The organism is Synechococcus sp. H60.2 (assembly GCF_047462315.1).
GTDB lineage: Bacteria > Cyanobacteriota > Cyanobacteriia > Thermostichales > Thermostichaceae > Thermostichus.
On sequence record NZ_JANSIZ010000004.1, the window covers coordinates 1 to 56,280 of the forward strand.

The following is a 56,280-nucleotide window of genomic DNA, read 5'->3' on the forward strand; positions in this document are numbered from 1 at the left end:
GGGGAGAAGACAGAGAAGAGACGGAACCCCAGCCGGAAAATCTCAGCCTGCCCCAGGAGTTTTTCTTCGATCCCGAACAAGTGGCCCTCGACCCGCGCCTCTTGGCCTTTGCCCAAGCGCTAAACCAACAGGGAAAAACGGGATCCCGCAGCTTGGTGTTTAGCACCGACCGGGGCCGCTACGTCAAGCCCATCCTGCCCCAGGGAGCCAACCCCCGCATCGCCGTTGACGCTACCCTGCGGGCTGCCGCCCCCTATCAGAAAAGTCGCCGCCTGCGGCAGCCGGGGCGGGCCGTCATCGTCGAGCCTGGCGACATCCGCGCCAAGAAGCTGGCCCGCAAAGCTGGAGCCTTGGTGATCTTCGTGGTGGATGCCTCTGGCTCCATGGCTCTTAACCGCATGCAGGCGGCCAAAGGCGCGGCTCTGCGCCTACTGACCGAGGCCTACCAAAACCGCGACAAGGTTGCCCTGATTGCCTTTCGCGGCGAGGCTGCCGAAGTGTTGCTGCCCCCCACCCGCTCCATCGAGCTGGCCCGCCGCCGCCTGGAATCCCTGCCCTGTGGCGGCGGATCCCCCCTGGCCCATGCTCTCACCCAAGCGGTGCGCCTGGGGGTGAACGCTCGCGCCAGTGGCGACGTGGGTCAAGTCATGCTGGTGGCCCTTACCGATGGCCGAGCTAACATCCCCCTCAGCCGCTCTCTGGGACGCAGCGAAGGCGATCCCATTGACCTGAAGCAGGAGCTGCGGGAGATCGCCCTGCGTATCCGCGCCCTGGGGTTGAAGCTGCTCTTAATCGACTCGCAGAGCCGCTTTGTAACCACTGGCTTTGGCGCCGAGCTGGCCGAGCTGGCGGGCGGACGCTACTTTCATCTGCCCCGCGCCACCGACCAGGGGATCGCAGCCGTGGCCCGCTCGGCCATGCAAGAGGGACGCCCATACCCTTGAGAGAGCAGCTCTCCCTCGGTAGGAGCTGTAACTTTTCTTAATGGTTAGTTATGATCCCTGTAGGCGCTCTCCACCTTGCCCTATGACCACAGGACTCCTGCCAGAACTGCTCCTTGAGAATCCTATGGCCGTCGACTGGGTTAGCCGGGGGGTGAGCGCAGCCATTCGCGCTCTCTTTAAGCATGCAGAGCGGTTGGAGGCGCGCGTGCGGGCAGAGCCCATTGCCAAGCTGTTGCAGGGACGCATCGACAGCTTTGAGCTGCGGGGCCAGCACCTGCAGATGTACAACGGCCTGCGGCTTTCGCTTTTGGAGCTGTTTTGCAATGCTGTGACCATCGATTTCAGCCAAATCTGGCAGGGGCGGATCAAGCTGCGGCAGCCGGTGCAGGCCACAATGCGGGTGGTGCTGAGCGAAGCGGATCTGGCGCAATCTTTCAACACCCCTTTTGTGCTGAGCAAGCTGGCCCAGGTGGGGCAGGAAGGCAAGCCTCTGTCGTTTCATCAGGTCGAGGTTCACATCACCCCAGAGCAGCGGCTGCAATTGCAGGCCAAGGTTCAGTCAGGGGGAGCAAAGCCCTTGCAGGTGGGCTTTTCCGCTCGCATTCAGGTGCTAGAACGCCGCCGCATTTGCTTTGCCGATCCCCTGTGTGAAGGCGACACAGAGGAGGGGCGGACCCTGAGCCAAGCCTTGGTGGATCACCTGAATGCGCTCCTGGATTTGGATCGGCTAGCCCTGCAAGGGAGCGAGCTGCGGGTAGATCGGGTGTGCCTACAGCCTCAACAGATGATCCTCTACGGCAGCGCTACTCTGGTGCGGTTTCCCACCCGCCAACCCCACTGGGAAAATGCTTGACAACCTTTCAGGCGGCGTGTACGCTCAAGACTGGTGAGGAGTGAAGAGAAGAAGCCTCTGGGGTCGAAACACGGACAGACGCCCAGAGGTTTTTTCATGACCTGGTTAGCCTCGACGGGGACACCGCACCCATACCTAGCCCCCGAGCTTCAACTCTTCTCAACTCAACCATAGGGGACTTTTCCCAACACGCACCTGGCACAACTTTTGCTCGGAAAGGTTCGAAAGAGTCTCCCCTGAGACTTAGGGGTCTTGGTTCAGTTGCAAGTGCCCTCCCAGGTCATCGCCTGCCAGAAGGCCGCGGAAGGTTGGTGCAATACAATGCGATTGCCATCGGGATCCTGGAAGTCCACCTCCTGGCCGTGAAAGGCCTGCCGCAAGGGCGAAACGGGGATCTGGTGCTCCGCCAACACCGCCGCTAGGGATCCGAGGCATGCCGCCAGATCCTGCACCTGCAGGCAAAGACTTACTGCCCCCGCCTGGGCGGCAAACTCTGGATGGAGACTGCGGTAGAGGCCCAGTCGCAGGCCAGGCAGGCGAAACTCCACATACACTGGCTCTCCCTCCCTGGAGAGCTGAACTTGGGGCGGGATCCCCAAGAGGGTCTGGTAAAAGTGCAACAAACGGGGCAAATTGGGGGTGGCCAAGCTCAGCAAAGCTGCAACAATCTGCATCGCAACCGGAAAAAGGAAGCTACCCATTTTAATCCCAACTTCCGCTGATGGCCAGCCCTAACTGCGCCACTCGGAAAGGGATCCCCGTGGCGGGGGAGATTCTCTCCCAGGATTGGATTATAGTAGGTACCGAGACTTGCTGCTCTTCACGAAGTAAAAACTGGAGCAACCTACCGTGGGGCTATTCAGCCGATTTTCCCGTGACATGGGCATCGATCTGGGCACGGCCAACACCCTAGTCTATGTGGCTGGCCGCGGCATTGTCCTACAGGAGCCCTCTGTTGTCGCCATCGACCAAAACACCAAACAACCGCTGGCCGTGGGGGAAGATGCCAAAAAAATGTTGGGCCGTACCCCTGGCAACATCGTGGCTGTGCGCCCTCTGCGCGATGGGGTGATCGCCGACTTCGACACGGCGGAGATGATGCTGAAGCACTTCATCCAGCGGGTGCATGGAGGTCGTTACTTGATCGCCCCGCGCATCGTTATCGGGATCCCGAGTGGGGTGACTGGCGTGGAGCGACGGGCGGTGATGGAAGCGGCCCTGCAAGCTGGCTCGCGGGAGGTATATTTGGTGGATGAGCCGGTGGCGGCAGCAATCGGAGCGGGGCTGCCGGTGCAAGAGCCCACCGGGAACATGATCATCGACATCGGCGGCGGCACCACCGAGGTGGCCGTCCTCAGCTTGCAAGGGATCGTCCTCAGCGAGTCGGTGCGGGTGGCAGGAGACGAGCTGAGCGAGGCCATTATCCAGTACATGAAAAAAGTTCACAACCTCACCATCGGGGAGCGCACTGCCGAAGAGATTAAAATTCAAATCGGCTCTGCCTACCCAATTCAAGAGGAGCTGACCATGGAAGTGCGTGGCCTCCACCTGCTCTCGGGTTTGCCCCGTACCGTTACGGTGAAGAGCACTGAGATCCGTGAGAGCATGGCCGAGCCGCTCTCGGTCATTGTGGAGGCCATCAAGCGCACCCTGGAGCGCACGCCGCCGGAATTGGCGGCAGACATTATTGACCGCGGCATTATGTTGGCGGGAGGGGGGGCGTTGCTCAAGGGGCTAGACGCCCTGATCAGCCACGAGACCGGGATCCTGGTTCACATTGCCCCGGATCCCCTCAGTTGTGTGGTGCTTGGTACAGGACGGGTTTTGGAGGACTTCAAGACCTTGGGTCGAGTCCTGAGCGGCAGCTTCAAAGGCTAGAAGCGTTTCTCTATGCGCTTCCCTAAGGATCTTAGAATCCCAAGGGCAGGTGTGAGTCGAGTGGTTCAAAGGGGTGCTGATTGAATCGGCTACACCAGTGGTGGAGGCGCCATGGTTTGGGGCTGCTCCTGTCTGCTTCGACGATAGGAGGGGCGTGGGCTTTGCGCCAGACTCAGGGATCCCTGCTGGTGGAACTGTACAGTTGGCTCACCGCACCCATCCGCCCACCTGTGAACCCTGACGCCGTACTTAGCCAGGCCGCCACCCGCGAGCTGCAGGCCCTGGTGGCCGAGCTGCAGCGTCAAAATCGCGAGCTAAAGCAACTGCTGCAGTTTACCGAGCAGATGCCCCAGGCGAGGATCCCGGCGGCAGTGGTGGGCCGCAGCGCCGATCACTGGTGGCAACAGCTCACCCTCAGCCGTGGCAGCCGACATGGGGTCAGGGTAGGAGATGTGGTCATGGCACCAGGAGGATTGGTCGGGCGGGTTGAGGCGGTAACCCCCAACACCAGCCGCGTGCTGCTGATCAGCGATCCCACCAGCCGTGTCGGGGTGATGCTCAGCCGCAGCCGGCACATGGGCATCTTGCGGGGCACCGGCACCCAGAATGCCATCTTGGATTTTTTCGATAAGGATCCCAAAGTGGAAGTGGGGGATGTGGTGGTAACTTCGGGCCTAAGCAGCTTCTACCCGGCGGGAGTTGTGGTGGGAACGATTCGAGCCATCAACCTGGATGCCAGCCCTGCCCCACAAGCCACTGTTGAACTGTCGGCGCCCCTGGGCCTCTTGGAGTGGGCCTTGATTTACCGCTATGCTCAACCTTCTGCTTCTCAACCTTAAGTCTCGCCTCAATTGGCTGGTCACCGCCTTGTCGGGGCTGTTGGCGGTGGTGGCCCCTTGGTGGCGGGGGCCAGGCTTGGAGCTGGCGGGCTTAACCCCCGACTGGCCCCTGATCTGGGTGGTGTGCTGGAGCGTGCGGCGCAAGGCTTGGCAGGGGGCTGTTGCCGGGATTACATTGGGTTTTCTGCAGGATGCCCTGACCAGCCCTTATCCTACCCATGCTCTGGGGTTGGCAGTGGTCGGGATCCTCACGGCCAAGTTGCAGAAACAGCGCTACATGCAAGAGGACTTCATCTCTGTGGCTTTGATCGTCTTCGGCATGGTGGTGATTGCCGAGACGCTGATGGCACTGCAATGGATGTGGTTGACGGCCTCTCAGGGATCCGCTGGCCTCGAGCCAGCGGAAATGGTAAATTGGCTAGATGGGTTGGCGAACTCCTCGCCCGCTGCCGGTGCTATTGGCGGCAATGGTCCACGTTCTCTGGAGAGCATCTGGTGGAACCATCAGCGCAATGCTCTCACGTCGGCTATTCTAAGCAGCCTGTGGGCCCCCGTTCTCTATTGGCCCCTCAGCCGTTGGTGGCAATCTCAAGAAGAGAGCTAGCTGCAGGTTCTGGGGCCAGCGCTCTGCATTCTCCAAGCCAGCATTCCCCACAGCCGCTGCCGGGCTCGATGGGACATCAGTTGCACAGCCACTATTCCAAACGGCGGCGAAACTGCTCCTTGCCCTAGCCCCTACTTCCTCTCTCCCTGGGAGAGGGGCCGAACTTGGGTGGGGGCTTGTAGTCGCTCTCAGAGGGATCCATTTTCGCGTGAACGACTCCCGACACTCATCTTCGTTGAGTCAACACAAGAGTACGGGCTTCACGCTTCACAAACTTGTTGGTACAGAGGTCTTGGCGTGCTGGCACCGTGCAACCCACGGCGGGAAACTCTCCGGAGATTGAACTTAATCCCCTCAATTGAAGCACAAACGGCTTTCATCCCGACACTGATTGGCTCTTGAGTCAACACAATTCACCCATACAGTGTGGGGCTTCCCGCCGATTAAGCTAAAATGACGAAGCCCTCTGCCGCCCACTGCCAACGATCCAACAGACTCTGGGTCAAGCGGATGGGAAGGTGTTGAGGTTGACTCGATTTAGTGAGAGGGATCCATGCCCCATACCATCGTCACCGATATTTGTGAAGGCGTTGCCGACTGTGTGGAGGCCTGCCCCGTCGCCTGCATTCACCCTGGGGACGGCAAAAATGCCAAAGGCACCGACTACTTTTGGATCGACTTTGCCACCTGCATTGACTGTGGCATCTGTCTTCAGGTTTGCCCTGTGGAAGGTGCGATTCTGCCAGAGGAAAAGCCGCACCTGCAGCGAGTGCCCAGCTAGCCGGGCGGGCTGCTTCTTCCTAATTTTGCAATTGCCTTTCAGCCCAGAGAAGCCAAAGCCACAACGGCGCTGCTCAACCAGTTCAAGGACAGGAGCCCGCCCAGGAAGGCCAACGGGATCAGGCCCGCCAGTCGCCACCACTCCAGATCCAGCGCCACTGCTGCCGCCCGCACCTGCCAAACCACAAACCACAACAGCGCCCCTAACCCGAGCAGGGATCCGGCCACCCCGCCTAGGGATTGGGCAGGTCCCAGCAGCAGCCAGGGCAAGCTAGCAAAGCCCGTCAGGCAGAGGAGCGCTGCAAAAGAAGGGGCAGCCCGCCCAAAACAAAAGGCCAGCGCCTGCAGCAAAGCCGCCAGGCTTACCCATCCCAGGGAGCCTGCCAGTAGCGCCAGCACCATGCTCGGCAGGTTTACCCCAAAGCGACGCACAGCCTCGAGAATGTTGAGCAGCGCCACCACCCCAAAAGCTTGCCAGAGAACAGGCTGTTGCCGCAGCGAGCGGAAGGTGCGCTCCGGCAGAAACCAAGCGCCGTAAATATTGTCCAACAGAGAGTCGAGCATGGCCGGCAAAAAGTCGGGCTGCCTTCCTATCCTAGCCGAAGGACAAAAGGGCTCCTGCAAAGCCAAGCAAGCAAATGCCGGTCCCGTCCTTGGCAAATCCCTGATGAGCACTTGACAAGCACGGCCCGCAGATGCGGTATGATGGGCTAAGGATTCTGAGGCGTTGGTGACTGCCGTTACGTTTTTGCGATCGATACCCTTCGACAATTAGGACGGGTGTGGATGTGAGAGCAGTAAGCCAAACTCGATTTGGAAACTATCGATAGTCATCCCCGATGTCCTACACTGGCTTTTCCAGGTCGAAAACCACGGTAAAACGGCGCAATAGTATCCTCAAGAAGGCTCTCGCGAGAGGGCCTTCTTGCTCTTAATGGCTGCAGGGGATCCCTGGTCAGGTAAGTTTTGAGGGGAGCTGAGGTGGTGTGGGATGGGGGTTAGGCGGCCTGTTGTTTGGTCTGTGGTCAATTTTGAACGGCAGGGATGCGGCGCCAATTGAGGTTGGAAAGCACCAGGGCGCTGAGGGGACGGGTGTGGACCAGCAGCCCGGCAAGGAGCAGCAGCCAAGGGCTCAAGGCAGAGCCGGCCAGCAGCCAATGGATGAGCAGAGCTGCCCCTCCCCCTTCTACCCCTGCCGCCAAGACCCAGGCCCAGGCGACTTTCCCGTGCCGGGACAGGAGGATCCCTTGCAATCCACCGACGCCAAGCCCCACCAGCAAGCCACGCAGCGGGCTGGCCATCGCTTGCAAGGCGTTCTGTGGCCAGGGATCCCTGGGATCGAAAGCGAAGGTTGCCACCCCCACCTGAGGGGCCAGGGTGTCTGCTGCCACCCAGCCCAAAGCCGTGGCCAGTAGCGTGGCCGCCACCCACCGCCAAGAAACCTGCCGTCGCAATACCGCCCACTGGAGTAGCCCCATTCCCAAGCCAAGGCTGGCCCCAGCCACCGCTCCTTGGAGCGAACCCAAAGCAGCTAGGAGGGGAGCTGCCGCCCCCAGCCCCAGATAGCCAATCCCAGCCGCCGCCCAATTGGCCAGGAGCCAGACCAGGGCCAATCCTTTGCTCTGGCGGGGCTTGCCTGAGGTGGGGAGGGTGGGCTTCGGGTGGGGGCTAACCTGTTCCTGGCCGACCTGCTGTTCAACCTCGCGCAGGCCCTGTTCTGCCGAGGGGTTGCCCGGCTCCAGCCGCAGCACTCCTTGATAGTCCATCTGGGCAAGGCCCCAATGGCCCTGCCGCTGGTGGGCCAGGCCGCGGTACAGATAGTAGCGGGCTTCGTTGGGGGCGCTCTGGATCAGCTCGTTGAGCAGGTGGACGGCCATTTTGTATTCGCCTGCCTCGATCAAATGCACCGCCCGCTGGAGCTTTTCCGCCTCAGCTTCCGACGCAGCCGCCTGCTGGGTAACCTGCTGGCCAAACCCCGCAGGGATCCGCTGAAGAGAAACCTGTTGAGGAGGAGCCGAGGAGGCGGGAGGCGGGATCTGATCCCCATAGACGGCTCGGAGCTGCTGGGCCAGCTCCTCCATGGTGGCTGGGCGAAGGGCAGGGTCTTTCTCCAAGCAACGCAGCACCACCCTTTCCAGAGCCTCAGGGATGGGGTGGGGCAGCGGATGGTCTTGAAAGGGGCGGGGCTGTTGGAAGTTGTGGACGTGGTACCAGCCCTGCAGGGTATCAGTCTCCGGCTCAAAGGGCAGGGCACCGGTTAACAGCTCGTACAGCACCACCCCCAGCGAATAGATGTCGGAGCGGGCATCCAGCTTCTCTCCCCGCATCTGCTCTGGGGAAGCATAGACCATCGTGCCCAAAAAATACCCGGTTTGTGTCAGGCCACGGGAGGTCTCTCCCATGAGCTTGGAAATGCCGAAGTCCAGGATCTTGACCCGTTCCTTGCCGTCGGGCCCTTTTTGCACAAAGATGTTGCTGGGCTTGATATCGCGGTGGATGACCCCTCGAATCGAGTGTTTGCCCAGATCCATGTGAAAGTTGTGGGCGTGGTGCAGGGCCGAGCAAATTTGCAATGCCAAGTTCACCACCCGCTCTGGGCGCAAGGGGCCTTCCCGTGCCAACACATAGTCCAACCCCTGGCCGGTGTAGGGTTGGGCATTCAGGTACTCCATCACCAGGTAGGGCTGGTTTTGGTAGAGGCCATAGGAGCGCACCTGCACAATGTTGGGGTGCTCGCCCAACAGAGCGCTGACCCTGGCCTCGTCCAGGAAGCGCTGCTGCAGTTGCTGGTAATACTCCGGCTCCATGTCTGGCGGCGGCGGGCGCAACAACTTGACGGCCACCGGCTCGTCATTCAACTGGGTATCCACCGCCTCGAACACATTGCCATAGCCACCCTCGCTGATGTGGTGGGTCAGTCGGTAGCGGTTGCCGATCAGTTGTCCAATGAGGCGCTGGTTCATGGAGGAGGACGGCCAGCCGAGGAGAGGACTTACCTAAATGATTCTAGTCAGCTTGAGGGCGCAAGACCTGTTGGTGAGGGATCCGCTACCATTGCCAACCTTTTTCGCCCCAAAAGCTGGGGATCCCGCTAGGATTGGGGCATGGGTGCTCTTTGTGAAACCGCCTCTCCTTCCCCCTTCTGGCTGGAGGTTACCGAGTTTGCCTTGCAGGCCACGGCAAAGGTCGGATCGCAGCTCTTGGCAGACTTTGGCCAGGCCTCCTCTACAGAAAAAGCGGACGGCAGCTTGGTAACCGCTTCTGACAAATGGGCAGATGACACCTTTCAAAAGGCAATTGCCGCGGCCTATCCGGCTCACGGCTACCTGAGCGAGGAGTCCAACCACATTTTCCCGGAGAAAGAGTGGTGCTGGGTGGTGGATCCCTTGGATGGCACCACCAATTTTGCCCGCGGGCTCCCCATCTGGGGCAGCTCGCTGGCGCTGTTGCACTGGGGCGTGCCCGTGTTTGGCTGTGTGCATCTGCCGCCCATCCGCCAGACTTTTTACGGCTACTGGCCTCAGTTTGCGGGCGATGCGCCGGCAGGAGCTTTTCTCATCCGCCACGACCGGGATCCCGTTCTTCCTCAGCCCATCCACCCCAGCACCGCCCCACCCGGCCCCAACCAACTGTTTAATTTTTGCTCCCGCAGCAGCCACTGGATTAGCCCGCGATTTCCCTGCAAAGCGCGGATGTTGGGGGGCGCTGCCTACAACCTGCTGGCGGTGGCCAGCGGCAGCCTTTTGGGAGCAGTAGAACGCTCACCCAAGATCTGGGATGTGGCGGCGGTGTGGGCCATCGTCAAGGGGGCCGGCGCCGTTTGGGAGCCCCTTGGCCCTGCTGACCCGGATCCCGGAAGGCCGTTGATCCCCGGCAAGGACTATGGCCGGCTGACCTATCCGACGCTGGTGAGCGCTCAGGACAGGTGGATCCCGCTATTTCGGGCTTTCATTGCTCTGTAGCTCTCGTAAACCGCCTGGACGTTGTACCAGTTGAGGAAGCAAACCCGACACAGCTCCAAGGCCAACTGCGAGCGGCCTTGCCGGATCAACCAGCGCAGCAGCGGCTCTAGCCGCTTCTCGTTCAGCCAGCCCCCCAGCGACAGCAGGCCCCATAGGCATTGATGCAGAGGCGTCAGTTGGATCATCAGGCGCACGGCCCAAGTGGGGTGCTTTTGGTAAAAGAGGATGCCCATGCGGCCCCGCTGCCGCTCCCGCTCGATGAGGGCTGGGATTTGCGCTAGCTCGAAGGGCGGATGCCAGTGGTAGCCGGTGGCCTGGGGGCACTTGACCAGGCGCAGGCCCAGGTGCTTCAGCCGCACCCCCAGCTCCAGGTCTTCCCAGCCGTAGAGGTGAAACCGCTCGTCAAAGGGGCCGGCAGGGGTTTCACAAGCCCGCTCCAGCCAATGGCGGGCGATGGCCACATTGCCGGTGGCAAAGAAGGCTGCCGAAAAATCGGTGGGCTTGAAGGGCTCGGAGCAGGGATCCTGGAAATTGCAGGTGTTGATCACCCGCCCATAGGTGAAGACCTTGGCTTCCTGGAGCGAACTGGGATCCCCCTTGACGCCGTGTCGCCGCAGCATCTGGGCATGAGCGGCCAAGAAATGATCCACCACCACCAGGTCGCTGTCGATAAAAACAATGATGGATCCCTGGGCATGGCGAAACCCCAGGTTGCGGGCGGCAGCAGGGCCGCGGTGTTCTTGGCACAAAAGCTTTATCGGCGGCAAATCTGGCGGCTGGCTCTGCAGCCATTCCACCGTGCCGTCGGTGGAGCCGTCGTCCACCACCACCACCTCGTAGCCGTCGTAGGGGCCAGGCTGCTGCTGGGCCAAAGCCTGCAGACATTTCTGCAAGATGGGACGGCGGTTGTAGGTGGGGATGATGACGCTGATGTACACCGGGGATCCCTGGCTCTTAAGGCAAACCCTACTCCTAGAGTCAAGGGGTTTTTCTATACGGCTAGAGAGCTTTGAGCAGCTCTGCCGATTGGCGCACCGTCTCGAAAAAGTGATGGACATTGGCCTCCGGAGTGGTGTGGTGCACGCCGTGGCCCAGGTTCATGATGTGGCCGCGGGGTCCCGCCTTTTGAATCACCTCCAGGGTGCGCTGCCGGATGAATTCCGGGGATCCCAGCAACACCATCGGGTCGAGATTGCCCTGCACCGCCAGGGATCCCAGGCGGGCCCTGGCCTCGGCCATGTCACTCATCCAATCGAGGCTGAAGACATCGATGCCAGCTTTGCCCACCCGCTCCAACAAAGCGGCGCTGCCGTTGATGTAGAGAATGAGCGGCACCTGCGGATACCGAGCTTTCACCTGATCCACAATTTGCTTTTGGTAGGGCAAGGCCCAAGCTTCGTAATCGCCGGGGCTGAGCTGGCCGGCCCAGGTGTCAAACAACTGCACCACCTGGGCACCGCACTCGATCTGGTAGATCACGTAGCGGGCAATGCTATCCGCCAGCTTGCTCAGCAACTGATGCAACATCTGCGGCTGAGTGAAGGCCAGGCTCTTGATATGGGCATAGTCTTTGGAGCTGCGGCCCTCTACGGCGTAGCAGGCCAAGGTCCAAGGGGAGCCGACAAAGCCCAGCAGCGTTGCCTTCCCTTCCACCTCGCGGCGCAAGGTGCTGAGTATGGCCTTGATAAAGGGCAGGCTTTCTTCCGGCTCTAAGAGACGGATTTGGTCGATTTGGGCCTGGGAGCGGATTGGCGGGTCGATGATCGGCCCCTGCTGCTCCACCAGCTCAAAGGGGATCCCCATGCCCTCAAGGGGGGTGAGGATGTCGCTGAACATAATGACACCGTCGGGGGCAAAGGCGCGAAACGGCTGCAACGAGATCTCAATCGCCAGCTCCGGGATCTCGCAGCGCTGCTTGAAGGTGTATTTGCTCTGCAGCTCACGGTAGACTGCCATGTAGCGCCCCGCCTGGCGCATCATCCAAACCGGAGGACGATCCAGCACCTCCCCACGGGCCGCCCGCAGCAGACGGTCGCCATCGCCAAGCTGAGCAGATGAGTGGGACATAAGAAGACCAAGCCGGCTGAAGATCCTTAATGCATCCTGACATTGGGGGGACGGCTAGCGCAAGCTTGCGGCCCTTCCTCCTGACACTTTCCTTAGGGGTTGCAACTTGCTGTCACCGGCTGAGGAAGGCAGATCCCGACCTAGAGTGGACATGAGATAATGTCAGCTTGCAAGCCTGTTGTAGAACTACTCGACAGGGATCCCCCCATTGCCGAGTTGAGAGGAAACCCCGCTTGGTTGCCCAAACCTTTGACCTGAAAGTCTATCTGAGCCAGCGTCAGCAACAGGTGGAAGAGGCGCTTTCTGCAGCTCTGGCTCCCGCCTATCCGGAGCGCATTTACGAGGCGATGCGCTACAGCCTGCTGGCGGGGGGAAAACGCCTGAGGCCGATCCTCTGTCTGGCGGCCTGTGAGTTGGCCGGCGGCTCCGTGGAGCAGGCCCTGCCCACTGCCTGCGCCCTGGAGATGATCCACACCATGTCGTTGATCCACGACGACCTGCCGGCCATGGACAACGACGATTTTCGCCGCGGCAAACCCACCAACCACAAGGTGTTCGGCGAGGATATCGCCATTTTGGCAGGAGATGCCCTGCTGGCCTATGCCTTTGAGCATATCGCCAGCCAAACGCGGGGGGTGCCGCCGCAGCTGGTGCTGCAAGTCATTGCCCGTATTGGCCACGCAGCGGCAGCAACCGGCTTGGTGGGGGGCCAGGTGGTGGATTTGGAGTCGGAGGGCAAAGCCATTTCCCTAGAAACTTTGGAGTACATCCACAGGCACAAGACGGGTGCTCTGCTGGAGGCCTCGGTGGTTTCAGGAGGGATCCTGGCAGGCGCAGACGAGGAGCTGCTGGCCCGCCTGGGCCACTACGCCCGCGACATCGGCCTGGCTTTTCAGATTGTGGACGACATTTTGGATATCACTGCCACCAGCGAGCAACTGGGCAAAACGGCAGGTAAGGATCAAGCTGCCGCCAAAGCCACCTACCCCAGCTTGTTGGGCCTGGAGGCTTCCCGGCAGAAAGCCGAGGAGCTGATCCAATCGGCCAAGGAGGCGTTACGCCCCTACGGATCCCGGGCCGAGCCACTGTTGGCCCTGGCGGATTTCATCACCCGCCGTCAGCATTAAGACAAGAGGACAAGACAGATGGGATCCCTGTCCCCCTGTTAAAGACCCTGGTCGTGTTCCAGTGCCGGAGAGCCCTATGCTGCAGCAGTTGATGGCCAACCACGTCCTCTGGGTTGCTCTGCTGGCCAGTGTCTTGGCCCAGGCCATCAAGCTGATCCTGGCCTATGTGCGTTCGGGCAAGCTCAACCTGCGGGTTTTGGTGGAGACGGGGGGGATGCCCAGCTCCCACGCAGCGCTGGTGACGGCTTTGGCCGTGGGAGTGGGGCTGGAGGAAGGTTGGGACAGTCTGCTGTTTGCGGCAACGGTGGTTTTTGCTTTGGTGGTGATGTATGATGCTGCCGGGATCCGCCAGGCTGCCGGCAAGCAGGCGCGGGTGCTGAACCGTCTCCTGGAAGAATGGTTTGAGGAGAAGGGTGCAGATCGCTTCCAGGAGCCCTACTTGAGGGAGTTGCTGGGCCATACGCCCGTCCAGGTGATCGCCGGAGCAGCCCTGGGGGCAGCCTGTATCACGTTATCTTTTGCCCTGGGAATCACCTGAACGCAATTGGGGCATGCTAGAGCAGGAGCATCACCGGTGGTTATGGCCTCCAGTTCTCAACCTCGTCCGATCCAACGCTGCCCCGCCTGTGGCAAGCCTATCCCGGCCTATCGATATAAGTCTCCCTACTGCGACCACTGCGGCTGGCGGGCGGCCTCAGGCGGGCAAACCGCTCAAAAAGGCGGACCTGGGGGCCAGAGAGCCAGAGCTCAGGGGAATAAGATTCAGCAACACCTGCAGCGCCTCAGCCTGCCCCCTCTGTTGCAGCCGCTGTTGAAGTTCGACTTTTACCTCTATCTGGGCTGGGGGATCAGCCCTTTGTTTCCGCTAGTGGTGGAGCGACCACTGCTGGCCGAATCCAACTATCTGTTGCTGATCCCGCTTCTGTTGAGCTGGGGGCTGCTCTATCTGGCGGTGCGGGATCTGCCCTTGCCCCAGGACTTGCGGCTGCCGCGGCTGCTGCTGGATGTGGCGTTTATCCTGCTGCCCTTCTTCCAAAAAATCAACGTCTCCAAGGCCCCTAACCGACCCTACTGGAATGCTCTGCTCATCTGGGTCATCGGGACTCTCCTACTTGCCGCTGTGGGGCTTTGGAGCTTTAGCCTGCTTCTGACGGCGTTGACGCTGCTGTTGACCAGCTTCTGCACGCTCCTGTTCTAGCCGAGATGGTCGCCGAAAACTCCAGCCTCCCATGAGCATTCCTGCCGCCCGCCAACGCTTCATCCAGGAAATTCAATCAGATTCCATCGATCTGGGCCGAGCGGCCCTCTGGATTGCTCAGGAAGTCTATCCCGACTTGGATGTAGAAGAGTATTTGGCCGCTTTGGATGAGATGGCCGCAGAAGTGCAAGAGCGTCTTCCTCCCGAGCGCTACCCCCTGCGCGTCATCCGGATTTTAAATCACTATCTCTTTGAAGATCTGGGCTTTCGTGGCAACAGCGAAGACTATTACGATCCGCGCAACAGCTTTTTAAACGAGGTGATCGATCGGCGTACCGGTATCCCGATTACTCTTTCTCTAATCTATCTAGAGCTGGCGCGGCGGATCGATTTTCCCATGGCAGGGGTGGGCATGCCCGGTCACTTTTTGGTGCGGCCCTTGTTTGCAGACGCGGAGATTTTTGTGGATCCCTTTCATCAAGGGCAGATTTTGTTTCCGCAAGACTGTCAAGAGCGGCTGGCCCAAATCTATGGGCTCGGGATCCCTCTACAAGATCATCATCTCCGCCCCACTCCTCCTCGCCTAATCTTGGTGCGGCTGCTCAACAATCTTAGGCAGATTTACCTGAGCCGCGCCCAGCTAGAGCTTGCCTTGGCAGCAGTGGAGCGCATCTTGTTATTGATCCCAGAGTCCTTGCCCCACCTGAGGGATCGAGGCTTGCTCTGCTACCAGTTGGGGCGTTGGCAGCAGGCCCGTCAGGATCTGAGGCACTATCTCAAGCAGGCACCTTTCCACCCAGAGCTCAGCCACCCCGACGAGCGTTTAATCCGAGAGATCCTGCAAAGGCTAGAAGCTTACTCTGACTAAGGTCGGGTGCAACAATTGTTCGAAAAAATCCTCCCATCGAACGATTAGTTGATTACCTAGGCAATATGGGCCTCAGCCAAGAGCTCACCTCGCCATCCTTAAGCAGCGCTGGGGCCCTTGCAAGAGTCTGAAGCGGCTTTCACTTCCTGACGAAGAATTGCCTCTACCAGCTCATCTAGAGCTTCCAAATCAGATAGACTGTAGCCTTTTTCCCAAAGGATTTTGTTGATGGTCAACTCCTGCTGTAGCGTCAGGGTCGAGGATTGTAAGACCTCACTAACGATCTCGCGAATGCTCATTACAACCTCACGATCTCAAAAGAGAATTTATTATCTTAGCTCACAAGTCCAGGATGCAAGAAATACTTGACGTAGCCATCGTGAGGATCACGTATTTTGGCCAAAATCTAGGGCCGCCTATGCTAGCTTTACTCAGGGAAATTGCCAATGGTACTTTCACGGGGCCTCGCTGAGGCTTGGGAGCTTCCCAGGGAGGCTTGTCCAGTTTGCCCTTCCCAATCTTTTGCGAAGGGGGTGCGAGTGATGGGTTCACCCGATAGCTGCTGCAGTTCTGGCGACTTTGGGGCCAGTCGCACCCCGAGTGGGTTGCTGGGTCTAGGATCCCGGAGGGCGGGCCACTAGTCTGTCAGTACTCTATTAGGATGAAGTGGGATCCTGTCGGCTACCGGGTTTTGTGGGGAATCCCAGTCAAATCGCAGGTGAGGTTGCAGCACCATGACATTGACGTGGCAAACGGATGGACAGACTTGGTTTCTTCTGCCTCCCCAACCCCGTGCCGTGATCCACTTTCTGGGCGGAGCGTTTGTAGGATCCGCCCCGCAATTTTTCTACAGCCGCCTGCTGGAAGAATTGGCCCGCATGGGCATGGCCGTTGTGGCTACCGCCTACACCACCGACATTGATCACGCTCAAATTGCTTTCAAGGCAGCCCAATCTTTCCATAGAAGCCTGCAGAGCAAAGGTTTGATGGGGTTGCCCCTCTTTGGCTTGGGCCACAGCCTTGGCGGTAAGCTGCAGATCCTCTCCTGCCTAGCCCTTCCTTCTTTGGGATCCCAGCGGCGCGGAAATATTTTTTTGGCCTACAGCAATGCCGGCTTGGAGCGGGCGCTGCCGCTGTTGCAGGTGTTGGTGCAAGCATGGCCTCAACAACAACTTAGCGATCTGTGGCGGATGTGGATGGGATCCTCTTCGCCGCCGGTGAATCTGTGGTTGGAGTTTGAGCCTTCTCCGGCAGAAACCAATCGCCTTATCGAGGAGCAGTATCCGGTTAGAAACAACCTGCTTGTAGAGTTTCAGCAGGATGATATTGACGATATTCCGCTGCTCTATCAACAGCTTCGCCGCAGGTATGGAGGCTACACCGAATGGCAACGCCTGGAGGGGGATCACTTAACCCCGTTGGGTTTCAGCTATCCTTTCCGGGTCGAGGGGGAGTTCAGTCCCATCGATGCCTTCGCACAGTTGTTTTATCAAAACTTACTAGCTCCTAACCAACGAATGATCCAGAGTATTCGAGCCTGGCTGGCAGCACAACTGGCTTAATCGAGCCAGCTTAGGTCGGAAAGGAGCTCCTGTGAGTGGGGAGACTGGGCCTGCAGAGAAAACAGCATCTGTAGAGTGTCGCTCATCAAGAAGTAACAGGTTAAAACACCACCGGCAGCCACGGCCACCAGCGTTCCTGCCAACATACGCGAGAACTCCTGACGCTGAAACGCCTGTTCCATCAAGCGCAGCGCCCAGAACCCCAGTAGGATCACAATGGCAAGGATGATCAACATATCGTAATCTAAGCTGTAACCTATTGTAACGAAGCTGTCCCTCGACTGCCATTGACAAAACCTGGTTAAAACCTAAAGAGCTCTCTGTCCTCTGCGGCCAACAACTCGTTGGCAGGATAGCGGCGGGCGTGGCCCCCTGTGGCCTCCAGCCCTTTTGGCTGGCCTTGTCTGAGGCTATAGGCCCCAAGGGGATCCCGCCGGCAAAGATTGCTGGGCGGCTGGGTGTTCAAGCGGCCTACACCTGTTGCCCCTTGGGGGAAGCGCCGGCAACTGTTGCAAGATCTGGAAAAGGAGAAAGCTTCTGGGCAGATCCTCGCTCCTCAGGCCAATCCTCTGCAGGATACCAAAATACATCGACCCGCTGGCGGCTGCTCGCATTTACCCAGAGGGATAGCTTGGTAGTCCCGTACTTGAGTGCGGGGCGGAAAAGCCCGCAAGCAACTTTAGTTGCTCATCAATGGTATAGTTGTCACCGAGGCGTGCTGTTCCCAGGCAAGCCCCTAATCACGGTGAAAAACCCGACCGGTGGCAAGGATCCGGGAAAGACTAACGTCTCATCCAACCTGCAAGGACTCTGTACCGCTGACGCGAACAGAAAAGTCAGCAGAACCTGGGGGCTTTGCCTTAAGGAACTGTCTAGAGGCGTCTTGACAGTGCCTTTGCGAGTTCGTTTTTGAACTGCGTAAGAATCCCCTGCCTTTGGGCGGTGGGAGTATCAATCGATGATCTAACTGCTGCTCGAGAGGTGGGGTATGGTACGGCGAAGGCTGGCCTGTGCGGTTGGATCCCTGGCACTTCAGCGTTCTCTGCAGACCCCTTTGCAGCAGCGTAGCCGGGCGCTCAACCGTCGCCGCAAACTGATTTACTGCAGAACTCGCCTACTCTACCAGCGCAACTTGCCCCTTTACCTGCGCAATTTGTTGTTGCAGTACCGCACCAGCTTTATCTACAACCTCAAAGCTAGGCCCGTGATCAGAACTCGCTAGAGGATGTCGAGCTATCTTTTCACTCTCAGCGCAATAGTTTTCACAGCGCGAAAAATAGGCAGATGGCGATGGACATTGCCCTACCGGAAAAGCCTGGATTTATAGTCAAAAATTGTTCTCTGTAAGCCTTATCTCCCCCTTCCTTCTAAGAGAGAGGCTGGGCTCCCTCTGAGAGAAAAGAGTTGGAAGTGGGAGCCAAGCTAAGGCTACCGAATTGTGAAGCGGCCAACTCCTATCTTCTCGCCGTTGACCTGAACCTCGACACGGTAGCGCCCAGTGTAGGGTTGGCTGAAGCTGAGAAAGCCTCGCACCGTGTCGGCCAAGGGATCCCAGGGAAAATCAAACTTGCGGATCAGTTGCTCGCCCCCGGCTTCTCCGCCCTCGTAGTACCAAAGCATCTCTACCTGGGCGTTGGCAGGGAGGCTGCCCACCGGCAAAATGGCCCAGACTAGGGTATCGGTGGTCTTGAACTCGGTTGTGGCCTCGCCAGGGCTGCCGTCCCCCCGACCTCGGTGCAGGCTGATCACGCTTGTCCCCACCTCGTTTGGGGCCTTCTGGCTGTAGGCGCGGGCATCGGCTTGCGCTTCCTGACCGAGGCGCTCCAGCTCGGCCAGCAAATCTTCCTGCTGCTTCAGGGCATCGGTTGCTTCCTGCAGCCAGCGGGTGATCTGCCGCTCTGCGGTTGGGGCTTCTGGAGCTGGAGAAGAAGGCTTTCGGGCGACCCCCGTAAGGTTTTGGATGGGAAAGCCCCGAGCCGTCCCCACCTCGCTGCCCAGCAAGTTGAGCCAGCGACTCCGGATTTCGGGTGTCATCTCTGGCTTGGCGGCGTAGGCAATGCGCACAGGGCCGTCTGGGCCTTGGGTGATGCGGCCAATCTCATGCTCTTGGATCCCGGCAGCCTGCCCACGACAGCCGGCGCTACGGAACTCGTAGAGAACATCTTCTTCGCTCTCCCGGTGAAACTCCCAAGTCGTTTGGGGACAGTGTTCCAGGAGGTTATTCCGCATATTGTTTGCCAGGAAGCGGGGCGATTTTGGTACCTGAACGTTCATGACCGAGAGCATTTCTCTCCAAGAGGCCAAGCTTTCCTCGGGCCGTATGAGAACAGTCAATGTAGCCGTCTCAGTAACTTGGCGATCGGCAAAAGCCCACTCCCCCGCATCTCCCTCGATGATGACGTTTCCTGACGGGCTGAGGAAAGCCGAGGCAAAGAGCAGGCCGGCAAAAAGGTTTAACATGAGATTTGTGCTGGGAAAGTTCTCAATCAGCTCGCCGGGCAAGCAATGAAAAACAACTGGACAAAGAAGCTAGAGTCTTCGTCATTACCTTTCGCAAGGTTCACCTCAGGAGAATCTTGACAGATCCCTACAGCTTGATTTTGCTGACCTTACCGAAAGATCTTTATGACCCCTTATAATATCGGCCAGCATAGCACAGTTGAGCTCAATTCTGAAACCTACTTTGCAAGAATGCTGTATTTTTCTGATCAGTATATTCATTTACATTGAACAGATATCAGTCTGTTCGTTCAGACACTTAAAACCCTCCGGATAGCCCTCGCGAATTTGTCAACAATCGATCTCTTAGTCATCGGGGCTAGAAGAGGGGATTTTCCCGGTGATCAGCCAGTTATCCCCCACAGTCTGCAGTTGCAGCTCCAGCAGTTGCCAGCTCTGGTTCAGGTCAGGGATCCCTTCGCCTGCTACCGGGGTTGGGGCGTCGGCCCCGCCCAGGATCTTGGGAGCGATGAAGGCGGCCACTTTCTGGATGGCCCCATCCTTGAGGGCAGCCCAGGCCAGGGTGCCGCCGCATTCCCAGAGGGCGCTCAGACAGCCTCGCTCAAAGAGAACCTGCGCTGCTCGAGCCGGGGTTACTTGATCCAGGTGCAGCAGCTCCACCCCTTGCTGGGCCAGGGATCGCCAGAGGGGATGGGTCTCGGTGGCTTCTGTCATCACCAAAGTTGGCGCCTCCTCCACCTGCCAGAGGTGGGCCACGGGGGGTAGGTTTAGGGAGCGGCTGAGAACCACCCGCAGGGGCTGGGATCCTTGAAAATCCGGCAGGCGGCAGGTCAGGCGGGGGTTGTCGTGCCAGACAGTTTTCGATCCTACGATGACCGCGTCGTGCCAGGCCCGCTGGCGGTGAACCCACTCTCGCGCCAGGGGGTTGCTAATCCACTGGCTGTGGCCGGTGACGGCAGCGCTCTTGCCGTCTAGGGTCATGGCGTATTTGAGCAGGCCAAAGCACTGCTTCCGCACAATGGCAAAGGCAAAGCCCTCGTTGAGCTCTTGGCACTCCCGCTCCAGCACTCCCACGGTTACCTCGACCCCGGCCTCCTGCAGGCGGCGGATCCCTTTGCCGGCCACCAGCGGGTTGGGATCCTGCATCCCCACCACCACCCGCCGGATCCCGGCAGCCAGGATGGCCTCAGTACAGGGAGGGGTGCGCCCGTAGTGGTTGCAGGGCTCTAAGTTGACGTAGAGGGTGGCGCCCTTGGCCAGGGATCCCGCCTGCTGCAAGGCCAACACCTCGGCGTGGGGCTGGCCGGCTCCCGGATGAACGCCTTCCCCCACCGCCTGATCCCCCCGGACAACAACGCAAGCTACCCGCGGGTTAGGGGAGGGGCGCTGTGGTGTGGAGCGAGCCAAAAAGAGGCAGCGTTCCATCCACTGCCGGTCACACTCTAGGGGCATGGGAGGAGGCCTGGGCCTGCACCGTTTAGGCCAGCATTGCAACAACCCGTGCCTCGAATTCTATCGGCTTCTTGGCCCAGGGATCTATCTCGCCGGCGGCACCTCCCAGCGGGGCGGCTTTGGTAAGCTGGTTACGGCTTTGGCAGGAGGGATCCCATGGACAGCCTCCAACTCTGGCAGCGCTACTGCGATTGGCTTTACTACCACCCTGAGCTGGAAATTTTTGTTGATATCAGCCGCATCCGCTTTACCCCTGCCCAAGTGGAGGCGCTGCGGCCTCTCTTTGCCCAGGCCTTTGCCCAGATGCAGGCTCTAGAAGCCGGGGCCATCGCCAACCCCGACGAAGGCCGCCAGGTGGGCCACTACTGGCTGCGGTCGCCAGAGCTGGCCCCCACGCCGGAGATCCGGCAGGCAATTCAGGAGTGTATTGAACAGGTGGAGACCTTTGCAGAAAAGATCCACCGCGGCACAATCCCGGCTAGTGGGGGAGGATGTTTCACCGAGCTGCTCTGGCTTGGCATTGGCGGATCAGCCCTGGGGCCGCAGTTTGTGGCCGAGGCCCTGGCTCCGCTGCAGCCGCCCTTGAACATCCACTTCATCGACAACACGGATCCCGACGGGTTTGATCGCGTGCTGGGGCGGCTGGCGGACAAACTGGGACAAACTCTAGTAATTGTTGCCTCCAAGTCCGGCAGCACACCTGAGTCGCGCAATGGCTTGGTGGAGGTGGCGCTGGCCTACCAGAAGGCCGGGATCCCCTTTCCTGCTCATGCGGTGGCCATTACCGGCCCTGGCAGCCAATTGGAGCAGCAGGCACGGCAGGAGGGGTGGCTGGCAATTTTTCCCATCTTCGACTGGGTGGGGGGGCGCACGTCAGAAACCTCAGCGGTAGGCCTGTTGCCGGCGGCGCTGCAGGGGATCGATATCCGGGCTTTGCTGGCCGGGGCCGCCACCATGGACGAGGCCACCCGCGTACCCCATCTGGAGCGCAACCCCGCTGCCCTCTTGGCCATGGCCTGGTACATCGTCGGCGAGGGGCGGGGGCGCAAGGATATGGTGGTTTTACCCTACAAAGACCGCCTGGCGCTGTTTAGCCGCTACCTGCAGCAGTTGGTGATGGAATCCCTGGGCAAGTCCCACGACCTAAAGGGCAACCTGGTGGAGCAGGGCCTAACCGTCTACGGCAACAAGGGCACCACGGATCAGCACGCCTACGTGCAGCAGCTGCGGGATGGTCTCAACAACTTCTTTGTGACCTTCATCGAGGTGCTCCAGGATCGCGAGCCCGGGATCCCTTCCCCCTTTGTAGAGCCCGAGGTAACCAGTGGCGACTACCTAGACGGCCTGCTGCAGGGCACCCGCCAAGCCCTCTACGAAAACGGGCGCGACTCCATTACCGTAACCCTGCCGCGGGTGGATGCCCGCTCCGTGGGAGCCCTGATTGCTCTCTACGAACGGGCAGTAGGCCTCTACGCCTCTCTCATCCAGGTCAACGCCTACCACCAGCCGGGGGTGGAAGCGGGCAAGAAAGCAGCCAACGCCGTCCTGCAGCTCCAGCGTCAGGTGCTGGAGGTGATGCGAGAGCAAAAGGGATCCCTGACCTTGCCCCAGTTGGCGGAAAAACTGGGCTGCCCGGAGCGCGTCGAAACGCTGTACTGGATTGTGCGTCATCTGCATGCCAATGGCCGCGGCTTGGTTTTGGTGGGGGATCCCGGTCGACCCCTGGAGCTGAGCATCCAGCCCCGGCCCGCCTAAGCCTGCTGTTGCCTGGATGGGGTGCGAGGGCTGGAGCCGGCCAATCTGTACCTCACCTTAAGCTCCTCCAGAGCAGCCGGCCTACCTGTCTAGGATTGAGCAAGAGCCCACTGCAGGAGGAGACGATGGATCAACCTGCCGCCGTCCTGCCTTTACAAACCCCAAAAGATGTCTCCATCGAGGACATTGAGCAGGAGCTGAACAAGATCTGGTCTTCCAAAGGAGAGAGCGTCGCTGCCCGCGCCGCCACCTTTACCTTGGTGGTGTATGAATCGCTAGACGATGCCCTGTTGCTGCCCTCGCCTACCGTCGAGGCCATCGCCACCCAGAACCCCTGCCGCGTCATCGACCTAAGGGCCAAACGGGAGGGAGCCGCAGAGGACGCCATCGAGGCCCAGGTGGCCGCCTATTGCCCGGTGACCCGTGAGCAGCGCAGCTCGCTGGTGTGTTGCGAATACATCACCCTGAAAGCGCCGGAAGCAGCTCTTGTACGGGCTTGCAGTACTGTTGCCTCGCTACTGATCCCCAACTTGCCCACTTTCTTGTGGTGGCAAGGAAACCTGGACTTAAACAGCTTGCTGTTTCAAAAGTTGGTGGCCCTGAGCAACCGGGTCATTGTCGATTCGCGAGGCTTTGTCAATCCTGAGGAAGACCTGCAGGAAATGGACCTTCTCATCCGCGAGGGCCACCACTGCGGGGATCTCAACTGGCGCCGGCTGCTGCCCTGGCAGGAGCTTACTGCCCAAGCCTTCGATCCCCCCGACCGGCGGGAGTCGCTGTACTGGATAGATCAGGTAACGATTGACTACAAAGCCGGCAATCCCTGCCAGGCCCTCCTTTTCCTGGGCTGGCTGGCCAGTCGGCTGGGGTGGACACCCACTGAGCGAGCCCAGACTCAGGAACATGACTATGAGATTGACCGCATCCGCTTCCAAACCCAAACAGGGGGCGAGGTGAGGGCAGAATTGGCTGCTGTACCTTTGGCTTCCGAAATGAGCCAGCCGGGGGATCTCATCGGGCTGCGCCTCACCTCCAGCAACCAGGAAGTTGACGCCTGCACCGTGCTCTGTTCGGAAACCACGGGGTGCATGCGCATGGAGGCCATGGGAGGTGCCCAGAGATGCGTGGTTCGCCAGGTGGCCCCCCTGGAGCACGATTCCCTAGAAACGCTCCTGGCTGCCGAGTTGCAGCGGCCTGGCCCCGACTATCTTTACGAAGAAACCCTGGGGGTAGTGGCCCAGATCCTCAAGTTGCAGAGAAGCGGAAGGACAGGGTAGAGTCCCAAACTCCTTCGCAAGGGTCTTGCAACTCCCCGTTTTGCCAGCGAAAGCCCTGACTTCTCAGGCCACCTTGAGAGATTTCCTGTTGAAGCCAGCTCAGCGCAGCCCTAGGACAGAAGCCAGCACGCTGTGGCCTACCAGCGCTTCCACTGCAATACTGATGGCAAATCCCAGCATGGCCAAACGCCCGTTCCACCGCTCAGCTTGCTCAGTCCAGCCAATTTCCCACGTGGGCGAAGCCTCGTACTGAGGCACGTATCGCGGACGAGCAGCACCCTCCCAGCCCGCAGGGCGCTTGGAGTTGAAGAAAGCTATTGAACCGAGGACAACAGCCGCCACCAGCCCGCTCACCATAACGGCAATGTAGGGAAGGAAGGGATTGTCGAGTCTCATCGGCCTGTTCCGTTAAGTCAAAAAGTTAACCGCTTGGGCAAGTCCCTAGACCTAGGCAAGACGCCCGACCTGGTGCTGGCGTACTGAACTATTGCAGTCCCAGCCACTGGGCGAGAGTGGTGGCGAAAACACTGTGGCCCACCAGCACCTCTGTAGCAACGCTGATCACCAAACCCACCATGGCCAGGCGGCCATTCCAACGCTCCGCTTGCTCCGTCCAGCCCGGGATCCAGTCGTTGGTGGTGTCGTAGTATTGGGCCACAGAAGCGGAGTCGAGGCGAGAAGGGATCCTAGGAGAGGGTTGCATGGGTAATGCCTTGTAACTGGATGTAAACAAACTTAACATCAAATTACAGTCCGTGACAACTCTCTTCTGCCAGCAAGGGAGAGTTTTCGGGGCGGCTGGCCAGAGCAATGCCATACTGAGGGAGGTAGGCTTCTGCGCAGACTATGGCGGTATCCCCTCTTTCTTCTCCCAAGCTGGAACAGGCTTTTGACGCCGCTGCCGACCTAGCTGCCCAGGTGCGGTTGGATTTTCCAATCCTGCAGCGCCAGATCAACGGCCAGCCGCTCATCTACTTTGACAACGCGGCCACTTCTCAGAAGCCGCTGGCGGTTTTGCAGGCGATGGATCACTACTACCGCCACAGCAACGCCAACGTACACCGGGGGGTGCATACCCTGGGCAACGAAGCCACGGAGGCCTACGAGGGGGCGCGGGAGAAGATTGCCCGCTTTGTCCATGCGCCTTCCCCGCAGGAGCTCATCTACACCCGCAACGCCAGTGAGGCCATTAACTTGGTGGCCTACAGTTGGGGCATGAGCACCTTAGAGCGGGGGGATGAGATTATCCTGTCGGTGATGGAGCACCACAGCAATTTGATCCCCTGGCAATTCGTGGCTCAGAAGACGGGGGCCTGCCTCAAGTTCATCCGAATCACGGCCGAGGGTGAGTTGGATCTGGAGCACTACCGCTCTTTACTCGGCAATCGCACCCGTCTGGTGGCGGTGACCCACGTCTCCAACATGCTGGGATCCATTAACCCTGTTCAGGAGGTGATTGCGCTAGCCCATCACTATGGGGCTAAGGTGCTTCTGGATGCCTGTCAAAGTGTGCCCCACATGCCAGTGGATGTGCAGGCCCTAGATTGCGATTGGCTGGCCTTTTCTGGCCATAAGATGTGTGGCCCCACTGGGATCGGGGTGCTCTACGGCAAGCGGGAGCTGCTGCGGGCCATGCCGCCCTTTTTGGGTGGGGGCGAGATGATTGCCGAGGTGGACTGGGATCACGCCACCTATGCCGATATCCCCCACAAGTTTGAGGCAGGCACACCGGCCATTGCCCAAGCGGTGGGTTTGGGGGCAGCCGTCGACTACTTAAGCCAGATTGGGCTAGAGCGCGTGCATGCCCATGAGCAAAAGCTAACCGCTCGCCTTCTGGAAGGGATCCAGCGCCTTCCAGGCATTACAGTCTATGGTCCCAAGGATCCGGCGCGCCGGGCAGGGCTGGTCAGCTTTGCGGTGGAGGGCATTCACCCCCACGATCTATCCACGCTGCTGGATGAGCAGGGGATTGCCATCCGGGCTGGCCACCACTGCACCCAGCCGCTACACCGCCACTTGCAGGTGCAGTCGACAGCCCGGGCCAGCGTTTACCTCTACAACACCCTGGCCGAGGTGGATCGCTTCCTGGAGGTGCTGGCAGAGGCGGTGGCGTTTTTTAGAGAAGCCTTGGGGTAAAGTTGGGGGGTGTCCATCGCCGAGGAAGTTGATGCTGAGCCCACATCGCCCAGCTGAGCCGGAAAGCGGGGGGAGCTCCCCAATGCTCTACCGCCGCTTTGGGCGCACGCAGCAGCTCATGTCGGCTTTTTCTTTGGGCAGTATGCGCCTGGTCAACGTGCCACCAGAACAGGCCCAGGCCACGGTGGCAGCGGCGCTAGAAGCAGGGATCAACCACCTGGAAACGGCGCAGGCCTACGGCCAGGCCGAGGTGCTTTTGGGGGAAATCTTGCAGAGTCTGGCGGTGCCGCGGCAGCGCTTGATCCTAACCACCAAGCTCACGCCTGGCGAGAGGCTGCGGGAACGGCTGGAGGGATCCCTGCAGCGGCTGCGGGTGGAGTACTTGGATCAGTTTGCCTTCCACGGCATCAACCTACCCGAACACCTGGAGTGGGTACTGCAGGAGGGCTTGCCGCTCCTTAGGCAGGCGCAGCAGGAGGGCCTGGTGCGCTACATCGGCTTTTCCACCCATGGATCCCTGGAGCTAATCCTGCAGGCCATCCAGACAGGCCATTTTGACTTTGTGAATTTGCACTACCACTTTTTCCAGCAGCGCAATGCCGCGGCCCTGGAGGCGGCAGCCCAGCAGGATATGGGGGTGTTCATCATCTCCCCCGCCGACAAGGGGGGGATGCTCTACCGCCCGCCCCAGCGTCTGCAGGAGAGCTGTGCGCCCTTTAGCCCCTTGGAGTTTGCCTACCGCTTTTTGCTGGCGGATCCCCGTATCCATACCCTTAGTCTGGGCGTTACCCATCCCAGCGAGCTGCAGACAGCCCTGGCAGCCCTGCGGGATCCCGAGCGTTGGTGGACAGAGGGCCTGCAGGTGCAGGAGCGGCTGCGCCAAGCAGAGCAAGAACGCCTGGGATCCAGTCGCTGTAGCCAGTGCTATGCCTGCTTGCCCTGCCCAGAAGGGATCCACATCCCAGAGGTGCTGCGGCTGCGCAACTTGGCCCTTGCCCATGAGATGACCGAGTTTGCCCAGTACCGCTACAACATGTTTGGCCAGGCGGGGCACTGGTTTCCAGGAGTGCCTGCCGACCGCTGCAGCGAGTGCGGCGACTGTCTGCCCCGCTGTCCGGAGCACCTGCCGATCCCAGAGTTGTTGGCTGAAACTCACCGCCTTTTGCACCGCTCTCCCATCCGGCGGCTGTGGGAGTGAGAGAGGGGAGTTCAAGACTCTAGCGCCGTTTGCCGCGCAGGGTTTTGGTGCGGTTTTGTACCTGTCTCACGAACAAGGGCAGTAGCTGTTCCTGAATGTAGGCAAAGGCTGCCGGGAGGCCTTCTCTTTCGTAGATGAGGCCGATTTCTGCTTCCACCTGGGTGGGATCCCGGAGAGCCGACAAAAATTGGTTGGAAGTGAGCCAGGTGAAGAGTTCGGCGCGGCTAAGATCGCAGCCGGGAGGGGAAGGCACCTGCCAGTCGGGCGGTGGGCCGAGCAACCACTGGCGGGCAAATAGGCTCAGCACTGCATCTCCCAGCCACGCCTTGTCCCTCCGAGATCCCTCGTCCAACTGGGTCACCTGCTGTCTGATGGTCGAAGAAAATTGGGATCCGGGCACCATGGGAGCTTGGCAGCACTTAGGAGGAGCGGCAAGGGCAGCAGAGCTTCCCTGTCTCATTCTAAGATGGGGTCTGGCCCACCCTCAGCAGGTAAAGGGGTGGAGTTGGATGTTTTGAGGATCCCAGGGCATGTTGTTGGAGCTCACCCCAGAAGAGTGCGAGTCGGTGATCCCGCTGGTGCCTACGCGGCTCCAGTACGCAGCTTACTGGAGCGATGCCCTCAACAGCGTAGGCCGGATCATTACAGCCATTTTGGTGGGCGTAGCACTGCTGGTGCTGTCTCGCGCTTTTGGCGAGGGATCCTTCTTGGGGGCGGTCTCCTTTCTGGCGGGCTTTCTCTCGTTGCTCTATCCCTTTCTGTGGGGGCCGCTGTACACCATCTCCCGCCGGCAGCTAGCCTTTCGCGAGATCCCGTACGGAGGACTGTTTTTTGGGCAGGTGTTGAGCACCCGCCGCTATGAGGTGGTGGTGGAAGAGCGGGAAAAGGTGGGTGAAGACGGGCAACTCTATATCGAAGAAGTGCGCGAGCGCCAGTTTGAGATGGAAATTGGCGATGAAACAGGAGTCCTCTACCGAGTGCGGGCCAGGGACGATCCCCGCTACCGGCGAATTGTTAAAAAGCAATCGGTGCTGGCGCTGGTGAAGGCCTATTCGCGCGATCTGCGGCGCCGGCCGACCTTGAGCGAAGTCTACGTGGTCAAGCTAGGGGAGTGGGTGGGAGATGTCTCCTATCTGGAGCGGGAGGCGTTTTTGGAGTTGGCCGACGAGCTGCTGGCGCTCGAGCTAGGACCAGAGGTGAAGGCATAGAAACCTTATGTCAGAGGCTGGAATCACCCGCGCAGCTTGGATCGTGGCGGCCTTGGTGGTGTCGGCAGCCCTGGGGCCGCGGTTGGCTCTACCTTTGTCTGGGATGGTGGGCTTGGTGATTGTCGAACAAGTGGCCTTTGGGGGGCGGCTCTCAGGGTTGCTGGGCGCGCTCCTGGATTGGGCTTCTCCAGCCTATCGGCAGCGGGTCATCCGCCACGAGGCAGGACACCTTTTGGTGGCCCACCTGCTAGGGATCCCCTTGCGCGGCTACGTGCTGGGCCCCTGGCAGGCTTTCCGACACGGGATCCCCGGCTACGGCGGAGTGGAGCTGGATCAAGCCCCCATGCGCACCTGGGAAGCCCAGGGAGGCCTCTCCTGGGCAGATCTAGAGCGCTACGGCCTGTTTTGGATGGCAGGGGCTGCCGCGGAGTCTCTCCAGTATGGCCAAGTGGTGGGGGATGAGGAGGATAGACAACAGTTGGCCAAGCTGCTGGCAGGGATCTCAGCAGCCCAGCCCTTGACCTCTGCGGCTCAAATGAGGGCCTACATCAACCGCTTTCTCCGCCAGAGCCAGGCCTTGTTGCAAGCTCACCCCGAAGCCTATGCCGTTGCCGTCCGGCACCTAGAGCAGGGATCCCCCCTCCAAGACTGCCTAGCTGCCCTTGCGGCCAGCTTGGAGGAGCGGCGTCAACAACCTCCCTCGCCCTCTTCTGAAACCTCTTGCTGATACACTGTGACATACGAAAAAAGCTCGGGATCCCCCTTGCTCGGGATCCCGGCGATTGACTATATCGTTGTGTCGCTTAGGGAGGATCCGTCTTGCGCCCCATCCTCATTGCCGGCAACTGGAAAATGCACAAGACTCAGGCTGAGGCTCGCCAGTTTCTGCGCGAGTTTGCTCCGGCTCTGCAAGCGTCGTCTGTAGGGGCGACGCCGCAGCGGCAGATCATCCTCTGCGTGCCCTTCACAGACCTGGCTGTGGTGGTAGAAGAAACGCGGGGATCCGGCATTGCTGTGGGAGCCCAGAACCTGCACTGGGAGGATCAAGGGGCGTTTACGGGAGAGATCTCCGGCCCCATGCTGACAGAGCTGGGGGTGCGCTACGTGATCGTCGGCCACAGCGAGCGGCGGCAATACTTTGGCGAAACCGATGAAACCGTCAACTGGCGCTTGGCAGCGGCCCAGCGGCACAAGCTCACTCCCATCCTCTGTGTGGGGGAAAGCTTGCAACAGCGGGAACAGGGCCTAACCGAGTCCTGGATTGTGGGACAGTTGGATCGCGCCTTGCCAGGGATCGATCTGCAAAACCTCGTGATTGCCTACGAGCCAATCTGGGCAATTGGCACGGGGAAAACCTGTGCAGCGGCTGAGGCCAACCGCGTCATTGGCCTTATCCGCCAGCATCTGGGTGCCGACCACCTGCCCATCCTCTACGGTGGCTCCGTTAAAGCCAGCAATATTGACGAGCTGATGGCCCAGCCGCAGATTGATGGTGTCCTGGTGGGGGGCGCTAGCCTCGATCCCCAAGAGTTTGCCCGCATTGTCAACTTCCAGACCCTAACCCCTGCTGCAGCGGCTCCCTAGGCTCCTCAGCGAGATTGCCCCCACAGCAGAGCCACTGGGAAAGACTTGAGGACGGCGCCCACCGGCAAGGTGTCGCCAGCTGGGATCCCTTCTTGGGTGAGGCCGTTCACCCAGTCCAGCCGCTTCCAGCGCGGCAGCTGAATTTCCGTATCTTTCCAAACCAATTCCCCTAGGGGATCCTGCGTCTCGTCAATTAAGGAGGTTAAGAAGCGGGGGGCCACCACCAGGACGACTTGTTTGTCGTGCTGACGGGCAAAAGCGATGACGTGGTTGGCATAGGAGCCGCTTACTTGCAGGGGGATATAGCTGCCTTCCAGAAACAGTTGCGGCTGTTCCTGACGGCCCTTTAGCACCTGATGGATGAGAAACAGCTTAATGCGGCCGTCGTGGCGGTGAAGCAGAAGATCTTGGATCAGTTGCAGGGAATCCTGCTTAATTCGCCGCTGGATTTCCTCGAGGTAAGCTAGGCGACGGGAAAAGTCCACGGGCCGACGATTGTCGGGATCTACCATACTGAGATCCCACAGCTCCGTGCCCTGGTAGATATCCGGGATCCCAGGGCTGGTGAGCTTCAGCAGGGTTTGAGAGAGAGAGTTAAAGATGCCAAAGTGGGCAATTTTGCGCTGAAAGGGCAGGAAAGACTCCAGGAAGGGGCTTGAGGACTGCAGGATCTGATCGATGAAAGCAAGGGTGGCTTCTTCATATTCGGTATCGGGGCGAAGCCAGGCAGTGTGAACTTTGGCTTCCCGAACCGCTTTAATGGCGTAGTCTTTAACTCGCTGGATAAAGGTGGGAACTTCCTCCGGCTGAAAGGGATAGGAGCCGATCAGGGTCTGATAAAGAAAATACTCGTCGTTGCGATCCGGCAGCTCCAAACGCTTCGCTTGCTTGCTGCGGACTTTGTAGCCAAGATTCAACTCATGCCAGAGTTTAATGTGCTTCTCCCACTCGGCGGGGATTTCCGAAAGCACATTCAGGCGGGCCCGCACATCCTCGCCGCGTTTGGTGTCATGGGTGGAGGAAGCATTCATTGAGAAGGGCCACTGGGCTGCTCGTTCTTGGTTAAAGCGATGGAACTCTTGGACAGAAATGCCAAAACGACACAGATCCCCACCCACTTCGTTTAGGGATAGCAGCCGATTGTAAACATAGAAGGCCGTATCCTCTACCCCTTTGGCCATGAGAGGGCCGGCCAACTGTTGCAGCCGCATAGCAAAGTAGATTTGCTCGTTTTTCTCTTCCTCTGAGACGTTTTCAGGGAACTCAAGGCAGAGAAAGCGCTGCAGGAAATTCAGCTCGTTGACCAGAATGGGCAGGTTCTCCTTAGCTTTCTCTACAGCTTGACGGATAGCCTGTTGACCTTCTGGGCTGAGGATCCCTTCATGGATGTAGACCCGGTAGACTGGGAAACACACCAAAACCTCTGCCAGGGCTCGGCGCAAGCTGTAGAGGGTAAAGTCGTTGGCGTAGCGGTGATGGCTGGTAATCTGCTTGAGCAAAAAAGCAAGGTTGTCCATGTCCCCTGCCAGGTTGCGCTCGATAATCAGCCGTTTTTTATCTTCGATAACTTGTTCTGGTGACTGTTGTAGGTTGGTGAAATCTTGATACAGAGCACTGAAGGCTTCTGCATTCTCCGATTGGCAAAAGATGCCATTAAGCTTAGCTAAAAAGTCGTAACCCGTTGTGCCTTGAACTGGCCATTGCTGAGGTAGCTTCTCATTAGCTTCTAGTATTTTTTCTACCACGATGTAGAGATCTGGGCAGCGTTCTCGCAGACGATGGAGATACTCCTCTGGGTTAAATAAGCCATCGATGTGGTCAATGCGTAAACCCGTAAAGCGCCCCTGTTCTGAAAGCTTGAGGATGAGCTGGTGTGTTTTGCGAAATACTTCGCGATCTTCCATCCGCAGCGAGATCAGATCGTTGATGGTAAAAAAACGACGATAATTGATCTCCTCAGCACCCACCTTCCAGAAAGAAAGGCGGAAGTTTTGTCGCGCCAAAAGGCTGTCCAACAAGTCAAAGCTTGAGGGATCCCCTGGCTTGCCGTTAAAAATGGCAATGTTCTCGTCAAAAAAGTTCTGAATATGTTGGCTAGAGGTGTAGAGCTCCCATAGGGAGTGCTTGGCAAAGTTAATCTGATCGGTGCGCTCTAGAAGATCTTCTTTGCTAGGGATGAATTTAAGACTGAAGAGGATCCCGAGTAATTTGATGTAATCGGGATGGCTGCGTCCTAGTTTTCGTCTTAGTTTGCCCAAGTTGTAGGTAAAAACATCGGCATAGGTATCAATATTTAGAGGAAATCTCAAGTTATAGTAGTTGATGCTAAGGCCATCAGCGTCGTAACGGAGCTGGATTTGTCCAGACTCCAAGCATTTATCGTAGAAGTCACCCAAAAAAGGTGCCAAGATCCTTCCCTTAATACCTAGATAAGAATGGTTCCAGTTGACATCAAAGTAATCGATGAAGTCTGAGTTAGGGCCACTTTCCAAAACATCCATTAACATTTGATTTTGGCCGTCGTAGGCCATGTGGTTGGGCACAATGTCTTGGATCCAGCCGATTCCCTGCCGGTTGAGGGTTTCCCACAAGAGTTCAAACTTTTCACTCCCCCCTAGCTCCACGTTGATCTGCCTGGGATCCACGACGTCGTAGCCATGGGTGCTGCCCTTGCGGGCCTGAAAGATGGGAGAAGCATACAGATCGCTGATGCCCAGCAACTTCAGGTAGGGGACAATTTGCCGCGCTGCCTCAAAGTCAAATCCAGCGTGAAACTGAATGCGATAGGTGGAAGTCGGGATCCGCATGGCGACCTCAAAACGACGACAAGGTGGCTCAGCCCATGACCAGAAGGGATGTTTCCAGGGTAGCGGCTAAGATCGGGGGATCCTGGATAAAGATCGGCCAGACCCTAGATAGGTGTTCAGGGGCACAAGAGTGCCCAAGTGCAGACAATGATGCTAAACCAGGCAGCGGCGAGATGGGCAACGATTGTTCTCCTGCCCGTCTGCGTCTGATGCAGCAACGCCTGGAGGAGATTTTGCTGGAGGCCAGCAGCTCCTAGCCCCAGGTCAGCCTGGAGATCCCTGCTCCTCCCAGTCCGGATCCCTTGGCGGCTCCTCTGCCAGCCCATACTTTTCTCAATGGGCAACTGCTGTTGACGGTGACGCCGACGCCTGCCGAGGCCTACGCCACTTCTCAGCCGGCGGCTTTGGCGTGAGTTTGGGCAGAGCGGTTACAGAAGGCCCTGGACTGGGCGGGGAGCCAGCAGCGGCTGTTTTTCGCCTTGAACCTACCGGAGCAATCGGTTGGGCAGGGGCGGCTCTATCGCCGATAATGGGCGGCTGGTTACCGATGGAACGCGCATCGGGAATCATGTCGTGGATTGGGAGATCCCTTTTGGGTGAGGATCCCTTGGGGTTTTCCCATCAGCCGGTGCTGCCGGATCCCCCGCCGGAGCGGCTATTTTTGTTAAACCGCCTGCGTCAGTTTATGCCCTACGAGTTGTGACCCTAAGCGTTTTTCTACGGCCTCCTATGTCTTCTATGCCATCCACACCAACCCTTCCCCGCGAGCCCCGCATCCTGTTGGGCCTGCGGGCTGACCAGTTTCGCCATCCTGTGGATCTGCAGGCAACCCGCTCCCTGCAGCAGGTGCCGGGGCTGGGCCTGCTGATTCAGAATTTGCTCGGCTCGACGGCAGGGGAGATCTTTTATCTGGATAACATCGCCTCGAGCATTCAAATTAACGAGCACCAGTTGCCGGAAATTCACCAGCTTCTGGTGCAGGCCTGTCGCATCCTGGATCTCGAAGTGCCCCAGCTCTACGTGCGCCAAAATCCCGTGCCCAACGCTTACACTTTTGCCATGCAAGGAAAAAAGCCTTTTATCGTTTTGCACAGCTCTCTGCTGGACTTGCTGGAGCCGCCGGAAATTCAAGCCGTGATTGCCCACGAGCTGGGCCACCTCAAGTGCAACCACGGCGTCTACTTGACAATGGCCAACCTTCTCATGCTCTCGACCAGTTTGCTCCCCTTCGGCGGGCTGTTCTATCAGGCGCTGCAAGATCAACTGCTGCACTGGCTGCGCTGTGCCGAGTTTACCTGCGACCGGGCGGCGCTGCTGGTTACCCAGGATGCAAGAACGGTGATCTCGGTGCTGATGAAACTGTGCGGCGGCTCGCCGCAGTTGGCCGCCAAGCTCAATGTGGATGCTTTTCTGGAGCAGGCCCGCACCTACGAGGAGCTGGACGACGATCTCTGGCAGCTTGAGCTGAAGCAGATGCAGACCATCGGGCGCACCCACCCGCTGCCGGTGCTGCGAGCTCGGGAAATTGAGCGCTGGTTCCGCAGCAATACTTACCGGCAAATCCTGGAGCAGCACGGCTCGACTGCTGCCTGAGAGGCCAGGATGGCTCCCCTCGGAGTGACCTCTGGCCTCCCCCTGATTGTGGGGGAGACCCTTTTCGATTGTTTCCCAGACAAGGTGGTGCTGGGCGGGGCAGCTTTGAATGTGGCTTGGAACCTCAAAGGGCTAGGAGCCGATCCCCTCTTGCTCAGCCGCGTCGGCCAGGATGAGGCGGCAGAAAGGATGCTGGCAGCGCTGCGGCAGCAGGGGCTGCGTCTGGAAGGGCTGCAGCGGGATCCGGTTCACCCCACCGGCCAAGTCCGGGTCACGCTGGATGGGGAGGGGATCCCGACCTTCGCCATCTTGCCCGACCAAGCCTACGACTACATCCAGTTGGACAGGGCAGCTCTGCAAGCCCTCCGCCCCAGCCTGATCTACCGGGGCAGCTTGGCGGCGCGTCGAGAAGCAGCCCATCGCCATTTTCAGGAGACCCTTGCCACTGTGGGCTGTCCGGTGTTTTTGGACCTCAATCTGCGGGATCCCTGGTGGCACCCAGGCCCCATCCGGGAAATGCTGCGCACCTGCGCTTGGCTGAAGCTGAACCAAGAGGAGCTGGAGCAGGTGGTGCAGCTAGAAAGCATCCCCGCTGGCAAGGTGGAGGAACAGGGGCAGGCCTTGCGGGCGCGGTTGAATCTAAAGGGCTTGTTCCTAACGCTGGGGGCGGCAGGTGCATTCCTGTTCACCGCTGGGGGGGTGTATCGGGGGGAGCCGGTGCCGGTGCCGCGGCTGGTGGATACGGTGGGGGCAGGAGATGCCTTCAGCGCGGTGGCCATTCTGGGCCTGCTGCAGGGATGGCCAGAGGCGGTGTTGCTGCAACGGGCGGTGGAGTTTGCGGCGGCCATCTGTGGAGTTGCGGGGGGTGCCCCCCCAGATCCGGCGTTCTATCGCCCCTTCCGGCAGGCGTGGGGGCTTTAGAAGCTACTGGAACTGGCGCCAGTGGAACTGGGCGTAGCGCCCCCCCTTGCTCAGTAACTCGCGATGATTGCCCTCCTCCAACAGTTGCCCCTGCTCGAGGACGAAAATGCGATGGGCGCTGCGCACCGTAGAAAGGCGGTGGGCGATAACAAAGACTGTGCAGCGTTGCATCAGCCGTTGCAGAGCCTCTTGCACCAAGGCCTCCGATTCGTTATCCAGGGCGGAGGTGGCCTCGTCCAGGATCAGGATCTTGGGGTTGAGCAACAGGGCGCGGGCAATGGCCAACCGCTGCCGCTGGCCGCCGGAGAGGGTAACTCCGCGCTCTCCAACACGGGTGGCGTAGCCATCGGGCAGGCTCTCGATGAAGCTGTCGATGTTGGCCACACGGGCCGCCTGCCGCACCGCTTCCAGGTCAAAGTCCTCTTGGCCGTAGGCGATGTTGCTGGCGATGGTGCCGGAAAACAGGGTAATCTCCTGGGGCACGATGCCGATCTGGCGGCGCAGGCTCTTGAGGGTGACGGTGCGGATGTCGATGCCGTCGATGCGGATGCAGCCTTCCTGGGGATCGTAGAAGCGCGGGATCAGGTTGACCAGGGTGGATTTGCCGGCGCCGGAGGATCCCACCAGGGCGACAATCTCGCCGGGGGCCACCTGGAAGCTGATCCGTTTGAGCACCGGCTGATCTGGTTTGTAGGCAAAGGAAACCTGCTCGAACTCCACCCAGCCCTGAATGGGGGGCATGGGACGAGCACCGGGCAACTCCCGCACCTGGGAGCGGGTATCCAGCAGCTCGAAGATCCGCTCCACCGAGGCTTCCCCCTGTTTCAGCTCGCTGTAGTTGTTGGTGATGTGGACGATGGGGTCGATCAACATGGCCACCCCGGCAATAAAGCCAAGAAACTGGCTGCCGGTTAGGTTGCCCTCGCTGATCTGCCAGCCGCCCACCCAAAACACTCCCAACACGCTCATGGCGTACAGAAAGCCCACCACCGGGTCTTGGATAGCTTTAACCTGTTCGGTTTGAAAGCGGGCCAGGCGGTTGTTCTCGGCCATGGCGCTGAAGCGGCGGATCTCGTATTCCTCAGCAGCAAAGGCGCGGGTGAGGCTGATGCCGGCAAAGGCCTCGGTTAGGAGAGAGGACAGGTCGGACATGCTCTCCTGGTTGAGGCGGGAGCGCAGCAGCAGCCGATCCCCAAACCAACTAATCAAGGCGCCCATCAGGGGGGCAATCACCAGGGTGGTCAAGGTGAGGATGCCGTTGAGGTAGAACAGGTAGGCCACCACCGCCAAGATGGTGAGCACGCTGGGGATGAAGCGGTGGAAAAAACGCTGCACCACTTCGCCCACCCGATCCAGATCGCCGGTGAGGCGGTAGACCAGGTCGCCAGTGCGGCTGCCGGAAAAGTAGTCCACATCCAAACCCTGCAAATGGGCGTAGAGCCGTTGCCGCAATTCCAATACCATTTGCAAAGAGGCCCTGGCCATAAGGGTGTCCTGGCCGTACTGGAAGGCGCCGCGCACCAGAAAAAACACCACCCCGATCAAGGCCAAGATCCGCAGTTGTCCCAGATCCCCTGCGCCGATGGAGCGGGCCACCCACTCGATCAAGTAGGCGAGGGCAGGCATGGTGAGGACAAAGCCAAGGGTACAGGCCAGCCCCAGCAGCAACATCCACAGATGGGGCCGAATGAAGGGAAAAAGGCGGCGATAGCTACGACCCGGATGCACAGATCTCAGAAGAAAAGACTTCTGCCCCAATCAGCTTACCGGATCGGGCCCCAAGCGGCTGCTGGGATCCCTGGCTAGCGGGGCTGTCTCCTAGACAGCTCTGGCTAGCCTAACTTTTGCCCATACCTGGTAAGGGGGGATCCCCTTCTTCGACGGCGTCTGCGCCAACGTCGCCAGCGGGAGACCAGGCAATCGCTGAGGCTGTGGTTCATCGAACCCAGCTCCAGCCCCATCCCCACCCAAAGCAGCATCTCTGCGTGCGCATGCAACCCTTGCCAGAGGTTGTCCCGCCAGATATCCGGCTGCCACTGCCACCAACCCAGGCGGGATCCCAGCCAAGCTGCCGCCAAGCCCGCCCCCGCCACCCACAGGCCCAGGTAGAGCAGCCGCAGGGCAGTGCCGACAATCGGCCCGTGGGACCAGAAGGAGCGGTGGTGCAGCCAGCGGCGGTAGGGAAGCCAAATCCAGCGCAGGAACAGCCAGCGGCGATACTGGCGAGAGTCAGTGTCCAGATCCCCGGAAAACATCAGGCCGCTGAAGAGATAGGCGGATCCCACGGCCAGAGCTACGGCAGCGCTGTTGCCCAACAGGCCGGCTGCCAGAGTGACGCCGGGAGCTGTCCAGAGGGTGATGCGATCGTGGGTGGATCCCAGAGGCATGAAGCCAGCGCAGTAGGCCACTGCGGCTGAGTCTAGCCGCAGGAGGAGGAAAAAGCTTGCCCCGGCTCAAGTTGGCGAACCAACAGGGATCCCTCGATTGAGGCGATCCAACACCTGCAACTGACAGTAGAGCATCTCCACCCGCGGCATCTGAATCCCGCCTTGCTGGGCATAGCGGAGCGGGTTGGCAAAAATAGCCTCCAGTTCCAGGGGACGCTTGCGCTCGTAGTCGATCTTCATGCTGGTTCGGTAGGGGGCCATCTTCTCGGTGCTGGCCAGCATCTCGGGGATCAGGGTCTCCGGGAGGTGGCGGCCACAGGCGGCAGCCCCCTGGATCACCTCGTGCATCAGCGTTTCCGCCAAAGTGCGGGCCTCAGGGTCGCGGATCATTTGCTGGGTATCGGCATTGAAGATCACCGAGAGGCCGTTGAAGGGAATGTTCCAGACCAACTTCTGCCAGCGGGCCAGCATCAGATCTGGAGAAAGGGAGGTCGGGATCCCGGCCCGTTGAAAATCCGCTTGAACTTGTTGAAGGCGAGGCGTGATCCCCTGGGGCGCATAGCCAGGGCCGTATTCCGCCAGCAGCACCGAGCCATAATCCAGATGACGGATGTGGCCAGGGCCAACTTTGTTGGAGCTGATGAAACAGAGGCCACCCATGATGCGCTCAGGGCCAACGCAGTTGGCAATCTCCGGCTCTGCCCCTAGTCCATTTTGCAGGAGGATCACCACACCCTTCTCGGCCAATACGGGCGGGAGCAACTGCGGCAGCAGGTGATTTTGGGTGGCTTTCAAAGCCACGATCACCCCTTCGCAAGGGGGCATGTCCTCCACTGCTGCGTAGGCATTCACCTGCGGCAAATGAAAATCCCCCCAGCAGGACTCTACCCACAGCCCTTGCTGGCGCACATGGTCGTAGTCGCTGTGGAGCAGAAAATGCACCGTGAAGCCAGCCTGTTGCAGTTTTGCCCCGTAAAACCCTCCCAGGGCGCCTGTGCCTAAGACAGCGTAGCGACGGGTTTCCGGCAACACAGTCATAGGGCGAAAGTCGGCAGATTATCCCCACCATACCGCACCCCAGGGGCGTCTCAGGCTCACTCTCTGCTGTTTTCCTCAGGCTTGGCGTCGATCAACAACACCCGCTCCTCGCCGTCGGTTTCCCGCAGGTGCACCTTGACGATCTGCTCAGGGGCCGTGGTTAGCTTGTGGCCCCAGTAGTCCGGTTGAATGGGAAACTGGCGGTGGCCGCGGTCGATCAACACAGCCAGGCGCACCCGCTCCGGTCGCCCAAAGTGGTTGAGGGCCTCCAGAGCCGCACGGACGGTGCGACCCCGGAAGAGCACATCGTCCACCAGCACCACTTCTTGGCCGGTCAGATCCCGCGGCAGCTCGCTGCGATTGGGAGTGCGCAGGCCGCCGGAGCCCAGGTCGTCGCGGAAGAAGGTGATGTCCAGCTCCCCTACCTGCGGTGGGCTCCTGAAGCCGGTGGCGATGCGATCCCGCAAGCGGTAGGCCAAGGGGACGCCGCGAGTGCGAATGCCGATCAACACCAGCCTGTCCAAGTGGGGGTGATCCCTGCCGATTGCGGTGGCCAGAGCGTCGATCAGCTCCGCTATCTGCTGCGCATTGAAAATCTCGACTGTGGACATGGGTCCCTGTCACCCCCTCGCCAGTTGGGAATCAGCTTATAAAAGCCCAAGTTAGCCCAATCTGCCGGTGGGATCCCCATCCGGTAGGATAAAAGTAAGAGCAGTCCCAAAGCCGTGGAGGTTTCCGGGAGGGATCCGCGATGTCTGTTGCTTGGCCGGCTTCTGGTTTGGTGAGACTGTCCTGGCTGACCCGTTTCCTGCGGGGTGCAGTGTTTTGCGGGCTGATCCTGTGCCTGGGCGTCGCCCTCTTGGGATCCCCGTCCTGGGCAGAAGACTACAGCAAGCGGGATCTGCAGGGGGCGAACTTTGCCGGACAAGACCTGAGCGGCTGGAAATTTCTCAAGGCCAACCTGCGGCAAAGCGATCTCAGCCACGTCAAAGCGGCAGGGGCGAATCTGTTTGGGGCCAACCTCAGCAGAGCCAACCTGCGGGGGGCCGATCTGCGCGGCGCCACCTTGGACATGGCCAATTTGCAAGGTGCCGACCTGCGGGAAGCCCAACTGCAGGACAGCATGATGTGGCTGGCGCGGGTGGAAGGGATCCAGATCGAGGGGGCGGATTTCACCAACGCCCTGATCCGGAAAGATGCCCTTGCCATCCTCTGCGAACGGGCCAGCGGCGTTAACCCCGTCACCGGGCGGGCCACCCGCGACACCCTCGCATGCGACTGATCCCTCACCCCCAGCCCCTCTCCCTCAGGGAGAGGGGGGATTGGCAGCCCAGCAAAGAGTCTCTGGGGTGGGGAATAGCTGTGGCTAGGGACTGGGGGCAGCCGCCTCAGAGCGGGTGGACTGGCGCTGAAACTGGTTGAGAAGAGAGTTCCAGGCCAAGCGGGCCATTGATAGCAGCCAATTGCCCTCCAATTCCTTGAACAAGTCCATGTTGAGCTGGAAGGCGTAATTGGCTTCCGCCACAATGCGCTCGATGGTTGCCTGATCCAGCTCCAGCGCGTCCAACTGAGCGCGATAGCGCTGCTTGAACTTGCCCTCGTGGGGGATCTGCTCGAAGTCGTAAAAGGCGGTGCCTTCCCCCGGCGGCAGGCCCATGGCCCGGCGGGCGATGTTTTTCAGGATCTGGCCACCCGAAAGGTCGCCGATGTAGCGGGTGTAGGCGTGGGCAATCAGCAGAACCGGATCCTTTTCCACCACTTCTCGAATGCGGTCGACATAGACCTGGCAAGCCGGAGAGGGCTTGACCACAGCGCGCCAATTGGGGCCGACAAAATAATTCAAGTCCTTCTCCAGGCTGGCCTTGCGCCACAGCTCCGGGTAGTAAAGCCGGCCCACCAGCGGGTGCTCTCGCAACTGCGTGAACCCCTCTTCCAGAGCGCTGTAGACAAAGTAAAAATTGCCCACATAGCGGCTGTAGGCTTTTTTATCCACCACCCCCTTGAGGAAGCACTTGATGAAGGCCATATTCTCGGCCATGGTGTGGGACTGCTTGGTGCCCTCCCGCAACTGAACAGAGAGGCTGGCAGGCTGGTGTTTTGGTTGCAGACTTTGACTCACAAAATCCTCCTCGCCAAAAACGGCTGCTTGTGTCTAGCTGTTTTCAAAAACATCAATAAATAAAGGTCGCCCTGGCCTGAGAGGCTGCGTAAACCCATTTCAACCCCTTCTCATCTGGATGGATGGGGATCCCCTCTGGTCACCGCGACGCAGACCAGAACCTCCACCAGGCTGAGCGCGCCCTCCAACGACTTGACCTGGCCTCCAGGCCCACCCCACTTTTCCGAGCCCTGTTGACGACCGGCAAGCAGAGTTGGAGCAGCAGGTGACTGCCCAATAGTCAACGATTAGAATAATCTGCCTGAGTGTGAATGGATGTGAACAATCCTTAAGGCAAATTGGGGAACGCTCCTGCAACCGCGGCCCAAAGGGGATCCCAGGCGATCTGGCGACATTCGCCGGACAGGCACTCGAGGGAGCTGGCCATCTCCAGCCCTTGTAACGTTCGTTGACGATCGTTGGCAGGGTTTCTATAATTAGAGGCCTGACTGCAGCGCAACCCCTGCCGAGCAACGCATGACACAATTAGCAGTGCCATCCCCTGCCGCTTCTACCTTGCCTGACCTGGTAGAGATTCAGCGGGAGAGTTTCTTGTGGTTTTTGCGAGAAGGGTTTGAAGAGGAGCTCCTCAGCTTTTCCCCTATCGTCGATTACACGGGCAAGCTGGAACTGCACTTTCTGCCGGAGTACCGCCCTGGGGATCCCTCCAAAGGGTATAAAATCAACAAACCGCGCTACGACCCGGAGGAAGCTAAGCGACGGGATGCTACCTACCAAGCGCAAATCCGGGTGCCCACTCGCCTGATTAACAAAGAGACGGGCGAGATCAAGGACATGGACGTCTTCATCGGCGAGCTGCCTTTGATGACGGATCGGGGTACCTTTATCATCAACGGCGCCGAGCGGGTGATCGTCAACCAGATCGTGCGCAGCCCCGGCGTCTACTACAAGTCGGAACTGGACAAAAACGGTCGCCGCACCTACAGCGCCAGCCTGATTCCCAACCGGGGCGCCTGGCTGAAGTTTGAGACCGACAAAAACGGCCTGGTGTGGGTGCGCATTGACAAAACCCGCAAGCTCTCGGCGGCAGTTCTGCTCAAGGCTTTGGGCCTGAGCGACTCGGAGATCTACGACAGCCTGCGCCACCCCGAATTTTTCCAAAAAACCATGGAAAAAGAGGGGCACTACAGCGAAGAAGAAGCCCTGATGGAGCTGTACCGCAAGCTGCGGCCCGGCGAGCCTCCCACTGTGTCCGGTGGTCAGCAGTTGTTGGAATCCCGCTTCTTCGATCCCAAGCGCTACGACCTGGGCCGAGTAGGGCGCTACAAGCTGAACAAAAAGCTCAATCTCAACGTGGCGGAAAATGTGCGGGTGCTCACCGTCACGGACATCTTGGCCGTCATCGACTACCTGATTAACTTGGAGTACGACATCGGCCATGTGGACGACATCGACCACCTGGGCAACCGCCGCGTGCGCTCGGTGGGCGAGCTCTTGCAAAACCAAGTACGGGTGGGCCTCAACCGCCTGGAGCGGATCATCCGCGAGCGCATGACGGTCTCCGAGTCAGAGAACCTCACCCCAGCCTCGCTGGTCAACCCCAAGCCCTTGGTGGCGGCCATCAAGGAGTTCTTCGGCTCCAGCCAGCTCTCCCAGTTCATGGATCAGACCAACCCGCTGGCGGAGCTGACCCACAAGCGGCGGCTGTCGGCTCTGGGGCCGGGCGGCCTGAGTCGGGAGCGGGCCGGCTTTGCCGTGCGGGATATCCACCCCAGCCACTACGGACGCATCTGCCCCATCGAAACTCCCGAAGGCCCCAACGCCGGGCTGATTGGATCCCTGGCCACCCACGCCCGCGTCAACCAGTACGGCTTTATCGAAAGCCCCTACTACCGCGTTGAGAACGGCGTGGTGCGCAAGGATCTGGGGATGGTCTACCTTACCGCCGACGAAGAGGACGAATATCGCGTGGCGCCGGGGGACGTGCCGGTAGATGCCGAGGGCCGCATCACCGTCGATCTGGTGCCGGTGCGCTACCGCCAGGAATTTACCACCGCTCACCCCAGCGAGGTGCATTACGTGCAGGTGGCTCCGGTGCAGGTCATCTCAGTGGCCACCTCCTTGATCCCCTTTTTGGAGCACGACGACGCCAACCGCGCCCTCATGGGGGCGAATATGCAGCGGCAGGCAGTGCCTCTGCTGAAGCCGGATCGGCCTTACGTGGGCACTGGCCTGGAAGCCCAGGCGGCGCGGGACTCTGGCATGGTGGTGGTGTCGCGCACCAGTGGCGTGGTGACCTATGTTTCTGCCGACGAAATCGTGGTGCGGCCAGACGACGGCGGGGATCCGATTGTTTACCGTTTGCAGAAGTACCAGCGCTCCAACCAAGATACCTGTCTCAACCAGCGCCCTCTTGTCTACGCGGGGGATCGGGTGGTGCCCGGGCAGGTGCTGGCGGACGGTCCGGCTACCGAGGGGGGCGAACTGGCCTTGGGCCAAAACGTGTTAGTGGCCTACATGCCTTGGGAGGGCTACAACTACGAAGATGCCATCCTGATCAGCGAGCGGCTGGTCTACGACGACGTCTTCACCTCGGTACACATCGAGAAGTACGAGATCGAAGCCCGGCAGACCAAGCTAGGGCCGGAAGAGATCACTCGCGAGATTCCCAACGTGGGGGAAGATGCCCTGCGCAACCTGGACGAGAACGGCATTGTGCGCATTGGGGCTTGGGTGGAAGCCGGCGATATTTTGGTGGGCAAGGTCACTCCCAAAGGGGAATCGGATCAACCGCCGGAGGAGCGGCTGTTGCGGGCCATTTTCGGCGAGAAAGCCCGCGACGTGCGGGACAACTCGCTGCGGGTGCCCAACGGCGAGCGCGGGCGGGTGGTGGATGTGCGCATCTTCACCCGCGAGCAGGGGGACGAGCTGCCGCCAGGTGCCAACATGGTGGTGCGGGTTTACATCGCCCTCAAGCGCAAGATCCAGGTGGGGGACAAGATCGCGGGCCGTCACGGCAACAAGGGCATCATCTCCCGCATCTTGCCGATTGAAGACATGCCCTACCTGCCAGATGGCACCCCAGTGGATGTGGTGCTCAACCCCCTAGGGGTGCCCTCCCGCATGAACGTGGGCCAAGTGTATGAGTGCCTACTGGGCTGGGCAGCAGAGCACCTAGGGGTACGCTTTAAGCTAATGCCCTTCGATGAAATGCACGGCTTGGAGGCTTCCCGGCTGACAGTGGAGGCCAAGTTGCGGGAGGCGCGCGAGAAGACTGGCAAGGACTGGATCTTCAACCCTGAAGGCAAGTACTGTGGCAAAGTTCAGGTGTTTGACGGCCGCACGGGTGAGCCTTTCGACCAGCCGGTTACGGTGGGCCGTGCCTACATGCTGAAGCTGGTGCACTTGGTGGACGACAAGATCCACGCCCGCTCTACTGGCCCCTACTCGCTGGTAACCCAGCAGCCCCTGGGGGGCAAGGCGCAGCAGGGTGGCCAGCGCTTTGGCGAGATGGAGGTGTGGGCTCTGGAGGCGTTTGGGGCGGCCTACATTTTGCAGGAGCTGCTCACCGTCAAGTCGGACGATATGGTGGGGCGCAACGAGGCCCTCAACGCCATTGTCAAGGGCAAGCCCATCCCCCGACCCGGCACGCCGGAATCCTTCAAGGTGTTGGTGCGCGAGCTGCAGTCTCTCTGCCTGGATGTGTCTGTCCATAAGGTGGAGGTAGACAGCGATGGCCAGACCCGCGATGTGGAGGTGGATCTGATGGCCGATGTCTCCAACCGCCACACCCCCTCGCGGCCCACTTATGAATCCGTTACATCCGAGGATCTTTCTCCAGGGGCAGGAGGAACCTTTACCTTAGCCAGCCGCAGCCGCGAGGAAGACGAAGACAGGGAGGAGGAGGACGATTTTTGATTGATGCTGGGGACGGCTGGGATCCCATTCGGCTCAGGAGAGGGGGGTGTAGTTCCTCTTCCCTTGCTTTGTAGGTGCTAGGGCAGCAAGTTAGGAGAAATGGCAATGGCCAGAACAGATCAGCGCTTTGACTATGTCAAGATTGGGCTGGCTTCTCCGGAGCGGATTATGGAGTGGGGCCAGCGCACCCTGCCCAACGGCCAAGTGGTGGGAGAAGTCACCAAGCCAGAGACCATCAACTACCGGACCCTCAAGCCGGAGATGGATGGCCTCTTTTGTGAGCGCATCTTTGGGCCAGTTAAGGACTGGGAGTGCCACTGTGGCAAGTACAAGCGCGTGCGGCACCGCGGCATTGTTTGCGAGCGCTGTGGAGTGGAGGTAACCGAGTCGCGGGTGCGCCGTCACCGCATGGGCTACATCAAGTTGGCTGCCCCGGTCACCCACGTTTGGTACCTGAAAGGGATCCCTAGCCACATCGCTACCCTGCTGGACATGCCGCTGCGGGACGTGGAGCAGGTGGTGTACTTTAACGCCTACGTAGTGGTGGATCCGGGCAACGCTCCCAACCTCTCCTACAAGCAGTTGCTGACCGAGGATCAATACCTCGAGATCGAGGATCAGATGTACGAGGAGGGATCCGAGCTGCAACTGCCAGAGAACTGGGCCATGATTGGGGCGGAGGCGATCGAACGCCTGCTCAAGGATATTGACCTGGAAAAAGAGGCGGAGCAGTTGCGGGAGGAGATCGCCAGCGCCCGCGGCCAAAAGCGGGCGCGCCTAATCAAGCGGCTGCGGGTGATCGACAACTTCATCGCCACGGGAGCCCGGCCAGAGTGGATGGTGCTGCGGGTGTTGCCGGTGATCCCGCCGGATCTGCGCCCGATGGTGCAGTTGGATGGAGGCCGCTTTGCCACCAGTGACCTCAACGATCTCTACCGCCGCGTGATTAACCGCAACAACCGCTTGGCGCGGCTGCAGGAGATCATGGCGCCGGAGATCATCGTGCGCAACGAGAAGCGTATGCTGCAGGAGGCGGTGGACGCCCTGATCGACAACGGTCGGCGGGGGCGCATGGTGGTGGGGGCCAACAACCGTCCTCTCAAGTCCCTCTCCGATATCATCGAGGGCAAGCAGGGGCGTTTCCGGCAAAACCTGCTCGGCAAGCGGGTGGACTACTCTGGGCGTTCGGTAATCGTGGTAGGGCCCAACCTGCGCATGCACCAGTGTGGCTTGCCCAAAGAGATGGCCATCGAGCTGTTTCAGCCCTTTGTGATCCACAAGTTGATCAAGCGGGGCATCGTCAACAACATCAAAGCCGCCAAAAAGCTGATCCAGAGCAACGACCCGCAGGTTTGGGACGTGCTGGAGGACGTAATCGACGGCCACCCAGTTTTGCTCAACCGTGCTCCAACGTTGCACCGCCTCGGGATCCAAGCTTTTGAACCAATCCTGGTGGAGGGGAGGGCGATTCAGCTCCACCCCTTGGTCTGCCCGGCCTTCAACGCCGACTTCGATGGCGACCAGATGGCCGTGCACGTGCCCCTGTCGTTGGAAGCCCAGGCAGAAGCGCGCTTGCTGATGTTGGCCACCAACAACATCCTCTCTCCGGCCACCGGCGCTCCAATTATCACCCCCAGCCAAGACATGGTTTTGGGGTGCTACTATCTGACGGCGGACAATCCCCACGCCCCCGACCTTGGCGATCGTTATTTTGCCAGCCTGGAGGACGCCCTCATCGCCTACGACCGCGGCGTCATCGGCCTGCACAGCAAAATCTGGGTGCGCTACAGCGGCCCGATGGAGTTGGGCAAGGAGGAAAAAGAGTCGGAGCCCCAGATTATCGAGGAGCCGGGCGGCACCCGCCTCAAGATCACCAACTACCGCCGCATCCGCGAGGATCAAGACGGCAACGTGATCAGCCAATACATTCGCACCACGGCGGGCCGGATCATCTTCAACAAAACGGTGCAAGATATTTTGTCTGCTTGAAGCTGCCCCTATGGACGTTGCCCTTGTCGATAGGCAGCTAGGATCCCTACCCCCTTGTCCAGAACTGTCAGAGTTATCACTGAGGCATTATGAGCGAAAAAGGACGCTTTTCCGCCGGTTTAATCCGGCAGGCCGCTGACGGCGCCAAAGCCGAGACTCCGCCGCCCCCTGTACCCTTCCGCAACTATCAAATCGGCAAAAAAGAGCTGCGCAACCTGATTGCCTGGTCATTTGCCCGCTACGGCACTGCCCGCACTGCCCAAATGGCGGATGCCCTGAAGGCCATGGGCTTCAAATACGCCACCCAGGCTGCCGTTTCCATCAGCATCGAGGATCTGCGCATTCCGCCCAGCAAGCGGCAGTTGTTGGCCCAGGCGGAAGCGGAGATCGAGGCAGCCACGGAGCGCTACACCCGCGGCGAGATCACAGAGGTGGAGCGCTACCAGAAGGTGATTGACACCTGGAACCAGACCAACGACCAAATCAAGGAGGAGATGCTCAGCAACTTCCGCCAGAACGATCCTCTCAACTCCGTATACATGATGGCCAACTCGGGGGCAAGGGGGAACGTCTCGCAGGTGCGGCAGTTGGTGGGCATGCGCGGCCTGATGGCCAACCCGCAAGGGGAGATCATCGACTTGCCGATTAAAACCAATTTCCGCGAGGGCCTGACCGTTACCGAATACATCATCTCTTCCTATGGGGCCCGCAAAGGTTTGGTGGACACGGCTTTGCGCACTGCCGACTCCGGCTACCTGACCCGCCGCCTGGTGGACGTGTCTCAAGATGTCATCGTGCGGGAATCGGACTGCGGCACCGACCAAGGGATCCTGCTGGAACCCCTGATGGATGGGGACAAGGTGGTGGTGTCGCTGGAGGAGCGCCTGGTGGGCCGGGTGCTGGCTCGTGATGTAGTACACCCGCAAACCCAGGAGATCATTGCCCGTCGCAACCAAGAGGTAGATCACGACTTGGCCAAAGCCATCGTGGAGGCGGGCATCCGGCAGGTGATGGTGCGTTCTCCCCTCACCTGTGAGGCCAACCGCTCGGTGTGCCGCATGTGTTACGGCTGGAGCCTGGCCCACTCCCGTCTGGTGGATCTCGGAGAGGCGGTCGGGATCATCGCCGCCCAATCGATTGGGGAGCCGGGCACCCAGTTGACCATGCGCACCTTCCACACGGGAGGTGTATTTACCGGGGAGGTGGCCCGCCAAATTCGCGCCCCCTTTGCCGGCGTGGTGCGGTTCCCGAAAAACCTGCGCACCCGCCCCTTCCGCACCCGCCACGGCGACGATGCCCTGCAGGTGGAGGTGAACAACCAAATTGTCCTGGAAGGGTCGGAGGGGCGACGGGAAGTCTTCGACCTGACTCAGGGATCCACCCTGCTGGTGCGGGACGGGGCCCAGGTGCAGCGGGATCAGTTGATTGCGGAAGTGGCGTTGGCCAAGGCCGTACGCAAGAGCACCGAGAAAGCTCAGAAGGAGGTGGTGGCTGACTTAGCGGGGGAAATCCGCTTTGCCGATCTGCCCATCGAGGAGAAAACCGACCGCCAGGGCAACACCACCTACACCGCGCAGCGGCAAGGGTTGATCTGGGTGATGTCCGGCCAGGTGTACAACCTGCCGCCAGGGGCCGAGCCGGTGGTGAAAAACGGGGATCGGGTGCAGGCGGGGGATGTGATCGCTGAGACCTCGCTGGTAACCGAGCACGGTGGCATTGTGCGGCTACCGGAGCGCAGCGACAGCAAGAGCGGGCGCGAGGTGGAGATCATCAACGCCGCAGTGGTGTTGCATGAAGCGCGGGTGCGGGTGGAATCCCACCAGGGCCGGGAGCAATTTTTGCTGGATACGGCCAGCGGGCAAACCTTTGTCCTCAAGGCTACGCCAGGTACCAAGGTGGGTAACGACGAGGTGGTGGCGGAGCTGATCGAGAACAATTTCCGCACCCAGACGGGTGGCCTGGTGAAGTTTGCCGGTGTCGAGGTGGCACGGCGGGGCAAGGCGAAGCAGGGCTACGAGGTGATCCGGGGCGGCACCCTGCTGTGGATCCCGGAGGAGACTCACGAGGTGAACAAGGACATCTCCCTCTTAAATGTGGAAGATGGCCAGTACGTAGAAGCCGGCACCGAGGTGGTGAAGGACATCTTCTGCCAAAATGCCGGCGTTGTCGAAGTTATCCAGAAAAATGACATCCTGCGGGAGATCATCATTAAGCCCGGCTCCTTGCATCTAGTGGATGACCCCGCCGACTTGGAAATACCCACCGGCACGCTAATCCAGCCAGGCCAGAAGCTGCTCAGCAGCATCGTCCCTGACCGGTTGGTCTATCTGGAGCAGGTGGAGACTCCTGAAGGGCCAGGTCTGCTACTGCGCCCAGTGCAGGAGTACGAGATTCCCGACCGCCCGTTGGTGCCCAGCCAAGAGTCTACCAGCGAGTCTGGCCGCTCCATTCGCCTGCGGGCGGTGCAGCGCGTTCCCTTCAAGGATGGGGAGCGGGTGAAGTCGGTGGGGCCGGTAGAACTGCTGCGCACACAACTGGTGCTGGAGATCGATACCGACGCCCCGCAACTGAAGGCCGATATTGAGCTGATCCAAGATGAGAGGGATCCCAGTATCCGTCGCCTGCAACTGGTGATCCTGGAAACCCTGCTGCTGCGCCGCGACGTGGAGGCAGATCTCACCCAGGGGAGTACCCACACGCGGCTGTTGGTGAGTGAAGGAGACAGTATCGGCAGGGGAGGTGTTATTGCCCGCACCGAGATTCAGGCCAAAAAAGCCGGGATCGTGCAAGGGATCCGCCAGGGTGCGGAAGTGGTGCGACGGGTTCTGGTGGTTACCGACGACGACCTGCTGACGGTGCCTCTGACGGGCCAAGCCAGCGTCGAGGGGGGAGCGCTGGTGCGGGCCGGCGACGAGCTGGCGCCGGGGATCCCTGCTCCTGAGTCGGGGCAAGTGATGCAGATTGCCGATGGCCAAGTGGTGTTGCGGTTGGCGCGGCCCTATTTGGTATCGGCAGGTGCCATTCTGCAGGTGCGAGATGGGGATCTGGTGCAGCGGGGGGATGCCCTGGCTCTCTTGGTGTTTGAGCGGGCCAAGACGGGAGACATCATCCAGGGTCTGCCGCGGATTGAGGAGCTGTTGGAGGCCCGCAAACCCAAGGAAATGTGTGTTTTGGCCAAGCGGCCCGGCACGGTGCAATTGAGCTGGCGGGGAGAAGAGCCGGATCTGCGGGTCATCGAAGCGGATGGCACGGTTACGGAATACTCGGTGTTGCCGGGGCAAAACCTGATTGTGGTCGATGGCCAGCCGGTACAGGTGGGGGATCCGCTGACCGACGGCCCGGCCAACCCCCACGACCTCTTGGAGATCTACTTCGAGTACCATCGCCAAACCTTGGGCGACGACCAAGCCGCACGGCTGGCCTTGCGGGAGGTGCAGCGCTTCCTGGTCAACGAGGTACAGAACGTCTATCGCTCGCAAGGGGTGGAGATCGCCGACAAGCACATCGAGATTGTGGTGCGCCAGATGACCTCCAAGGTGCGGGTGGACGACAGCGGCGACACCGTCCTGTTGCCGGGCGAGCTGGTGGAGTTGCGGGAAATCCAGCAGACCAACGCCACCATGGCCATCACCGGCGGGGCGCCGGCTAAGTACACGCCCGTTCTGCTGGGGATCACCAAGGCCAGCTTGAACACCGACAGCTTCATCTCGGCGGCCAGCTTCCAGGAGACCACGCGGGTGCTGACGGAGGCGGCCATCGAAGGCAAGTCCGACTGGCTGCGGGGTTTGAAGGAGAACGTGATCATCGGGCGCTTGATCCCGGCGGGCACCGGCTTCAGCACCTACGAGGAAACGGCGCCAGAACCGGAGCCCGAGGAAGAGGAGGAGCCTGTCGTGCTGCCAGAGCTGCCGCCCCGCCTGATCTTGGAGGACGACCAGCTCATTGACGACTCCACCCCTGCCTTCGACGAGCCAGTGGAGGATGAGGGAGAAGAAGAGTGAGGCGTTGACGGATCCCCAGTCCTGGGCGGCCCTACAGGCTGAGATCGTTGCTTGCTGCCGCTGCCCCCGCCTGGTGGCTTGGCGAGAAGGGGTTGCCCAGCGAAAGGTGGCCCGTTTTCGGGAGCAGACCTACTGGGGCCGAGCGGTGCCGGGGTTTGGGGATCCGCAGGCGCGGCTGTGGGTGATCGGCTTGGCGCCAGCCGCCCATGGGGGCAACCGTACAGGCCGGGTGTTTACCGGGGATCCCAGCGGGGATTGGCTATTTCGCGCTCTGTACCGGGCCGGGTTTGCCAATCAACCCATCTCCCTGCACCGGGAGGATGGACTGCAATTGTGGGATTGCTACATCTCAGCCGTGGTGCGCTGCGCGCCGCCAGACAACCGCCCCAGCGCCCCAGAAGCCAAAGCCTGCTTGAGCTACTTAAAGCGCGAGTTGGAGTTGCTGGCCCAGGTACGGGTGATCTTAGCGTTAGGCCATTTTGCCTTTCGCTACACCTTGGCGCTCTTGCCGCCTCTCAGGCCCCGCCCCCGCTTTGGCCACAACTGCGTTGTTCCTTTGGGAGAGGGTCGCTATTTGCTGACGTCTTACCACCCCAGCCGGCGCAACACGGCCACCCAGCGGCTGACAGAGGCGATGCTGGACGCCGTCTTTGAGCGGGCGCTGCAGTTGTTGTCTCCATCTCCGCCATCCACCCCCCTGATCGAGTTTTGAGCTGAAGATTCTGCAGTGGCCGGACGTTTGGCCAAAGGCTGTGTAGTCGTTGCTGCCCCTCATCCCCAACCCCTCTGCCCCAAGGGGAGAGGGAAGCTGGAGTTCAACGGAGGGGCTGTTCCATAGCCACTTGCAATGGCAGCGACTACCTTGCTGAGCCGCCGGGCCCGGCAGGGATCAAGCCGGCTGCCAGGTTTCCAGGCGGTAGGCGCTATCCCAAAACAGCCATTCCAGTCGGGAGGCGGCTACAAAAGCGGCGGTCATCTTTTCCCGCATCGCCGCTGTGGTCTGCGCAGCCAAGGAGTCGGTGATGGCAAGCGCCTGTTGCACCACCTGGGCAAATTCTTCCCCCGCGTAGGTGTCGATCCATTGTTGGTAAGGATTGTTGGGCTTGGCGGTGCGGTAAATGGCGGATCCCACCTCACGGTAAATCCAGAAGCAGGGCAGCACGGCGGCCATGGCCACCTCGTAGGGATCCAAGGCAGCCGAGGCCAATAGAAAACGGGTGTAGGCGAAGCAGGCAGGAGCGTAGGTTGTCTCCGGCTGGATGTCGTAGAGGCGAAAGTAACTCTCGTGCAGGCTGCGTTCGGCAACAATGGCCCCCAGGGCAAAGTTCAAGAAACTCACCACCCGCTCAGCCCCTTCAGAACGAGCCCCGATCAAGGCGAGGGCGCGGGCAAAATCGGTGAGATAAAGAGCATCTTGCTGCAGGTAGAACTGGAAGCGCTGCCGCGAGAGGCTGCCTGCCGCCAGCTCTTGGTTAAAGGGGTGATCCAAGATCTGTTGGTAGATGGGCTCGATTGTCTGCCAGAGGTGGGTGGTAAAGGATTGGGACATGGTGGCTCTCTCGCAGCGTTGTCTATTTTCCTACCGCTTTTCAGAGGGTCGGCCTAGCTGGAGCTAGGCTTCGGGCATGAGGGGGCGGAAGCCATGCTTGCGAGACAGTTGCCCGATTAAATCCAGTTTTTCTAGGGTAATCAAGTTGCGGCCCCAACTGAAATTGGTGTGTAGGCCCTCGAACTCCAGGAGCATCGCCTCGGCAAAGCAGGCAAAGAGCTGGCGGGCCGGGTTGGCCACATTCAAAAACTGCATAATATTCCACTCGATATCGAGAGAGTGTTCCACCATGCCGCCGTCGATCACGTACAGCCCCTTGCGCTGCAACTTGGAGGCGATGTTTTTCGGGTAGCCACCGTCGATGATCACGCAGGGATCCGGCAACACCTGAGGATCGAGGGCCACCCCTTGGCTCATGCTGGCCACCCAGACGATGAAATCGGCGCGGGGCAAGGCCTCTTCCAAGGAAGAGATTTCCCCTTTTTTAAGTTTGGCCTGCAGCTCTTCTAGGCGTCGCCGCTCGCGGGCTATCAACAGCAATTTGGCCGGGGAAGTGTGGGCTACCAACCACTGGCAGATGGCACTACCGATATCGCCGGTGGCCCCCACCACGGCAACTGTGGCGGCTGCCAAATCCATGGCGTAGCGCTGGGCCGCCGCCTGCAATTGCTGACAGATAATATAGGCTGTGTGGGTGTTGCCGGTGGTAAAACGCCGAATTTCCAGGTCGATGTTGCGCACCCGCCGGAGGGTGTCAAGGCGAAAATTCTCGAAAATAATGCTGCTAAATCCTCCCAGGGTGGTGATGTTCAAGCCGCGCCGCTGCGCCAAGGCCATCGCATTCAAAATCTTGCGACAGGCCGCTTTTACCCGTCCCCCCGCCAACATTTCCGGCAGGAAACAGGATTCGACGTACTGGCCATAGATTTTTTGGCCCGTGATGCTGGTCACCACGATCTCGTCCACCACCTGAGGCGGAGCCATGCACCAAAATTCCAGGTCGCTCTCCGCATATTCGGAATACCCCAGCTTATCTGCTACCCGTTTTGCGTGGGCCAGGCTGGTCAGGTGCCCGATCAGGCCGAACATAGATGCTCACTCACTTCAATACTTATGAGCTCCATCCGGATCCCATCAAAACATGTCCGCACCCAGGAAGGGTAGGGAACGTTCCAGCCAGGCCGGAAAACCAATCGGCAGGCAGAGTTGAGCTGGGTCAGGCAGCCCGCAGACCCTGGGCCGAGAGGCGCATCACCTCGCGAGTGTTGAAACCGATGTTGGCCAGGGCCTCGCCGTAGGCGATCATGAAATCTTCTACAATGGCCTCGCGATCCATGTAAATGGCTTCCACATCCGCCTCTACCTGCTGCAGCATCTGCCAGACTAGAGGCAGATTTTGGGCGTTGGCCGCTTCGATCTGGGCTTTGACCTCGGCAAAGTGTTCGCCCAGCCAGCGCTCCCCAAAATTGAGGTGTAGATACTCGTCCTTAACTACCCCCTCGGTAATCTTGCGGGCAAAGTCATCGGCGACCGGGATGTAGATGTTGTAGGCAGCGATGGCAAAGCACTCGATGATCAAAGACTGAATGACAAAACAGGAGACCAGGTTCCTTGCCGCTGCGGCACTTTGGAAATTGTCCCGCAAAGGCGCGAAAAAGGCGCGGGCAAACTCCACATCGGGTTCCACCTGCAGGTTTTTGCCGCAGGCCTGGAAGCCCTTCATGTGGCGCAATTCCATCTTGGCCAGCTTGCGCAGCTCCTCTGCAGCTTCCGGCAGCATTTCGGCCAGCCTGAGGTAGTTGTCGTGGGCTTCTTGTTCCCCTTCGATAACAATACCGTTGATGCGGGAGTAGGCCTGCCGATACCCTGGGCTGCTGTAGTCTAGGGCAGTACCGCCCCCATCAGCGGGGGAGGGAGGGGTGTTGGGCAGGACGTTCGCTGGGGCCATACTCGTGCATCTCCTTTTGTCGTTGTAGATTGTTGTGAACCGCTTCGCCGGCCCTTCAACAATCCTGGCGCTTGCCACTCAATTGTTCCTCTACTCAGAATAGCCTTAGGTGGCGCGGAATTCATCGGATCCCTTTTGCCCAGGCAGGCAAGCCTGTTAGGGTGAGTGCTCAGGTGCCGTTGAGGAGCCTGGGGTATGTCTGCTCTTGGCGAGGGCCTGAATCAATTGCGCCAGTTGCTGGTGGATCTGGAGGAACAATCTCTCGATCAGCCAATTGGCAGCGCCGAGGAGGTGTTGCAGGTTATCGAGTTGGCAACGGCTTTTGAGCTGTTTGAGGCGGAAAGCAGCGGTTTGCTGCTCCAGATTGTGGCCAATCTCTGGGATCGGGTACGCCAGCACGCGCTGTCGGCGCAGGAGATCGAGGCGGTGGCGGAGAAGCTGCGGGCGGTGGGCTATACCGATGCCGAGATCCAGGAGATTTTGGATCTGGAGCCTTAGGACAACTAGCTGCAGGCTAGGCGGAAACCATGCCCAACTCGGCGGGGGCGACATCTGCTTCTAGGTGAGTGGCTGTGTCATAACAGGCTCCCCGCAGGTTGGCCAGCTTAAGTTTACAGCCCCTGAGGTTGGCCCCTTTTAGGTTGGCGCCGCTGAGGTTGGCCCCCGCCAGGTCGGCCTGGCTGAGATCGGCACCCCTCAGGTCGGCTGCGCTCAGGTTGGCGCCGCGCAGGTTGGCCCCTTGCAATCGGGATCCCGGCAACTTAGCTTTTTCCAGGTTAGCCAGGCGCAGGTTGGATCCCTGAAGGTCGGCTTGGCTGAGGTCGGCGCCGCCCAGGTAGGCCCGCTCCAGGTTGGCAGCGCCCAATTTGGCCTGCTGGAGGATTGCCCCGCCCAGGTCGATCCCAGCCAAGTCGGCACCAGCCAGGTCGGCTTCGGCCAATTGGCTGTTGCTGAAGTCCCGCTCACCGCTGCCATAACGCTGCAACAGTTCCGCTGCGGTTTCGACCATTGCTTTTCCCCATGCCAGACAAGTCGGATCCTACCGAGGAACAGGGTTGCCGCCAAGGGCGCAAATCCTCCAGGCAGCGCCTATCGGCCATGCCTTGCTCCTGTCTCTAGATCCGAATATCTGCCAAGGCCACTGGCCCTCTGGCCTACAAGAGCGCGCTAGGATGGGCGCAACGCCCTTTTCTCTGGATCCCATCTGTTCTGTTATGAGCTTGCCCCGCGTGCCCCGCTCCCGGCCCCGCCCAAAGTTGCGCTCGATCCCTCGCCGCAAAACCGAATCTGCTCTCTATGCCGAGATGCAGCAGCTCACTGTGGAAAAGCAGCGGCTCAACCAGGAATTGGAGTTCATTCAGGAACGGCAAGGGCAGATTCAAGCAAGGCTCTGGGAAATCGAACAAGCGCTACAGCGTTTTCAGCAGGAGGCAGAGCGCTTTCGGGATCCCGCCGCTGCTCCAGAACTGGCCACGGGCCGCTTCTCCTCCTCCCGTTTCCCGCCGATGACCTTTGAGTACTGAGCCAGGTTCCCTACGGGGTGGGGAAGCCAAAGCCATTGCCGAAGGCCGATGGATCCAAAAACTGGGTTTAAATCCCCGTCCTGTCCTTTGGGACGGCCTTGTGGTAGCTTTTGTATGGCGGCATGGGTAGTCAGCCGCTTCAAAAACCCAGTAGTCTAACCCCTAAGACATCAGCTAGGGTTTTGTCTGGGCCTGGAAGCGGTACCTTTGGGCAGAAGAGAACCGAGCAGTGAGACCAAAGTCCCAGGGCAGACCCGTTGGCTTTTGCTACCGGGATCCAACCGCCCAGGCTGACTCATGGCCCATTCTGATGTTGATTTCAACTCCCATCCGGCATCGCTGAGTCCATAACTGCAACTGAGCACACAAGGAGCTGAGCCTCGACCATGGTTACTGCCACCGCTACTGCGACCAACGTTGGCTACATCACTCAGGTCATTGGGCCTGTAATCGACGCCGAGTTTCCCAGCGGCAAGCTGCCTGAAATCTACAACGCTCTCAAGGTGGAAGCGACGACCGAAAGCGGCCTGAAGGTCAAAGTCACCTTTGAGGTGCAGCAGCTTTTGGGAGATAACCGCGTGCGGGCTGTGGCCATGTCTTCTACCGATGGCTTGGTGCGGGGCATGCCAGTGGTGGATACAGGTGCCCCGATTACCGTGCCGGTGGGCGAGGCTACCCTGGGTCGCATTTTCAACGTGCTGGGGGAGCCGGTGGATCAAGGTGAGCCGGTGCAAG

53 protein-coding genes (1 of these 53 only partly in view) are annotated in these 56,280 nt (G+C 59.9%); 31 read left to right on the forward strand and 22 right to left on the reverse strand.

Annotation, left to right across the window (positions count from 1 at the left end):
* On the forward strand, positions 1–944 hold a 944-nt coding region (locus NW845_RS01020; RefSeq protein WP_414376383.1), incomplete at its 5' end, for a VWA domain-containing protein.
* A 124-nt stretch (positions 945–1,068) separates the two neighbouring features.
* Positions 1,069–1,797: a DUF2993 domain-containing protein gene (locus tag NW845_RS01025; protein WP_414376385.1), complete on the forward strand. Its 729-nt coding sequence runs from the start codon at positions 1,069–1,071 to the stop codon at positions 1,795–1,797.
* A gap of 257 nt (positions 1,798–2,054) precedes the next feature.
* On the opposite strand, the gene NW845_RS01030 is transcribed toward NW845_RS01025, so the two are convergent.
* Positions 2,055–2,471: a VOC family protein gene (locus NW845_RS01030; RefSeq protein ID WP_414365820.1), complete on the reverse strand. Its 417-nt coding sequence runs from the start codon at positions 2,469–2,471 to the stop codon at positions 2,055–2,057.
* Between the two features lie 175 nt (positions 2,472–2,646).
* Between NW845_RS01030 and NW845_RS01035 the strand changes: the two genes are divergently transcribed.
* The 4 genes from NW845_RS01035 (at position 2,647) to NW845_RS01050 (ending at position 5,899) form a co-directional block, all read left to right on the forward strand.
* Entirely contained in the window at positions 2,647–3,675 is a 1,029-nt protein-coding gene (locus NW845_RS01035) for a rod shape-determining protein (protein ID WP_414365819.1), read from the forward strand.
* A 116-nt stretch (positions 3,676–3,791) separates the two neighbouring features.
* Complete coding sequence (mreC, locus tag NW845_RS01040) at positions 3,792–4,514, forward strand: rod shape-determining protein MreC (RefSeq protein ID WP_414376388.1); 723 nt, start codon at positions 3,792–3,794, stop codon at positions 4,512–4,514.
* The gene (gene mreD, locus NW845_RS01045) at positions 4,486–5,118 is read left to right on the forward strand and encodes a rod shape-determining protein MreD (protein ID WP_414376391.1); all 633 of its coding nucleotides are present in this window, start codon (positions 4,486–4,488) and stop codon (positions 5,116–5,118) included. The genes mreC and mreD overlap by 29 nt, the downstream gene beginning before the upstream one ends.
* Before the next feature lie 553 nt (positions 5,119–5,671).
* Entirely contained in the window at positions 5,672–5,899 is a 228-nt protein-coding gene (locus NW845_RS01050; RefSeq protein ID WP_414365758.1) for an indolepyruvate ferredoxin oxidoreductase subunit alpha, read from the forward strand.
* A 38-nt stretch (positions 5,900–5,937) separates the two neighbouring features.
* On the opposite strand, the gene NW845_RS01055 is transcribed toward NW845_RS01050, so the two are convergent.
* Positions 5,938–6,462 carry a YIP1 family protein gene (locus NW845_RS01055; RefSeq protein ID WP_414365757.1) on the reverse strand — a complete coding sequence of 175 codons (525 nt, stop codon included), beginning with the start codon at positions 6,460–6,462 and terminating at the stop codon, positions 5,938–5,940.
* A 461-nt stretch (positions 6,463–6,923) separates the two neighbouring features.
* Positions 6,924–8,861, reverse strand: a complete 1,938-nt coding sequence (locus NW845_RS01060; RefSeq protein ID WP_414376393.1) for a protein kinase domain-containing protein — start codon at positions 8,859–8,861, stop codon at positions 6,924–6,926.
* Between the two features lie 141 nt (positions 8,862–9,002).
* On the opposite strand from NW845_RS01060, the gene NW845_RS01065 reads away from it, so the two are divergent.
* Complete coding sequence (locus tag NW845_RS01065; protein WP_414376396.1) at positions 9,003–9,860, forward strand: inositol monophosphatase family protein; 858 nt, start codon at positions 9,003–9,005, stop codon at positions 9,858–9,860.
* On the opposite strand, the gene NW845_RS01070 is transcribed toward NW845_RS01065, so the two are convergent.
* Together NW845_RS01070 and hemE are read right to left on the reverse strand one after the other, a co-directional pair.
* Positions 9,815–10,798: a glycosyltransferase family 2 protein gene (locus NW845_RS01070; protein ID WP_414338203.1), complete on the reverse strand. Its 984-nt coding sequence runs from the start codon at positions 10,796–10,798 to the stop codon at positions 9,815–9,817. The genes NW845_RS01065 and NW845_RS01070 overlap by 46 nt on opposite strands.
* 61 nt (positions 10,799–10,859) lie before the next feature.
* Positions 10,860–11,927: a uroporphyrinogen decarboxylase gene (gene hemE, locus NW845_RS01075; RefSeq protein ID WP_414376399.1), complete on the reverse strand. Its 1,068-nt coding sequence runs from the start codon at positions 11,925–11,927 to the stop codon at positions 10,860–10,862.
* A 233-nt stretch (positions 11,928–12,160) separates the two neighbouring features.
* On the opposite strand from hemE, the gene crtE reads away from it, so the two are divergent.
* The 4 genes from crtE (at position 12,161) to NW845_RS01095 (ending at position 15,120) form a co-directional block, all read left to right on the forward strand.
* The gene (gene crtE / locus NW845_RS01080) at positions 12,161–13,054 is read left to right on the forward strand and encodes a geranylgeranyl diphosphate synthase CrtE (RefSeq protein WP_414376401.1); all 894 of its coding nucleotides are present in this window, start codon (positions 12,161–12,163) and stop codon (positions 13,052–13,054) included.
* Between the two features lie 76 nt (positions 13,055–13,130).
* The gene (locus NW845_RS01085) at positions 13,131–13,592 is read left to right on the forward strand and encodes a divergent PAP2 family protein (protein WP_414365752.1); all 462 of its coding nucleotides are present in this window, start codon (positions 13,131–13,133) and stop codon (positions 13,590–13,592) included.
* A gap of 42 nt (positions 13,593–13,634) precedes the next feature.
* Positions 13,635–14,252: a hypothetical protein gene (locus NW845_RS01090; RefSeq protein WP_414376403.1), complete on the forward strand. Its 618-nt coding sequence runs from the start codon at positions 13,635–13,637 to the stop codon at positions 14,250–14,252.
* 31 nt (positions 14,253–14,283) lie between these two features.
* Positions 14,284–15,120, forward strand: coding sequence for a SirB1 family protein (locus NW845_RS01095; protein ID WP_414376405.1), 837 nt, complete (start codon positions 14,284–14,286; stop codon positions 15,118–15,120).
* Between the two features lie 98 nt (positions 15,121–15,218).
* Here NW845_RS01095 and NW845_RS01100 read toward each other — a convergent pair whose 3' ends face one another.
* Entirely contained in the window at positions 15,219–15,419 is a 201-nt protein-coding gene (locus NW845_RS01100) for a hypothetical protein (protein ID WP_414365749.1), read from the reverse strand.
* Between the two features lie 435 nt (positions 15,420–15,854).
* Here NW845_RS01100 and NW845_RS01105 point away from each other — a divergent pair, with 435 nt between their 5' ends.
* Positions 15,855–16,682: a DUF1350 family protein gene (locus tag NW845_RS01105; protein ID WP_414365748.1), complete on the forward strand. Its 828-nt coding sequence runs from the start codon at positions 15,855–15,857 to the stop codon at positions 16,680–16,682.
* Here the strand turns inward: NW845_RS01105 and NW845_RS01110 are convergent.
* The gene (locus NW845_RS01110; RefSeq protein WP_414370466.1) at positions 16,679–16,918 is read right to left on the reverse strand and encodes a hypothetical protein; all 240 of its coding nucleotides are present in this window, start codon (positions 16,916–16,918) and stop codon (positions 16,679–16,681) included. The genes NW845_RS01105 and NW845_RS01110 overlap by 4 nt on opposite strands.
* Positions 16,919–17,670: 752 nt before the next feature.
* On the opposite strand from NW845_RS01110, the gene NW845_RS01115 reads away from it, so the two are divergent.
* Positions 17,671–17,904 carry a hypothetical protein gene (locus NW845_RS01115; protein ID WP_414376407.1) on the forward strand — a complete coding sequence of 78 codons (234 nt, stop codon included), beginning with the start codon at positions 17,671–17,673 and terminating at the stop codon, positions 17,902–17,904.
* Positions 17,905–18,110: 206 nt separating this feature from the next.
* Here NW845_RS01115 and NW845_RS01120 read toward each other — a convergent pair whose 3' ends face one another.
* Together NW845_RS01120 and ribD are read right to left on the reverse strand one after the other, a co-directional pair.
* The gene (locus NW845_RS01120) at positions 18,111–19,142 is read right to left on the reverse strand and encodes a hypothetical protein (protein ID WP_414376409.1); all 1,032 of its coding nucleotides are present in this window, start codon (positions 19,140–19,142) and stop codon (positions 18,111–18,113) included.
* A gap of 345 nt (positions 19,143–19,487) precedes the next feature.
* Positions 19,488–20,594, reverse strand: coding sequence for a bifunctional diaminohydroxyphosphoribosylaminopyrimidine deaminase/5-amino-6-(5-phosphoribosylamino)uracil reductase RibD (gene ribD, locus NW845_RS01125; protein WP_414376410.1), 1,107 nt, complete (start codon positions 20,592–20,594; stop codon positions 19,488–19,490).
* 156 nt (positions 20,595–20,750) lie between these two features.
* On the opposite strand from ribD, the gene NW845_RS01130 reads away from it, so the two are divergent.
* Together NW845_RS01130 and NW845_RS01135 are read left to right on the forward strand one after the other, a co-directional pair.
* The gene (locus NW845_RS01130; protein WP_414365743.1) at positions 20,751–22,349 is read left to right on the forward strand and encodes a glucose-6-phosphate isomerase; all 1,599 of its coding nucleotides are present in this window, start codon (positions 20,751–20,753) and stop codon (positions 22,347–22,349) included.
* A gap of 125 nt (positions 22,350–22,474) precedes the next feature.
* Complete coding sequence (locus NW845_RS01135; RefSeq protein ID WP_414376413.1) at positions 22,475–23,626, forward strand: glucose-6-phosphate dehydrogenase assembly protein OpcA; 1,152 nt, start codon at positions 22,475–22,477, stop codon at positions 23,624–23,626.
* Between the two features lie 99 nt (positions 23,627–23,725).
* On the opposite strand, the gene psb35 is transcribed toward NW845_RS01135, so the two are convergent.
* Both psb35 and NW845_RS01145 read right to left on the reverse strand, forming a co-directional pair.
* Entirely contained in the window at positions 23,726–24,022 is a 297-nt protein-coding gene (gene psb35, locus NW845_RS01140; RefSeq protein ID WP_414359919.1) for a photosystem II assembly protein Psb35, read from the reverse strand.
* A gap of 88 nt (positions 24,023–24,110) precedes the next feature.
* Positions 24,111–24,329: a hypothetical protein gene (locus tag NW845_RS01145; protein ID WP_414376415.1), complete on the reverse strand. Its 219-nt coding sequence runs from the start codon at positions 24,327–24,329 to the stop codon at positions 24,111–24,113.
* 143 nt (positions 24,330–24,472) lie between these two features.
* On the opposite strand from NW845_RS01145, the gene NW845_RS01150 reads away from it, so the two are divergent.
* The gene (locus NW845_RS01150) at positions 24,473–25,762 is read left to right on the forward strand and encodes a cysteine desulfurase (protein ID WP_414376417.1); all 1,290 of its coding nucleotides are present in this window, start codon (positions 24,473–24,475) and stop codon (positions 25,760–25,762) included.
* A gap of 82 nt (positions 25,763–25,844) precedes the next feature.
* Positions 25,845–26,960 (forward strand): aldo/keto reductase, encoded by a 1,116-nt coding sequence (locus NW845_RS01155; RefSeq protein WP_414376420.1) that lies wholly within the window; start codon positions 25,845–25,847, stop codon positions 26,958–26,960.
* Positions 26,961–26,979: 19 nt separating this feature from the next.
* On the opposite strand, the gene NW845_RS01160 is transcribed toward NW845_RS01155, so the two are convergent.
* Positions 26,980–27,363, reverse strand: coding sequence for a hypothetical protein (locus tag NW845_RS01160; protein WP_414376423.1), 384 nt, complete (start codon positions 27,361–27,363; stop codon positions 26,980–26,982).
* A gap of 127 nt (positions 27,364–27,490) precedes the next feature.
* On the opposite strand from NW845_RS01160, the gene NW845_RS01165 reads away from it, so the two are divergent.
* From NW845_RS01165 to tpiA, 3 genes are all read left to right on the forward strand, one after another.
* Positions 27,491–28,168, forward strand: coding sequence for a hypothetical protein (locus NW845_RS01165; protein WP_414376426.1), 678 nt, complete (start codon positions 27,491–27,493; stop codon positions 28,166–28,168).
* Between the two features lie 7 nt (positions 28,169–28,175).
* Complete coding sequence (locus NW845_RS01170) at positions 28,176–28,895, forward strand: hypothetical protein (protein WP_414376429.1); 720 nt, start codon at positions 28,176–28,178, stop codon at positions 28,893–28,895.
* Positions 28,896–28,987: 92 nt separating this feature from the next.
* Positions 28,988–29,752 carry a triose-phosphate isomerase gene (gene tpiA, locus NW845_RS01175; protein ID WP_414376431.1) on the forward strand — a complete coding sequence of 255 codons (765 nt, stop codon included), beginning with the start codon at positions 28,988–28,990 and terminating at the stop codon, positions 29,750–29,752.
* 5 nt (positions 29,753–29,757) lie between these two features.
* Here the strand turns inward: tpiA and treY are convergent, their stop codons facing one another.
* A complete protein-coding gene (gene treY, locus NW845_RS01180) occupies positions 29,758–32,559 on the reverse strand; it encodes a malto-oligosyltrehalose synthase (RefSeq protein WP_414364170.1) in 2,802 nt (933 codons plus the stop codon).
* A 568-nt stretch (positions 32,560–33,127) separates the two neighbouring features.
* On the opposite strand from treY, the gene NW845_RS01185 reads away from it, so the two are divergent.
* Genes NW845_RS01185 through NW845_RS01195 form a run of 3 tightly spaced genes read left to right on the forward strand, consistent with a single transcriptional unit; the run spans position 33,128 to position 35,073 of the window.
* Complete coding sequence (locus NW845_RS01185) at positions 33,128–33,262, forward strand: hypothetical protein (protein WP_414376434.1); 135 nt, start codon at positions 33,128–33,130, stop codon at positions 33,260–33,262.
* Positions 33,263–33,288: 26 nt separating this feature from the next.
* Positions 33,289–34,152, forward strand: a complete 864-nt coding sequence (locus NW845_RS01190; protein ID WP_414364173.1) for a M48 family metallopeptidase — start codon at positions 33,289–33,291, stop codon at positions 34,150–34,152.
* Between the two features lie 9 nt (positions 34,153–34,161).
* Complete coding sequence (locus NW845_RS01195; RefSeq protein ID WP_414364174.1) at positions 34,162–35,073, forward strand: carbohydrate kinase family protein; 912 nt, start codon at positions 34,162–34,164, stop codon at positions 35,071–35,073.
* Positions 35,074–35,076: 3 nt separating this feature from the next.
* On the opposite strand, the gene NW845_RS01200 is transcribed toward NW845_RS01195, so the two are convergent.
* The 4 genes from NW845_RS01200 to pyrR form a co-directional block, all read right to left on the reverse strand.
* Positions 35,077–36,801 (reverse strand): ABC transporter ATP-binding protein, encoded by a 1,725-nt coding sequence (locus NW845_RS01200; RefSeq protein WP_414376436.1) that lies wholly within the window; start codon positions 36,799–36,801, stop codon positions 35,077–35,079.
* Positions 36,802–36,905: 104 nt separating this feature from the next.
* Positions 36,906–37,481, reverse strand: coding sequence for a metal-binding protein (locus NW845_RS01205; RefSeq protein WP_414370449.1), 576 nt, complete (start codon positions 37,479–37,481; stop codon positions 36,906–36,908).
* A gap of 45 nt (positions 37,482–37,526) precedes the next feature.
* Positions 37,527–38,498: a putative 2-dehydropantoate 2-reductase gene (locus NW845_RS01210; protein WP_414376437.1), complete on the reverse strand. Its 972-nt coding sequence runs from the start codon at positions 38,496–38,498 to the stop codon at positions 37,527–37,529.
* A gap of 56 nt (positions 38,499–38,554) precedes the next feature.
* Entirely contained in the window at positions 38,555–39,109 is a 555-nt protein-coding gene (gene pyrR / locus NW845_RS01215; protein WP_414376438.1) for a bifunctional pyr operon transcriptional regulator/uracil phosphoribosyltransferase PyrR, read from the reverse strand.
* Positions 39,110–39,249: 140 nt separating this feature from the next.
* On the opposite strand from pyrR, the gene NW845_RS01220 reads away from it, so the two are divergent.
* A complete protein-coding gene (locus tag NW845_RS01220; protein WP_414364179.1) occupies positions 39,250–39,780 on the forward strand; it encodes a pentapeptide repeat-containing protein in 531 nt (176 codons plus the stop codon).
* Between the two features lie 84 nt (positions 39,781–39,864).
* On the opposite strand, the gene NW845_RS01225 is transcribed toward NW845_RS01220, so the two are convergent.
* The gene (locus NW845_RS01225; protein WP_414364180.1) at positions 39,865–40,617 is read right to left on the reverse strand and encodes a heme oxygenase (biliverdin-producing); all 753 of its coding nucleotides are present in this window, start codon (positions 40,615–40,617) and stop codon (positions 39,865–39,867) included.
* A gap of 516 nt (positions 40,618–41,133) precedes the next feature.
* Here NW845_RS01225 and rpoB point away from each other — a divergent pair.
* From rpoB to NW845_RS01245, 4 genes are all read left to right on the forward strand, one after another.
* A complete protein-coding gene (gene rpoB, locus NW845_RS01230) occupies positions 41,134–44,535 on the forward strand; it encodes a DNA-directed RNA polymerase subunit beta (RefSeq protein ID WP_414376440.1) in 3,402 nt (1,133 codons plus the stop codon).
* A gap of 105 nt (positions 44,536–44,640) precedes the next feature.
* Complete coding sequence (locus NW845_RS01235) at positions 44,641–46,524, forward strand: DNA-directed RNA polymerase subunit gamma (RefSeq protein ID WP_414364182.1); 1,884 nt, start codon at positions 44,641–44,643, stop codon at positions 46,522–46,524.
* Positions 46,525–46,613: 89 nt separating this feature from the next.
* Positions 46,614–50,525 carry a DNA-directed RNA polymerase subunit beta' gene (locus tag NW845_RS01240; protein WP_414376442.1) on the forward strand — a complete coding sequence of 1,304 codons (3,912 nt, stop codon included), beginning with the start codon at positions 46,614–46,616 and terminating at the stop codon, positions 50,523–50,525.
* Positions 50,506–51,237 (forward strand): uracil-DNA glycosylase, encoded by a 732-nt coding sequence (locus NW845_RS01245; protein WP_414376444.1) that lies wholly within the window; start codon positions 50,506–50,508, stop codon positions 51,235–51,237. The genes NW845_RS01240 and NW845_RS01245 overlap by 20 nt, the downstream gene beginning before the upstream one ends.
* Positions 51,238–51,414: 177 nt before the next feature.
* Here NW845_RS01245 and tenA read toward each other — a convergent pair whose 3' ends face one another.
* From tenA to NW845_RS01260, 3 genes are all read right to left on the reverse strand, one after another.
* Complete coding sequence (gene tenA, locus NW845_RS01250) at positions 51,415–52,074, reverse strand: thiaminase II (protein ID WP_414376446.1); 660 nt, start codon at positions 52,072–52,074, stop codon at positions 51,415–51,417.
* Positions 52,075–52,137: 63 nt separating this feature from the next.
* Positions 52,138–53,163, reverse strand: a complete 1,026-nt coding sequence (locus NW845_RS01255) for a long-chain acyl-[acyl-carrier-protein] reductase (RefSeq protein ID WP_414364186.1) — start codon at positions 53,161–53,163, stop codon at positions 52,138–52,140.
* 127 nt (positions 53,164–53,290) lie between these two features.
* Complete coding sequence (locus NW845_RS01260; protein WP_414376448.1) at positions 53,291–54,022, reverse strand: aldehyde oxygenase (deformylating); 732 nt, start codon at positions 54,020–54,022, stop codon at positions 53,291–53,293.
* A gap of 195 nt (positions 54,023–54,217) precedes the next feature.
* Between NW845_RS01260 and NW845_RS01265 the strand changes: the two genes are divergently transcribed.
* The gene (locus NW845_RS01265) at positions 54,218–54,520 is read left to right on the forward strand and encodes a hypothetical protein (RefSeq protein ID WP_414364189.1); all 303 of its coding nucleotides are present in this window, start codon (positions 54,218–54,220) and stop codon (positions 54,518–54,520) included.
* A 16-nt stretch (positions 54,521–54,536) separates the two neighbouring features.
* Here the strand turns inward: NW845_RS01265 and NW845_RS01270 are convergent, their stop codons facing one another.
* Positions 54,537–55,031, reverse strand: coding sequence for a pentapeptide repeat-containing protein (locus NW845_RS01270; RefSeq protein ID WP_414364190.1), 495 nt, complete (start codon positions 55,029–55,031; stop codon positions 54,537–54,539).
* A 205-nt stretch (positions 55,032–55,236) separates the two neighbouring features.
* Between NW845_RS01270 and NW845_RS01275 the strand changes: the two genes are divergently transcribed.
* Both NW845_RS01275 and atpD read left to right on the forward strand, forming a co-directional pair.
* Complete coding sequence (locus NW845_RS01275; RefSeq protein WP_414376450.1) at positions 55,237–55,545, forward strand: gas vesicle protein GvpV; 309 nt, start codon at positions 55,237–55,239, stop codon at positions 55,543–55,545.
* A gap of 386 nt (positions 55,546–55,931) precedes the next feature.
* A protein-coding gene (gene atpD, locus NW845_RS01280) for a F0F1 ATP synthase subunit beta (RefSeq protein ID WP_414364192.1) crosses the window boundary here: on the forward strand, positions 55,932–56,280 show its beginning. The gene runs 1,085 nt beyond the window's last position; 349 of the gene's 1,434 nt are visible here — the first part of the coding sequence; the start codon lies at positions 55,932–55,934; the stop codon falls past the right edge of the window.

Coding starts and splice junctions, on each gene's coding strand:
- ribD (WP_414376410.1), bottom strand. CDS start 20,594: ATGCCCCTAGAGTGTGACCGGCAGTGGATGGAACGCTGCCTCTTTTTG.
- treY (WP_414364170.1), bottom strand. CDS start 32,559: ATGCGGATCCCGACTTCCACCTATCGCATTCAGTTTCACGCTGGATTT.
- NW845_RS01060 (WP_414376393.1), bottom strand. CDS start 8,861: ATGAACCAGCGCCTCATTGGACAACTGATCGGCAACCGCTACCGACTG.
- NW845_RS01100 (WP_414365749.1), bottom strand. CDS start 15,419: ATGAGCATTCGCGAGATCGTTAGTGAGGTCTTACAATCCTCGACCCTG.
- NW845_RS01170 (WP_414376429.1), top strand. CDS start 28,176: ATGTCAGAGGCTGGAATCACCCGCGCAGCTTGGATCGTGGCGGCCTTG.
- NW845_RS01160 (WP_414376423.1), bottom strand. CDS start 27,363: ATGGTGCCCGGATCCCAATTTTCTTCGACCATCAGACAGCAGGTGACC.
- NW845_RS01120 (WP_414376409.1), bottom strand. CDS start 19,142: ATGTTAAACCTTTTTGCCGGCCTGCTCTTTGCCTCGGCTTTCCTCAGC.
- NW845_RS01235 (WP_414364182.1), top strand. CDS start 44,641: ATGGCCAGAACAGATCAGCGCTTTGACTATGTCAAGATTGGGCTGGCT.
- NW845_RS01155 (WP_414376420.1), top strand. CDS start 25,845: ATGCTCTACCGCCGCTTTGGGCGCACGCAGCAGCTCATGTCGGCTTTT.
- pyrR (WP_414376438.1), bottom strand. CDS start 39,109: ATGTCCACAGTCGAGATTTTCAATGCGCAGCAGATAGCGGAGCTGATC.
- tenA (WP_414376446.1), bottom strand. CDS start 52,074: ATGTCCCAATCCTTTACCACCCACCTCTGGCAGACAATCGAGCCCATC.
- mreD (WP_414376391.1), top strand. CDS start 4,486: ATGCTCAACCTTCTGCTTCTCAACCTTAAGTCTCGCCTCAATTGGCTG.
- NW845_RS01085 (WP_414365752.1), top strand. CDS start 13,131: ATGCTGCAGCAGTTGATGGCCAACCACGTCCTCTGGGTTGCTCTGCTG.
- NW845_RS01255 (WP_414364186.1), bottom strand. CDS start 53,163: ATGTTCGGCCTGATCGGGCACCTGACCAGCCTGGCCCACGCAAAACGG.
- NW845_RS01050 (WP_414365758.1), top strand. CDS start 5,672: ATGCCCCATACCATCGTCACCGATATTTGTGAAGGCGTTGCCGACTGT.
- NW845_RS01115 (WP_414376407.1), top strand. CDS start 17,671: ATGGTACGGCGAAGGCTGGCCTGTGCGGTTGGATCCCTGGCACTTCAG.
- NW845_RS01190 (WP_414364173.1), top strand. CDS start 33,289: ATGTCTTCTATGCCATCCACACCAACCCTTCCCCGCGAGCCCCGCATC.
- NW845_RS01055 (WP_414365757.1), bottom strand. CDS start 6,462: ATGCTCGACTCTCTGTTGGACAATATTTACGGCGCTTGGTTTCTGCCG.
- NW845_RS01245 (WP_414376444.1), top strand. CDS start 50,506: ATGAGGGAGAAGAAGAGTGAGGCGTTGACGGATCCCCAGTCCTGGGCG.
- NW845_RS01220 (WP_414364179.1), top strand. CDS start 39,250: ATGTCTGTTGCTTGGCCGGCTTCTGGTTTGGTGAGACTGTCCTGGCTG.
- NW845_RS01195 (WP_414364174.1), top strand. CDS start 34,162: ATGGCTCCCCTCGGAGTGACCTCTGGCCTCCCCCTGATTGTGGGGGAG.
- NW845_RS01270 (WP_414364190.1), bottom strand. CDS start 55,031: ATGGTCGAAACCGCAGCGGAACTGTTGCAGCGTTATGGCAGCGGTGAG.
- NW845_RS01150 (WP_414376417.1), top strand. CDS start 24,473: ATGGCGGTATCCCCTCTTTCTTCTCCCAAGCTGGAACAGGCTTTTGAC.
- NW845_RS01185 (WP_414376434.1), top strand. CDS start 33,128: ATGTCGTGGATTGGGAGATCCCTTTTGGGTGAGGATCCCTTGGGGTTT.
- NW845_RS01110 (WP_414370466.1), bottom strand. CDS start 16,918: ATGTTGATCATCCTTGCCATTGTGATCCTACTGGGGTTCTGGGCGCTG.
- NW845_RS01240 (WP_414376442.1), top strand. CDS start 46,614: ATGAGCGAAAAAGGACGCTTTTCCGCCGGTTTAATCCGGCAGGCCGCT.
- NW845_RS01095 (WP_414376405.1), top strand. CDS start 14,284: ATGAGCATTCCTGCCGCCCGCCAACGCTTCATCCAGGAAATTCAATCA.
- NW845_RS01260 (WP_414376448.1), bottom strand. CDS start 54,022: ATGGCCCCAGCGAACGTCCTGCCCAACACCCCTCCCTCCCCCGCTGAT.
- NW845_RS01275 (WP_414376450.1), top strand. CDS start 55,237: ATGAGCTTGCCCCGCGTGCCCCGCTCCCGGCCCCGCCCAAAGTTGCGC.
- NW845_RS01265 (WP_414364189.1), top strand. CDS start 54,218: ATGTCTGCTCTTGGCGAGGGCCTGAATCAATTGCGCCAGTTGCTGGTG.
- NW845_RS01025 (WP_414376385.1), top strand. CDS start 1,069: ATGGCCGTCGACTGGGTTAGCCGGGGGGTGAGCGCAGCCATTCGCGCT.
- psb35 (WP_414359919.1), bottom strand. CDS start 24,022: ATGAGACTCGACAATCCCTTCCTTCCCTACATTGCCGTTATGGTGAGC.
- NW845_RS01135 (WP_414376413.1), top strand. CDS start 22,475: ATGGATCAACCTGCCGCCGTCCTGCCTTTACAAACCCCAAAAGATGTC.
- rpoB (WP_414376440.1), top strand. CDS start 41,134: ATGACACAATTAGCAGTGCCATCCCCTGCCGCTTCTACCTTGCCTGAC.
- NW845_RS01090 (WP_414376403.1), top strand. CDS start 13,635: ATGGCCTCCAGTTCTCAACCTCGTCCGATCCAACGCTGCCCCGCCTGT.
- hemE (WP_414376399.1), bottom strand. CDS start 11,927: ATGTCCCACTCATCTGCTCAGCTTGGCGATGGCGACCGTCTGCTGCGG.
- NW845_RS01210 (WP_414376437.1), bottom strand. CDS start 38,498: ATGACTGTGTTGCCGGAAACCCGTCGCTACGCTGTCTTAGGCACAGGC.
- NW845_RS01165 (WP_414376426.1), top strand. CDS start 27,491: ATGTTGTTGGAGCTCACCCCAGAAGAGTGCGAGTCGGTGATCCCGCTG.
- NW845_RS01065 (WP_414376396.1), top strand. CDS start 9,003: ATGGGTGCTCTTTGTGAAACCGCCTCTCCTTCCCCCTTCTGGCTGGAG.
- NW845_RS01105 (WP_414365748.1), top strand. CDS start 15,855: ATGACATTGACGTGGCAAACGGATGGACAGACTTGGTTTCTTCTGCCT.
- NW845_RS01145 (WP_414376415.1), bottom strand. CDS start 24,329: ATGCAACCCTCTCCTAGGATCCCTTCTCGCCTCGACTCCGCTTCTGTG.
- NW845_RS01130 (WP_414365743.1), top strand. CDS start 20,751: ATGGACAGCCTCCAACTCTGGCAGCGCTACTGCGATTGGCTTTACTAC.
- NW845_RS01030 (WP_414365820.1), bottom strand. CDS start 2,471: ATGCAGATTGTTGCAGCTTTGCTGAGCTTGGCCACCCCCAATTTGCCC.